Genomic DNA, 57,671 nt, shown 5'->3' with positions numbered 1-57,671 from the left:
GGATGATCAATCCGGTGCCAATGTCACCGAAAGCACAATGGTGACTTACACCGTGACCTTCAGCGAGGACATGGATGAAGCCACGGTGGATGCGTCGGACTTCTCCAATGCCGGAAGCTCATCGCTTACGATCGGTGCAATCACCGAGACGGCCGCCGGTGTGTTCACGGTGGAAGCCACACCGACAAGTGCGGGAAGCTTGCAACTGCAGGTTTCTGCCGGAGCGGTGCTATCTGATCCGGCGGGTAACGGGCTCGATACCACCGCGGCGATTGCCGATGATACCATCATCACGGTTGACGAGGTGAATGTGGCACCGGCCTGGTCCACTAACCCGGTGAACGAAGCCAGTGCAACAGAAGATGCTGCCTACAGTAGCACGCTCGCGGATGACGCCAGTGACGGCAATGCGGGCGATACGCTAAGCTTTGCCAAAGTCAGCGGCCCGGCATGGTTGACGGTCGCAGTCGATGGTACGCTCTCCGGTACACCGTCCAACGCCGACGTCGGAGCGAACAGCTTCACGGTGAGCGTAACCGATGGCATCGTCGCCACCCCGGTCGAAGCGACGCTCAACATCACGGTGATCAACACCAATGACGCGCCGGTCTTCACGGTCGAGCCGATCTCGGGTTCCGACGCGACCGAGGATGCGGCTTACAGCAGCAGTATTTCGGGTAGCGCAACCGACGAGGATGCGGGCGCGACTTTGACCTACGCCAAAGTCAGCGGTCCGTCCTGGCTGAGCGTTACCGCCGATGGCACCCTCTCCGGGACACCGTCCAACGCCGATGTGGGCGCGAACAGCTTCACTGTGAGTGTCACGGACGGCATCATCGCCAGCCCGGTCGAAGCGACGCTCAACATCACGGTGATCAACACCAATGACGCGCCGGTCTTCACGGTTGATCCGATCGCTGGCGGCGACGCCACCGAGGACGCGCTTTACAGCGGGTCCATTGCCGGCACCGCACTCGATGACGATGGCAATCCTTTGACCTATGCCAAGGTGAGTGGCCCGGCCTGGCTTAGCGTGGCGTCCGACGGTACGCTCAGCGGCACGCCGATCAACAGCGATGTCGGATCGAACAGCTTCATCGTCACCGTGACCGACGGAGTGATTGCGACACCCGTGGAGGCGACACTCAACATTACGGTACTCAACACGAACGATGCACCGGTCTTCACCAGCGACCCGATCGCCGGTGCGGATGCCACCGAGGACGCACTTTACGGCGAGACGCTGGCGGGAACTGCGACCGATGCGGATACCGGCGACACGCTGACCTTCAGCAAGCTCAGTGGTCCCGCCTGGTTGGCGGTCAATGCGAATGGTGCGCTGTCCGGCGTTCCGGCCCAAAGTGACGTCGGAGTCAACAGCTTCACCGTGCAGGTGGACGACGGTAATGGCGGCACGGATACGGCCACCTTGAACATTACTGTGGTGGACGTGAACGATGCTCCGGTCTTTGCGGTCGATCCGATTACCGGAGCGAATGCCACCGCAGACGAAGCCTATGCGGGCAGCATCAGCGGAAGTGCCACGGATGAAGATCCGGCCGACAGCTTGACTTACTCCCTGGTGAGCGGTCCGGCCTGGCTCAATGTCGCGACGGACGGTGCGCTCTCAGGGACACCTAGCAGCACGGACGAAGGGTTGAACGCCTTTACGGTACAGGTCGACGACGGTAACGGTGGCAGCGACACAGCGACCTTGAATATTACCGTGGATCCGGCGGTGGTCGCGTCCGCCAGCGTGACCTTCGGTGCCTCGACGATGATCAGTAGTGATACGAACTTCACTCTGTCGGTCTACCCGGGCAAAGCCGGTTACAACGGGGATGCCTCCGGCACTTTCGGCGATGGAACGGTCGAAGCTTACGCCCTGGCCAAGAACACCGTCCTCGGCGGTAGCTACGCCGAACACCAGATTGGTTTCTACGCCACCGGCGGCTCAAGCATCACCATCGACAGTTACAACGGAGCCACCACCTTCGCCAACTTCGACCGCGGCGACGTCTGGACGAACAGCGATCCGGATACCGCACCGGCCGATTTTGGCGGCTCCACGGAAACCATTTCGGGCGGCTACGAAGTTAGCGGTACGATCGATATCTCGGCGTACGAGTCCGGCACGGTCTATGTCCTGCTCGGCGGTTGGGACACTCCGTTTGATCTGTCCCTTACCATGAACGGTTCGGGGCAGTCTCCGATCGTCGAGGCGATGCCGCAGATCGACCCGCCCGCCAGCCGGAACATGTACGTGGTGGCCTTTGCCTTCGAAAATATCGGTCAGGCCTACAGCTCAATCACCTACGCCTACACCGGATCCGTCCAGAACCGGGCCCGCTTCATGGGTGTCATCGTGGACGGCGCCCAGGGTTCCGGTGGCGGCGACACCACGGCACCGACCTTGAGTTCCGCGGACATCGTGGACGACGGGAGTGGGGCGGACGTGACCGCCAACACGCTGGTGAGCTACACCCTGAGCTTCAGCGAGGACATGGACGCAGCCACGGTGGACGCAGCCGACTTTGGCAACGCCGGTACGGCAGCCGTCACGATCGGTGCGGTCACCGAGACCAGCCCGGGCGTCTTCACTGTGGAAGCGACGCCGACCACGACAGGCAGCCTGCAACTGCAGGTGGCCGCGGGCGCAGTCCTGACGGACGCCGCGGGCAATGCCCTCGATACGGCGATCGCGATCGCGGACGACACCACCATCACGGTGGTGGAAGCCAACGCCGCACCGGCCTGGAGCAGCAATCCGGTCAATGAAACCGACGCCATCGAGGACAGCGCCTACAGCAGCACGCTGGCTGACGACGCAAGCGACACCAACGCAGGCGACACCCTGACCTTCGTCAAGGTCAGCGGTCCGGCCTGGCTGAGCGTGGCCGCCGACGGTACGCTGAGCGGCACGCCGTCCAACGCCGATGTGGGGGCGAACAGCTTCACGGTCAGCGTCAGCGACAGCATCGCTGCGCCGGTTCAAGCGACTCTCAACATCACAGTGCTCAACACCAACGACGCGCCGGTCTTCACCGCCGATCCGATCGATGGCGGCGGGGCGACCGAAGGGCTTGCCTACAGCGGCTCGCTTGCCGGGACGGCCACCGACGACGATGCGGGCGCGGCCCTGACTTACGCGAAGGTGAGTGGTCCGTCCTGGTTGAGCGTGGCGCCCGATGGTTCGCTCAGCGGCACGCCGTCCAACGCGGACGTGGGTGCGAACAGCTTCACCGTGAGCGTGACCGACGGGATCATTGCCACCCCGGTCGAGGCGACTCTGAACATCACGGTCTTCAACACAAACAATGCCCCGGTCTTTACCACCGATCCGATCACCGGACCGGACGCGAGTGAGGACTCGCTCTACAATGAGACCCTGGCGGGCTCCGCTACCGACGAAGATGCGGGCGACAGCCTGAGCTTCAGCAAGCTGAGCGGCCCGGCCTGGCTTGCGGTCAACACAAACGGCACCCTCTCGGGTGTGCCGACCCAAAGCGACGTGGGCGCCAACAGCTTCGGTGTGCAGGTGGATGACGGCAACGGCGGCACGGATACCGCGACCCTGAACATCACGGTGCTCAACGTGAACGATGCGCCGGTCTTTACCGCCGATCCCATCACCGGCAGCGACGCCACCGAGAACACCGCCTATAGCGGCACGATCGCGGGCAGCGCGACCGACGAGGATCCGGGCACCACGCTGACCTTCGCCAAGGTCAGCGGTCCGGCCTGGCTCAGCGTGGCCACCGACGGCACGCTCAGTGGCACGCCCGCCAACACCGACGTGGGCGCGAACAGCTTCACAGTCAGCGTAAGCGACGGCATCGCCACACCGGTTGAGGCGACCCTCAACATCACGGTCAATGCGGCGGCTGGAGACGGTTCGAGCATCCCGCCGACCTGGTCGGAGGAGTTCGAGGGCACCGGTCAGGCCGATCCGAACGTCTGGTGGTACGAAAGCGGTTACCAGCGCAACAACGAGCTGCAGTACTACACCGACCAGAACGGTTGGCAGGAGAACGGCATGTTCGTGATCGAAGCGCGCGAGGAAACCACGACCTCGGGGCCGGACACCTACAACTACACCTCCTCCAGTATCAAGACCGAGGGCAACTACTCCTGGCAATACGGCCGCGCGCAAATCCGCGCCAAGATCCCGGTCTTCGCCGGCATGTGGCCCGCCATCTGGACGGTCGGTGACACCGGCGAATGGCCCTACAACGGCGAGTGCGACATCATGGAGTACTACCAGAGCAAGATTCTCGCGAACTGCGCCGTCGGTGCAGGGGAGCGCTGGACTGCGAAGTGGGATGCCTCCAACCGGACCATCGCCAGCCTCAAGGCGGTCGATCCGAACTGGGAAAACGAGTTCCATATCTGGACCATGCAGTGGGACGAGGACTATGTCCGCCTCTACTGTGACAACATCCTGATGAACGAGATCCCGCAGTCCTGGCTGGTCAACAACGGCAGCTACGGCGGTGCGCCCAGCGAGCCCTTCAAGCAGCCGCACAGCCTCTGGCTGAATCTCGCGGTCGGCGGCGACGGCGGCGGCAGCGTGGGCAGCACGACCTTCCCGAAGCGCTACTACGTGGACTACTGGCGGATCTGGGAGGGCGCGACCAGCAACGTGGCCCCGACCGACATCACGATCTCCAGCAGCAGCGTCGAAGAGAATCTGCCGGCGGGCACGGTGGTCGGTGAGCTCACCGCAATCGACGCCGACCCGGCGGAAGTCTTCCGCTACAGCCTGGTGGCTGGAGCCGGTGATACGGACAACGCCCTCTTCTCGATCCCCGAGTTCGTCTCGGACAGCACCACCCTGGGTCAGCTGACCACCGCAGTTCCTCTGAACTTCGACAATGGCGCGACCCGCAGCGTGCGGGTCCGGGTCACCGATATCGAGGGGGCTACCTACGAGAAGGTCCTCACGATCACCGTGGTACCGGAGTCCGATATCCTGGTCTCGACGTCGAGCGTGAGTGTCCCCGAGGGCGGCACGCAGACCTTCGACGTGAAGCTGCGTTACCTGCCGGCGAGCGATGTCACGGTCAACGTCTCCAACGCTTCGGGCGACACCGACTTGGCAGTTCAGTCCGGCAGCTCGCTGACCTTCACGCCGTCCAACGCCACCACCTGGCAGCAAGTCACTTTGGCTGCGGCAGAGGACGCGGATGTGAGCAACGGCACGGCCACCATCCTCTGTGAGGATCCGGGTGGCGTCTTTGCCAGCGCCACGGTCACCGCCACCGAGGTGGAGAACGACAACCAGTCGCCCATCGTGGAAGCAGGGACCAACGATACCGTCTACCTGTCCGGTAGCGGTGGCGGGTCCGTCACGGCAGGCGCGGCCATCTATCTGGATGCCGGTCTGTATGACGGAGCCAACACCACCTGGGAGGACAGCCTCGGTCTGTGGAACGCTGCCCTGGACCCTGAGGTCAGCTTCGTGGCCGATGCAGGCAGTGCGCTTGCCGCTATCACCTCCGCCTACGAATTCCCCGGTGGACTTCTGGGGACGGGAGGCGCCTCCGGTACCTCGCTGCAGGACATGGGCGTGGATCGTGGACCGATCACTCTCGAGCTCTGGTTCAAGCCCGATGCCTCCGCAAGCTACCCGACCAACGGTCAAGTCCTCTGGGAAACCGGCGGTGGAACCGGCTTGGGTATCTTCTACAACAACGGTTTCGTTGAGACGGCTCACGACTCGAGTCAGGGCAAGATCAGCGCGGATGTCAGCGGTCTGACCAACGACTTTATTCAAGTCGTTGTGACCTATGATCCGCTGGTTTCCGGGGGGAATTATCACCTCTATATCAATGGTAGCCTGGCGGCCAGCGGCAGTCGCAGCGATCCCGATATGTGCGGCAGTGATGCCGCAGGTCTCGGCAAGCGCGGCGGCAGCAACACCGGCGGTGCCGGTAATGGTGATGCCAATACCGAGAGCTTCGACGGACAGATTGCGATCTTCCGCTCGTACCACAATCAGATCCTGAGCGAGGCCGAAGTCAGCGCCAACTATGACGCGACCGCCGGGACGAGTGCGCAGGCCACTCTGGCTGGTAGCGTGACGGAACCGGACGGGGAGTCTTACACCGCGACCTGGACCATGACCAGTGGTCCGGCTCCGGTCGCCTTCGCGGACGTGAACAGTCCTGCGACCACGGCCTCCTTTGGGGTGGAAGGCACTTACCTGCTTCGCCTCACCGCCGACGACGGCACCTCCGTTCCGGGCTTCGACGAGGTCACCATCACTGTGGAGACCGCAGCCGGCAACTCGGCCCCGACTTGGGCGACCGATCCGGTCGACGAAGTCGATGCCACCGAGGATGCTGCCTACAGCAGCAGCCTGGCTGACGACGCCAGCGATGTGGATACGGGTGATGCACTGACCTTCGCCAAGGTGAGTGGTCCGGCCTGGCTTAATGTGGCCGGCGACGGTACGCTCAGCGGCACGCCGACGAACGCCGACGTGGGCGCAAACAGCTTCACTGTCAGTGTGAGCGACAGCATCGCCGCACCAGTCGAGGCGACCCTCAATATCACGGTCATCAATACCAACGATGCGCCGGTCTTTACCGCCGACCCGATCACGGGCGCCGGAGCCACGGATGGTATTGCCTACAGCAGCACGTTGACCGGCACCGCCAGCGATGTGGACGCCGGTGACAGCCTGAGCTACGCGAAGGTGAGCGGGCCGGCCTGGCTCAGTGTGGCCACGGGTGGTGCACTCAGTGGCACACCGTCGAGCGGCGATGTCGGCTTGAACAGCTTCACCGTCAGCGTGAGCGACGGCAACGGCGGCAGCGATACTGCCGTCCTCGAGATCACGCTGGCCCAGGCCAACCGTGCCCCGGTCTTTACCGCCGATCCGATCGCCGGGTCCGACGCCACCGAGGATGGGGCCTACAGCGGTACGCTGACCGGGACGGCCAGCGATCCCGATGCGGGCGACACCTTGAGCTACAGCAAGGTTAGCGGCCCCTTGTGGTTGATCGTTAATAATGACGGTTCTCTCGCCGGGACACCGCTCAATGCCGATGTCGGGGCCAACAGCTTCACCGTCAGCGTGAGCGACGGCAACGGAGGCAGCGATACCGCGACCCTGGAGATCACGGTCGTGAACGTCAACGACGCCCCGGTCTGGAGTGCGGATCCGATTATCGGTGCCGATGCCAGCGAAGGCCAGGCCTACAGTGGTTCGATCAGTGCCACCGACGAAGACAGCGGTGCGAGCCTTAGCTACGCGAAGGTCAGCGGCCCCGCCTGGCTCAGCGTGGCGGTCAACGGTTCCCTCTCCGGGACACCGGGTGTCGCCGACGTCGGCCCGAACAGCTTCACCGTCAGCGTCAGCGACGGCATCGCCCCGGCAGTCACCGCGACCCTCGAGATCGAGGTAATCGCGACCTCCGTCGCGGACTACGCCTACGCCGAGACCCTGATCGCCGGTACGGTGAGCGGGACTATTCCGGATACCTTCAGCTCGGACAATGTCTATGAGGTCATCACCGAGACCGAATCCAACGGCAAGCCGACCGACCGCACCAGCTATCTGGAGCACAAGTGGGAGTTTGATGTCCTCGGCGGCGATACCGTTTCCTTCCAGATCGAGGCGCACCACAGCGCGAACGGGGAAGGCGACGACTTCACCTTCGCATACTCCACCACCGGCGTGGACGGCGTCTACACCGACATGCTGACGGTAACCAAGACCGCAGACGACGATACGCCGCAGAGCTTCACACTGCCAGCAGGCACCAGCGGCATCGTCCACGTCCGGGTGCTGGATACCGACACCAGCGCCGGCAACCGCAACCTCGACAGCCTGTTCGTCGACGAAATGTATATCCTCTCCGAGTCCACCGCGCCGTAGGAACGAGTCGTTTCGTGAAATCGGACATTTTTTAGGAAAAAAACGTCACACATTCGGCGATCCGGTTATTCCGAGTTAGAGAGCCTTGTGCGTTTCTACGCTTATGAAATCCCCGTTCAAATTATTATCCCCGGCAGATCAGATTGCCGAGCACCTCCGCTCCGCGATTCGGCAGGGCCGCTATGTGGGCAAGATGCCTGGGATCGTCAGTCTTGCCAGGGAACTTCGGGTCCATCGTAGCGTTGTGGAGAAGGCGCTCTACCTTCTGGAACAGGAGGGGCTGCTTGTCAGCGAGGGGGTGGGTAAGCCCCGGAGCATCGAGACCCCGGCCGATTTCGAAAAATCCGGCGTGCGTATCTCGATCATTCTTTACGAGCGGGATGATTCGATGAATCGCGTTATCTCCGAACTAAGGCATCAACTGTTGGCGGCAGGGCACGAATTGATTTTCGCTCCGAAGACCCTGGTCGAACTCAACCACGACCCGAAACGGGTGGCACAAATGGTGAATTCGAACCCGGCGGATCTCTGGATTGTACAAGCGGCCTCGAAGCCCGTGCTCGAATGGTTTGTCGAGTCCTCGATCCCGGCACTTGCGCTCTTTGGTCGAATGGAGGGGCTCCCCATTGCCGGGGTGGGGCCGGACAAGGTGCCGGCGGTCCGGGAAGCGGTCCGGCATCTGGTCGAACTGGGGCATCGGCGAATCGTCTTTCTCGTCCGGGGGGAACGACGTAAACCACAGATCGGCAAAGTCGAAGAGGCCTTCATCCACGAACTCAAAGATAACGGCATCGAAACCGGCACTTATAATCTACCGGATTGGGAAGAAAGCCCGGAAGGTTTCCACCGCTGTCTGGATGAACTCTTCCGAATTACGCCACCAACTGCCTTCCTGATCGGGGACTGGTTGCTCTTTCTCGCCCTACAGAATTATCTGGGATGGGTGAGAAAGGATAAATCCGACGGGATCGACCTCATCTGCACCGATTCCAATCCCGCCCTCAAATGGTGCCACCCCCCGGTGGCTCACGTCTACTGGGATCACATCGCCACCGCCCGAAAAGTTGTCAGCTGGGTGGACAAGGCCGTCACCGGCAAGGTGCCGACAAAACAAAACATGACCCGGGCCAAATTTGTCCCCGGAGGGACCTGGTCGCAAAAGCTGAATCGGAAAATGGCGGCTGAACTGAAAACCGGCTGAGTTTGAATTTGGAATGCAATTTGCGATGAGAACTCACTTTCGCAGGCACTAACAAACCATGCTTCAGACCAGCATGGTAGCCTTAGCAAAAAGCTGTTGCTTAGCCATATAATTCGTTAAGTGTTTTTCAAAGTTATCATTTACTCGATAAACTAAAACCAACCCAAAACCACATGAATATAGTAAAGTCGTTCACCATCACTGTTGGAGCCTTGTTCGCAGCAGCCGCTGGGCTTCAGGCGCAAAGCGTAATCAGCATTAATTTCGACAATGGAGGTAATCCGATCACCGGTTCAACTGGTGCCGTCAATGCCGGTAGCTGGAATACTGCTGCATTTGGTGCCGCTGGTTCGCCCGTGACGACATCAAATTTGCTCTTTGATGATGGCACCGCGTCTATTACCGACATCTCCCTCAGTAACAGATTGAATGGTACTCCGGGCGGTAATGACCAGGTTCTCCCGGGGGCAACCGGTGAAATGCTCAACCTTTACACCGAACGGAATCGTAACGATGGCGCAAGAATCAATATTACCGACATCACTTTCTCGCAGTATGATGTTTATCTGTACTACGGAAGTGTATTCACCGAGATCGTAGTGAATGGAGTATATCAAGGGAGCTATCTGGATAACGATGACGGCTCTAGCTTTGTTGAGGGCAGTCCAACGGTTGAAGGTAACTATGCTCGTTTCTCTGGCTTAAGCGGGAGTACTTTAGAAATCTTAACAGCCCTGGATGGAGATGGTAATCTATCTGGCGAAGGCTTTGTCTTTGGTGCTCAGATTGTTGCCGTTCCGGAGCCCTCCGCTTTCGCGCTCCTCGCCGGAATGGTCGGCCTGACTTGGGTCATGGTTCGCCGCCGCGCCTAAGCGAAGCGTAAACCAACTTCAGCCCCCATACGGTTCTTCGCCGGTGGGGGCTTTTTTGGCTACGGACCACGCCTTTTTGGCTCCGTCACGGGCTGTGTTTTGCCGTTTTTCCATACAAACCACTGATAGGGATTTGCTTATTGGCGGCGTCAGCCGCTCAAGGGGAGAGTTGAGCGTCTCTTGTCCACGATTCTCTTCCGCGCCTAAAGTCGGCCATTCGATACCGTTTCGGCCTTCGAAGATCGCAAGTTATACCGCTTTGCAAAAGTTTTGCCCCTTTAGTGCAGCGATCTTGAAGAGCAGCGCAAGGCGCCCGATCAGGAGGGCACCGGGGTGCCTGACTGATCGGGGAACGCCGCGACCTCTTCAAAATCGCGCATCCGAAAGACGGGGCTGAGAGACGTTCTGGCTAAAGGATCAAAACTTTTGCAAAGAGGTATTATTTCGCTGCCGCAACCGTGCTCAACACTTCGAAGAACTCAGGTCAGACGAGTGAGCACGGTCCTCTACCTCCAGCCTTCCACGCGGATGCTGTGCGTACCCGGACCGAGGGGTGCGGTCAGGAAGGGCCCATCCGGTTCCAGCGAAACGCGCCTTTCATTGATCCGAACCTCAAGCTCCCGATCCACCGGAAGACGCAGGGTACCACGACTGTTGGGCGGGATGGTGGCCTCCAGAACCAGGGCGTTCCCGTCTAGGTGCCAGGCGCTGCGGGCCAGACCGTAGGGCGTTTCCAGTTCGGCGGCGGCCTGTTCGAGCGGCACGCCGGGTGCGGGCTGGATGAAGATGTGCTTGTAGCCCGGCTGCTCCGGATCGGGCGCCAGACCGGCGATGCGCTCGTAAATCCACTGGCCGATCGCACCGTAAGCGTAGTGGTTGAAGGAGTTCATCTTGTCGTTGCCGAAGCCATCCTCGTGGCTGTAGCTGTTCCAGCGTTCCCACATGGTGGTGGCCCCCTGGTGGATGGAATAGAACCAGGAGGGATAGGTTTCCTGAAAGAGCACCGTCAGCGCAAGGTCGGTTCGACCGAAACGGTCGAGGACGGGCGCCAGCAGTGGCGTGCCGAGAAAGCCGGTGCGCAGATGATTATCCGCCTCGTGCACCAAACGCACAAGATGGTCGAAGGCCTTGGGGCGCATGGCCTCGGGCAGCAGGTTGAAGTCGAGCGCGACGAGATACGCGGTCTGGGTTTCGATCGGGGTGGTCAGTCTGCCTTCACTATCGAAGAATTTTTGGGTCAAGGCCCGGCTGACGTTTTCGTAGAGCGATGCGTAATATTCGGCCTCGCGCGGCTTGCCCAGAATCCGGGCCGCCTTCGCCGTCAAATGCGCCGAGTGGGCAAAGTAAGCGGTGCATAGGAAGTCAGTGGGGGTATCCCCCTCGTTTTGCCCGCTTTGCGGATAGGGCTGCAGCCAGTCGCCGAAAGCACGCACCTCGGGGATATACCCCTCGGCGTGGCTCTGGTAATAGCCCACCCACTGCCGCATCATCTCGAAGTTCTCGCGCAAGAAGCCCGGATCACCGGTGCGGACGTAGGCTTCCCAGGGGATGATGGTGGCGGCATCCGACCAGCCGGGACCGCCCACCTTCCCCTGCCAGGTGTCCGGCACAATGGCGGGGATGGCTCCGTCCGGGGCCTGTTCCAGCCGCATGCTGTCGAGCCAGGCCGCAAAAAAGGCGTGCACATCGGCGTTGAAAAATGCCGCTGGCGCAAAGACCTGGGCATCCCCGGTCCAGCCGAGCCGCTCGTCGCGTTGCGGACAGTCGGTCGGAATATCGAGGAAATTACCGCGCAAGCCCCAGACGATATTGTGCTGCAGTTGATTGAGCAAGGGGTGTGAGGAGGTGAAGCTGCCGTGTATGGGGAAATCCGTGTGCAGGACGGCTCCGGTCACCCAATCTTCACTCGGCGCCACGCCCTCGGGGAGACCGCTGAGCTCGACGTAGCGGAAGCCGTAAAAGGTAAATTCAGGATGCCAGGTGACCGTGCCGTCCTCAGCCGCAGTGTAGTGGCTTTTCGATTGGGCCCCGCGATAGTTTCGGGTGTACATCGTGCCGTCCGGGTTCAGCATTTCAGCAACCCGGAAAGTGACGGTTTCGTCTTTTTGAACCGGGATGCGAAGGACGGGCCAACCAACCATATTCTGCCCGAGGTCGAAAACAAAAGTTCCGGGCTCGGGCTCGGTCACCTCGACGGTCGAAAGTTTTTGCGTTATTCGGACCGGACGGAACGGCTTGGGCGTGAGCGGATCCCGAGGCTGGACCAGACCGGCATGAACCGGTTGCCAGGCACTGTCGTCGTAGCCGGGCAGAGTCCAGCCGGTCGTTTCCATTCGGGCATCGTAAATTTCGCCGCGGTAGATGCTGGAGTAACGAATCGGGCCGTCATTCGTCGCCTTCCACGATTCGTCGCTGAGGATACGTTTCACCGTACCGTCCTCGTGAGTGACCTCCAGCTGGAGCAAGAGCTCCGGGTACCGGCCTCCGAGCCGTCCCTGAAATAACAAAGTGCCAGCATACCAACCCTCTCCCAAAAGCGCGCCGATGGCATTGTCTCCCGGTTGCAAATGATCGGTGACATCATAGGTCCGCGTCTCGATCTTCTTTCGGTATGGCGTGAAGCCGGGGGCCATGTAGTCCTCCCCGACCTTTTCCCCGTTGAGGTGAACTTGATAGAGTCCCCGCGCCGTCACGTAGAGCCGTGCACGTTGAATGGGTTGGTCGATTTCAAATTCCCGGCGCAACTGCTGCGGAATAAACTTGGGCACATGCCAGCGCTTGATTTTCTTGTCCTGGTCGAAGTCGTAGATCTCACCTTCCTGTAAGATGAGCTCTTTCCGCTGACCGTCCTGACGGTAGACAATCCGGAGCGATTTGGGCTGATCCCAGGCCGGGTCCTGAGCCACGAGTTCGTTACTCGCCGGGATAATCCTTTTCCCTAGAGCGAAACGGGCACGCAGTTCAGCGGTCACGTCGACCAGATGGTCCGGGGCGCCCGGGACACCGTAGTGGGCCTTCTCAATCACGATTTCGGGGCCAGAGTTTGCCCTTTTCGCTTCCTGAGAATGATTCAAGCGTATCCATTTCGCCTGCCAATCGCTATTGTCCAGGAGGCCCATTTCAAAATGGGCCGCGTCACTCCAGGACGAAGGGCGGTCCTTCTGGTCCCAGAACCGCACCTGCCAGTAGACCTTCTGGCGCGAGTCGATTGGTCGCCCCGCATAAGGAATCCAATTGGACCGGTCGCTGGTGACCTTGCCGCTGTCCCAGAGATCCGCGGCCTCCGGCAACTTGGCGGGGTCGCTGGCGACAACGAGACGATAGGCCGACTGCGAATGTACGCCCGCAAGTGCGGGCAGCTTCCAGGAAAAAGCCGGACTGGGGTCGTGGTAACCAATCGGAGCCTGGCGGTTCTCCCCGACACGGAGATCCCTCGGAACAGGGATCGGCTTGCCGAAGAGCGAGGCAAGGGAAACAAAAAGACAAACCAGAATACTAAAGACGCGCATGCACGGAATAGAGCAGGGACGAGTTTGAAAATCCAGACTTTAGAACCAAGCCTTCTGATCTTTAATCAACTCCCGCCGAAAGGTAGGGACGCATGCCCCCATGCGTCCGCTATACTTGCGGGGCGTGGTGACGATCCGAAGGATTACGCAAGGTTCGTGCGGCTACATCGATTCGCGGACGGCTGAGGGCAGCCGTCCCTACCGTGCATGTTGAACCGAAGGGTAGGGACGCATGCCCTCATGCGTCCGCGATACTTGCGGGGGCGTGGTGACGAGCCGAATGATTGCGCAAGGTTCGCGCGGTCACATCGATTCGCGGACGGCTGAGGGCAGCCGTCCCTACCTTTTGCGTTACTTCGTTACGTCTTGTATGTCTTCCGGTTCCCAGACATAAGGCCACGTTTCCGGGTGCTTGCATAATCCGGCTCTTACTGGATTTAAACGGATATAGGCAGCCTTCTCGTCCAGGGCGGCATCGTTTCTTAAGCGGTGGTCAAAAAATCCCTTTTGCCAGACAATCCCATGACGCCGGGCCATCAGACGTTTCCAGTTCCTGATGGTTCTTGTCATCGAGGCTTCACAGTCGGGGAAGGCTGCGATCAGATGCAAGTGATCCGGCATGAGTAAGATCAGCCGCACATACCAGTCCCCGCGTTGTTGGCCGAACTGGATGGAATCGAAGATGCCTTCCACCACATCCGGGTGGGTTAATTGCTCACGGCTCCGATCCTTGCAACAAAGCGTTAAAAAGAACCTCTCATTTTCGGGCCGAACCCACGAAGGCGTATGATGATACAGCCATTTTCGTTCCGCGCGTGCCATTCGTTCTGATTAGACAAAACATAGTCACATGCCCGCAAGCCAGAAAGGTAGGGACGCATGCCCCCATGCGTCCGCGATACTGATGAGGGTGTCGTTTCTACCATGTGGTAAAAGGTAGGGACGCATGCCCCCATGCGTCCACGATACTTGCGTGGCGTGGTGACGAGCCGAATGATTACGCAAGGTTCGTGAGACTACATCGATTCGCGGAAGGCTGGGGGCAGCCGTCCCTACCATTTAGGCTACCCGACCATGCTTTGATCCGGCATGGTGACATTCGTCGCAACGCCTTGCCGAATGGAACAGTCTGTCCGATAGGTTATCGGTTCGGTCGCTCGAGGTTTGTTTATGAGGTCCCCAGTCGATCCGCTCCTAAATTTTCCCCCATAAAAATCACCGCATGTTATTCACAAAAATCGCAACCACTGCCGCCGTGAAAAGGAATCTTTTCCTGGCCGTACTCACGCTTACGTTTGCTGCCTCCGTTTCCGCCAAGCACTACAAGGTCTTCCTCATGGGCGGCCAGTCCAACATGTTTGGCTTCTCCACCGACCTGGGGAGTCTCCCGACGGAGCTCCAGAGTCCGCAGGAGGATGTGCGCTTCTACTACGGGACCAATTTCACCTTCCTTGAGTCGGGAAGTGGCGGGCCGTGGGGCTCCGAGATCACTCTCGGCCGCACGCTTGCCGATGCGCGCCCCGACGAGAACTTTTTCTACATCAAGCACGCCGACGGGGGCACCAGCTTATGGCAGCAATGGAATCTGACCGACGGCCGCAGCTACAATCTGTTCAAGGAGGTGGTGGACTTCGGTTTGGATTCGCTGACCAAGGCCGGGCATACTTATGAAGTCGCCGGGATGTTCTGGGCACAGGGCGAACGTGATGCGCTCAACGGGCGCACGACCGAAGAGTACACGAGCGATTTCGAGGCCTTTATCGCTGACATCCGCAGCCGCTATGGCGCCGACATTCCTTTCATTTTCGCCCGGCTCTCGGTGAAGCAAACCGCCCGGCCGATCGACGAAGTCCGCCTTGCCCAGAACATCGTGGCGGAGCGCGACCCTAATACCTACCTGATCGATACCGATGACTATCCGATCGGTGGGGACAACCTCCACTACACCGATGAGGCCTATATTGAGATGGGGGAGGACTTCGCCCAGACTTACCTCAACTCGCTCTCCGGGGATTCCACCGCGCCAACGATCAGCGCACTCGCACCGGCTGGCGCGGTCGATCCGACGGCCAATCTCAGTATCACCTTCAACGAGGAGGTGGCCTTCGGCAGCGGCAACATCACCTTGCGCCAAAGTGGCGGGACAGTGGTGGAAAGCTTCGACGTGACGAACCCGTCCAGCGGGCTGAGCCTGTCCGGTGACACGGTCACCATCGACCCGAGCAGCCTGCTGGCATCTTCCACCAGCTATTACGTGGAAATCGACGCCTCGGCCATCGATGACCTCGCGGGCAACAGCTTTGCTGGCATCAGTGGCGACGGCACCTGGAGCTTCACCACTTCGGCGGCGGATAGCACCCTGCCGGGCATTGAGTCGCTTCGCCCAACGCACACGGAGACCGGCGTCAAGTTGGACAGCATTCTGGTCCTCGACTTCACGGAAAACGTCAGTTTTGGCACTGGCTTAATCACCCTGAAGAAAAGCGATGGCACAGTGGTCGAAAGCTTCGACGTGGTCAGCGCGCCGGCGAATCTCAAGCTCTCCGGCAGCCGTCTGACCATTGTGCCCAGCGCGGATCTCCTTCCCGCCACCGGCTACTACATCGAGATCGCAGACAGCGCGATCGACGACCAGGCGGGCAACAGCTTTGACGGGATCAGCGGAAGCGGCATTTGGAGCTTCACCACGGCAGATGCTGTCATTGACGGGGCCCTGATTGCCGCCTCCGCCTCGAATCTTCCCATGGGCGATCTCGCCTTCGACTTCAACACCGGCACCCAGAAATGGCACCCCTACCGCACCATCGATGGCTCGGGTCTGAGCGGGGGCGTGCACAGTACGGCCGCCGCAAGCGGCTGGCTGACCAAACAGGAAAGCGTTCCCGGTCCGGCCCCCAAGGTCGAGGAGTCCTACATTCAGTGGGACCTCGGTGATACCTATGCCCTCGATTCGATCCACATCTGGAACATGAACAAGGAGGGCAATACCAGCGCGAGTGTCCGCTCGGTCGACGTCTACTACTCCAGCGTCGAGTTTCCCGGTGACCCGGAAGGGGCGGGCGCCGCCAACTGGACGAGGCTCGGCGGCGCGTCGCTCGAGTTCCCTCAGGCCCCAAGCACGAACAATACCGGCTTCGACCTTGAGACCGCCACCTCGACCAGCCTGCCGAGCCATGGCGTCCGCTACCTCCGCTTCGAGTTGAACACCAACTGGGCGGGCGTGGACGACTTTACCGGCATTTCTGAAATTCAGTTCACCGCCGCTTCCCGCGGGACGGATACCACCGCTCCGAGCATTCTGGTTCTCGACCCCGGCCACACCGGGGGCGGGGTGGACCCGGCCTCCGATTTGAGCATTACCTTCTCCGAAGCGATTGCCCTTGGTTCGGGTGAAATTCGCCTCCTTCAAACCGGTGGGAGTGTTGTGGAAACGTTCGACGTGGGCGCTCCCGCGGCCGGACTCTCCATTTCCGGTGCCACGCTCACCCTCGATCCGTCGAGCTCACTCGCCCCATCGACCGGCTATTACGTGGAAATCGATGGGACGGCGGTCGACGATCGTCTCGGCAATAGTTTCTCCGGGATCTCGGGCGATGGCACCTGGAGTTTTACCACCGCAGCTGCCGATAGCGCCGCACCATCCATCGCTTCGCAAAGTCCCGTGCCCGGTGCCTCCGGAGTTAACTCCGAGAGCAATCTCATCCTTGTCCTCGATGAAGCAGTCACCTTCGGCAGTGGCTCGATCACTCTGCGCGGGTCCGGTGGCAAGCTGATCCAGAGCTTTGACGTCACCGCACCGGGAGACGGGCTCAGCCTGTCCGGCAAAACCGTCACGCTCAATCCGTCAGTCGAGCTGGCAGATTTTACCAGCTACTACATTGAGATCGAAGGCACGGCTATCGACGATCTCGAAGGCAACAGCTTCGCCGGAATCAGCGGCGACAGCGCCTGGAGCTTTACCACCGGCGGGCCGGATGGGATTGCTCCGGAGATCGCCTCACTTACGCCTACTGACGGGGAGCTTGCATTTTTCCCCTCCGACGACCTGGTCATCACCTTTGACGAACTGATCGAATTCGGAACGGGTTTCATTCGAATCCGCAGTGTCAGCGACGACTCGATCATCGAAAGTTTCGATGTGGCCAACCCGCCGTCCGGCCTGGATTTGGTGGGCGCCACCGTCACCATCAATCCGAGCGACGATCTGCCCACGGGCACAGCCATCTACGTCGAGATTGAGAGCACCGCCATCCTTGACTATTCCGGAAACGCCTATTCGGGCACCGATGGCTCAACCACCTGGCGATTCACCACGGCCGGCGCCACCATCATCCATCAGTTCAGCACGCTCCTTAGCAACGGGACCGCTTACAATGTCTCGGTTTACGACGGAAAGGCGGGCTATGCCGGCACCGGTGCCTACAGTTCCGTGGCCGGCACATTCGGTGACGGCACGGTGGAGGCCTACAAATTCCTCAATAACGTCACTTCCGGCAGCCCGGGAGAAATCACCGCCTATGCCAGCGACGGCACAAATTTGACCTACCAATGGGATCGGGTGGCGGTCGATTACAATGCCGATCTTGGCGACGTCTGGACCACCAACGACCCGGGCACCGATTTCTCCGGGGGCGATCCGGCCAATTACGGCGGCACCACGGCGACGATGTCGGGCGGCTACCTGGTCAACGGCAGTATCGATATCTCTGCCTACAGTTCGGGAACCATCTATGTCCTCCTTGGCGGCTTCGATACACCCTTTGATCTGGCGCTCAACTTCAATGGCGAAAATCCCGTCAACATGCCGCAGATTGATCCGCCGGGCACCCGCAATATGTATGTGGTGGCCTTCACCTTCGATGACCCCAGCTACAATTACACATCGATTGACTACAGCTATACCGGCAGTTCGCCCAGTCGTTCGCGATTCATGGGGATCGTCGTTGATGGCACCGAAAGGGTGGCCGAGCCGATCGTCAGCACCTTCAGCCCCGCTCACACGGCGACCGACGTCAGTGTCTCCGGGAACCTCAGTGTCACCTTCAGCGAGGACGTTGTCTTCGGCACAGGGAATATCTCGCTGTTTGAGAGTGGTGGAACCCTCGTTGAGAGTTTCGACGTGGCGGGTCCTGCCTCCGGCTTGAGTTTGTCCGGGTCGACGGTGACCATCGACCCGAGCTCCGATCTGACAGGTTCAACGACGTATTACATCGAAATCGATGCCACCGCGATTGACGACCTCGAGGGCGAAAACTTCGCCGGCTTCAGCGGCGATGAAACCTGGCGCTTTACCACCGAAGCCCCGCTCACGAGTCCGCCGGACGCACCCACTGGCCTTAGCGCCGCGCCCGGCGATGCCCGCGTGGACCTGAGTTGGAACGCGGCGGAGACGGCCGACAGCTACACCGTGAAGCGGAGCACCACCCCGGGGGGCGGCTACAGCACGATCGGCACGCCGACCACGACGAGCTTTGCCGACACCTCCGTCGTCAACGGCACAACTTATTACTATGTCGTCTCGGCGACCAATAGCGTCGGCGAAAGCGCCGATTCGACCGAGGTCGGTGCCACTCCGGAGGCGGTCATCGCCGATGTTAGCTTCAGCTACTCGGAATTGATCAGTAGCAACAGCAATTTCGACCTATACGTCTTTCCGGGCAAAGCCGGTTACAGTGGCGATGCCGGCGGCGCCTTCGGCGATGGCACGGTGGAAGCCTACGCCTTCTTTAACAATGCGACGACCGGGTTTCCCGGTTCGGTCAATAAATATGTCTCCGGTGGCAGCGCCGTCACCATGGATACTTGGAGCGCGGTGACAGATTTCGCGGATTTTGATCGCGGCGATGTCTGGACGACGAATGACCCGGATTCACAGGCTGCCAACTATGGTGGCACGACCGAGACGATATCGGGGGCCTACGAGGCCAGTGGCACGATTGACATTTCCAGCTATAGCTCGGGCACCGTTTATGTGCTGCTGGGCGGCTACGATACTCCGTTTGATCTTTCCCTGACCATGAACGGATCGGGGCAGGACCCGGTCGTCGACAGCATGCCGCAAATCGACCCGCCCGCGACCCGCAACCTTTACGTGGTGGCCTTCGATTTCGAAAATACAGGACTCGCTTACGACTCGATCACCTATGCCTATACCGGCTCGGCCGCCAACCGTTCCCGCTTCATGGGCGTGGTGGTCGATGGAGCACAGGGAAGCGTTGACCCCAGCTTCTCGGACTGGATATCGGGCTACAGTGGGCTCGACGGACAGACCGGCCTCGCCGACGATCCCGACGGAGACGGCATCGCTAACGGCATCGAAAACTTCTTTGGCACGCACCCGGGTGAATTCTCTGGAGGCATGGTGTCCGGTAACGTAACGGCGGATTCGTTCACCTTCACGCACCCGCAGAGCGGCGAACTGGCGAGCGACCTGACGGCAACCTACCGTTGGTCCACTGATTTGGAAACTTTTTCGAACGACGGGGATTCGTTCGGTGGAACCACGGTGGTCTTCACTGCGGAAACAGACAGCCCGACCGCCGGAACGACGTCGGTGACCGCAACCGTGAGCGGTACATTGGTCGATAAACTCTTTGTGGATGTTGAAGTCATCCAAAATCCCTGAACCCATTTCTATGATTATGCACGCATCTTCCCATAAATTATTCGCGACTCTGTTCTTCCTGGGCGCCTCCGCCGTTAGTGCTCAGGCCGCGTCGATCAGCCATGATTCGTCGGTCCTGATCAGCAGCAACAGCGATTTCAAAGTATCCGTTTACGACGGCAAGGCGGGCTACGCCGGCACGGGCTCGACTTTCGGTGCGCTCAGCGGAAACTTCGGCGATTGCACGGTCGAAGCCTACGCTTTTCTGCATAACGCCACGACCGGTAAAAACGGTGAAATCGCGGCCTATGCTTCCTTCGGTCCCGCCATCACTTACGACTGTGCCGCCGTGACCGCCTTTGCGGAATTTGACCGTGGCGACGTCTGGACCACCAACAATCCCGGCACCGACTTCTCCGGTGGTGATGCCGCCAATTACGGAGTAAGTTTCGAGACCATCTCCGGAGGCTACGATGTAACCGGGACCATCGACATTTCACGCTTCACCTCCGGCACGGTTTACGTGCTCTGCGGTGGATTCGAGGATCCCTTTCAGGTCGATCTCAGCATGAGTGGCAGCGGGCAGTCCGATCTCGATGCCGGCTCCGCTTCGATCGATCCCGATCCGACCCGCAACATGTATGTGCTCGCTTTTTCTTTCGATAACGCCGACGGATCTTATGAAACGATCAGCTACGCCTACACCGGATCGAGCAGCGGTCGTGCCCGTTTCATGGGGGTGGTGGTCGATGCGGAGCGGGTCCCTGGCCCCGTGCTCGTGTCACCGGTTGCCGAAATCACGGTGCCCGGCCCCAGTGTGGAACTGACTTGGACCAATGATGTTGCCAACGTCGGCACTGACGTCTGGTCCGATGTCTGGGTCGGCACGGACCCCGAGTCCCTTACCATGGTGCAGGATGCCTCGGACTCCGAAGCGAACCTGACCCGCTTTTCTCATTCGCTTGCGGCAGCGGGCACTTACTACTGGCGGGTCGACAACTACCTTGAGGGTGCTCCGAGCGGGGCACCGGCCACGGGTGGGTTGGGCACTTTCGTAGTCGAAGACAGTGACGGTGACGCGCTTCCGGACGCCTATGAAGAACGGTATTCGGACGGCCCCCAGTCGATGGATGGCTCGGCCGATAGCGACAGCGATGGACTGAGCAATTCTGAAGAATTTCAAGCCGGCACCGATCCGACGGACGCCGACAGTGATGGCGACGGTCTGGAGGACGGAGCGGAACGCGCCGCCGGCACCGAGCCGACTCGAGCCGACAGCGACGGAGATGGACTGCTTGATGGAGCGAGTATCACGATTGACAGGAGCGATTCCCGCTTCGCCTCTTGGGCCGCCGAGGGGATTGTCTTCACGGAATATTCCGGTCAGCGTAGCTTCCGCGGCGAAGCTACGATTGGCACCGATCCGAAGAATGCGGACTCCGATCAGGACGGCCTCGAAGACGGGGTGGAAACCAATGATGGCGTCTTTGTGGATGCCAACGCCACCGGCACCGATCCGCTCGATACCGATAGTGATAACGACGGTGCCTGGGACTGGTATGAGGTAGCTGCCTCGCTCACCAACCCCAACCTGGAAAGCGAAAAGCCAAATATTCCCTATCCACTACCCGCGCCGGATGATGCGGACGATGGTCCGGTCAAAGTCTACATTATGGCCGGCCAGTCGAATATGGTCGGCTATGGCACGATTGCCGGTGACGGACCCGGAACTCTTGAGACCATGACCGGAACCGAAAACAAATTTCCCCATCTCGTTGCCGAGGGCGGCGGTTGGATGTCCCGCGACGATGTCCACTACCGCGGCGTGGTCGCGGCGACGGGCAAGGGGCCGCTGGCTCCCGATGTCTGGGGCGGCAATTTCGGGCCCGAACTGGGATTCGGCCAGGTGATGGGTTACCATCATGAGGAGCCGGTCCTCCTGCTCAAGTCATCTCAGGGGAACCGCGCCATCGGCTTCGATTTCCTGCCGCCGGGCAGCGAGCGTTACAAGTGGACGGACGGCAACATCTACGCGGGCTACGGCGACCCGTGGCGGCTGCATCCCGCCGGCGAATCACCGGAGGTCGCGGTTTGGTATGCCGGTAAACAGTATGACGACTGCTTCCTGGCCGAGGAAGACATGGGGCCGGCTGAATGGGTGAATGCCACCGACTATCCGAAACCAAGCTGGGCGACCCGTGGAGGCATGATTTACCTGTGCACCTCGGCGCATACGTCCAGTCCGGCCACCGAACCCGGGGTCGGAACCTCATGGCAGAAATACTGGAAAGAATATTCGATCTTCAATGCCGCCGACGTCCTTGATAACTTTGCCGCCGAATACCCGGATTGGGCCTCGCGTGGCTTTGAGATCGCCGGCTTCGTCTGGTGGCAGGGCCACAGGGACCAGTATAATGGGCCCTATCCTCCGCGCTATGAGCAAAATCTGGAGACGCTGATCAAGGCGCTGCGAAACGACTTTGAAACGCGCTACCCGGGCAGCGGGGCAGCCAACGCCCCATTTGTCGTGTCCACCATCGCTTTTGGTGGCGAAAGCTACGATCCGGAGTCGGCCTACGGCCAAATCTGGGCCGGACAGATGGCGATCGACGATCCATCCCGCCACCCCGAATTCGAGGGCAACGTCAAATCTTTCGATGCCCTGCCGTACTGGCGCGACGGTAAAGAGTCACCCAAGCCCAGCGGTGCGGATTTCCACTACAACCTGAACGCCGAGACCTACCTGCTGGTCGGCGACGCCGCCGGGCGTGCCATGATCGAGCTGCTGTTAGGAAATAGGAAATAGAATGGAATGAACCACGGATGGATGCGGAGGAACACGGATAAAAATCCGAGGTCCGGACGTAGCTAGGGTCTCCTCGAAACAGATCAAGGTTTTTTCTGAATCTGTAGGTCCGGAATAGCCGGGGAAATGCACAGTAAACAAACACCTAGGTTCTTTCTTATTTTACTATCACTATTTTGCGCCCGGGCCGTTGAATCCGCCGAGTCAGCTACCTTGCTGACACTGGAGTTCGGTGGTGACGGTCAGCATGAGGTGGAACTCGACGGCTACGGTACCTGCTTGAATGCCGATTGGGTGGCTCCTGATTTGAAGGGCGGGTTGGCTGCTGCGAATGCCCCCTATGTATCCCCCGCGATGCCTGAATACTATAACCTTCATGGTGGGCCGGTCGCCTACGTGCGCGGTACGGTACCGGAGCTCTCCGCCCGATTTCGTGCCCCTGAAGGCGCACAGTCTGATGTTCAAATTATCGGCGATGTGAGGGCGGAATTTCATGTCGGAGAGGGCAAAACCGAGCTTTACCAGACCCGATTTTCGGGAAGGGCAAAGAGGTTGAATGGTGAGTGGGTCGCCGATGTATTAAGCTGTCAGCACCCGCTTCCTGCCGAGATCGGTTACGCCGAAGCATTTACTATTCGCTGGCATTTGAAAACAGCCGATGGCAGTCCTTACGACGCCGGTGTTTCGACCGTGCCTCTCTACCTGCTTCGCGAGTCACCTGGGGAAGGGGTGCCCCTGCTGCACACGACGGTGAACCTGGCCTGCCGCGCAGCGGCCGGTTTGGAGGAGGATGCCGAAATTATTGATGCCGTCTGGCAACCCTTCGCGGCGCGGCATGTTCCGCGCGCTCGCGACGGACAAGCTCTCGCCTACTATGGCGCCTACCACAGCACGGCCGGGGATCTTCGGGGCCTGCTGGTGGCCGGTACCGGCCAATGCACGACCTGGGCCTTTTTGCAATACGCCGCGTTGGGCGCGATGGGGATCGATAGCGAGGTCATGATGGTCATGTCTAAGGGGAAAGGCGGGATAATGGTCCGCCGCTGGGCCCACCTCGATGGGGCCCGGTTCATCAGCAGCGGGCCGAATGGTATCTGCGAGACGACGGTCGCAGGTGATGACGAGCAAGCGATCGAGGTCGGTTCCGGTCGACCCAATACGCGAGCCGTTGAGGTGGTGCCTGCGAAATTTCAAAAAGATCAGCTGAAGGGGGATGACATTATTCGCGGACGTTCCTGGGGAAATTATCTCCTGACCGGGCCGGATGGCATCGTGCAAACCGAGTTGGATATGAATGACTTCCTTCCGGTGGTCCCGCTCGGTTTTGGTGTCGCCCAACAACGTGGCTATCAGATCACGGAGACTGAAGCCGAGGTCGTGGTGTCGGGGGACGACAGCCTGACGAGAGACGCCAATGGCAAAGGCTGGGTCCTGACCGGCCCCAACGGCATCCTCGAGACGACGCCACAGGACGGAATGAAGTCGGCGGCGATGGGGCGCGTGACGGTGTCACTGGGCAAGGGTTCGGCCGGTCTAAACCTGCATACCTATTTGCCACGGCGCAGATTTGCCCAGTTGCCCCGGAACACGGGCGGCGACGATTTGGTTCACGATGATTCATGGATCAGCACAGGCCCCAACGGGATCGTCGAGACGGCCGCAATCGATGGCGAAGAGCAGGTGATGCCCCTCGGAACAGGTGCGCCGGAGGTGCCGGTGATCGGACCGGGTCCCGATGGTGTGCTCAATACGGAACCCGCCGGCGACGACACGATTTTGGATATAAGTGACACGCTCAAACTCGCCGGGGAAGACGCCCGTTATCTGAGTCAGGTGAACATTTGGCCGCTTGCCGGCGTGCCCGGACAGAGGACGAGCAATCCCAAGCCGGGCTTTCCCAATCATGTCATTCTCAAGGTGGGCGAAACGATTTTCGACCCTTCGTACGGGACGGGTCCCTTTCCCGATCATGCCACTTGGGAGGAGGCTTCGCTTGCTGGCAGAAACGCGGCGATTAAGGATGCCGACGGCAAGAGAGTCGGCAGCCAGGCGGTGCGTGAGGGGCGTTTAAGCTATATGCAGAAGCTGTTATCGCCTCACTAATGTTGTGAATTTAAAGTAATCGACATGACGCAAAACGGAAAAGTAGTCGGGATGAATCGCCCCGGCTACAAAATATACCTCTCATAATATTTTATAAGAAACACATGAGCACTTCTGGAAACTTCGTTTGGGAAAGCAGGGCGTCTCGCCCTGCAGTGTTGTGCGGTGCGAGACGCCAATGGCACTATTTTAAAAGAGCTTTCGTTTGTAGAAGCGACACTCCTGTCGCTTTTTTGTCCGACCCGGCGGCGGTGGCCGCTGCAGACTTATTCTTTAGGTAGTGCCATTGGTACGAGACGCACCGCACTCCCGTTTTCCCGAACGGCCTGCAATCTCATTTGATGAAAACGTTAAACTCAGTAGGCTGGCCCGACTCAAAAAAGATAAACGAGTTCAAATTATGAAAACCCCATACACGTTCATCACTATCCCTCTCATGTTGCTTGCCGCCGCAGTCACCTTGCAAGGGGCCGTTCAGGACGAGATCAACATCAGTCTGGAGACCGTGCCGCAAGAGGTCGAGGCAGGGGAGGCGTTTACGATGATCTGGGACGTATCGTCAGATGATGCGCAAATTCTCGAAGTCTTTTTGGACTGTGGCGGCGCGATTGGTCCGGAACATGAGTGGGAGCACGACGGGAGCGGCGACTTCCGGAAGAGTGTCGAACACCGGGAGGCATCCCCCGGGATCAAAGAGTACGAACTCTGGGCGAAGCTCAAAAAGGGAGAGGAGTACCGTTTTCTAGGAGAGTCCTTCAAGGTTAACGTGACGCCCGAAGGTGGAGATAAGGAACTGGATGATTTTCTCTCCTGGATGAAGGCGGTCGGCTACTCGGAAGACGTTATTCAGGTCTATGCCCACGACGGGTCGAATCCAGTGGTCAGAAAATACTGGGACAAATATTTCGCCATGCGTGAGCAGGATTCGGACTACCGGGATCTCAAAACCATGCCGATTGTGTTCATTGACCTGCTGGCGACCGAGGAAGCGGCGGTGAACGAAACTTTGGAGGGCCAGGCGGGGAAGCTGGAGGATTATCTGAGCGAAATGTTCGGCAAAGCCTTCGATGTCCAGTACGAGCAGCAGCGTGTCGCGTATGAAGCGGAGTTCGGGGAGCCCCTGTTGCAAAAGAACAGCCGCGGGCAACGCTGGGTTAAATTTAATCCCAGGCCCCTCAACCGCTTTGCCCGCGAGACGGCCAAACGGATCATCGAGGAACGCGATTTACCACCCAATTCCGTGATCATCCGCTGGGCTCCGAAAAAATGGAAATACGAGGGGGAGACGCTCAAAGTGCAGGACCATACCGGCAGCGGCCCCGCCTTCTCAGGAATGGATTTCGGGGGCTACGGCATCGCGACCTACGCCCACGAGTGGGGCCACGGTCTTGGTTTGGGACACATGTTCACCATCGGCCCGGGTTCATTTGCCAGCCGGGCGTGGGGACTGGAATGTGTCATGAACCACAGCTATGTCGGGTATTCGAATCGTGAGGTGGGACGACTGCTTTCGCCGCTTCCGAGATACGCGCTGGAGCCCAAAGGCGGCTACACTGACCAAAAGACTTTTGCTGCCATTTACAGTGAGGCGATGGCGGGAACCGATCACCTGAAACGCCGTTTGAATGAGGTCGGACAGCCAGCCACCGCGGTTTCCTCAATGACCTGGTCTACGCCCTGGAGGGCTACGGACGTGGACTCGGTAATCTGTGCGGGTTACAAAAACCGTAAAATGGAGGTTAAAGAGGTCGAGCTGGCACCGGGTGTCGAAGCGGGTGTGTATACCCTTTTCATGGACGAAAAGGCGAGGCGCGGACCGGCAGTGGCCCGTAGATCTTTTAAAGGATGGCCGGAAGGTCGCTTCGGGCCGTATTGCTTGGCTGACGAAGGTACACCAGGAGAAGTCGTACTCACTTACTTTCAAGGATTACTTTTCACTTGAGATCGGGAAGCCCGAGGGGCACGGGGCCTCCACACTCGCTGGTATCGGCCAGTTGCTCAGCGACAAATCCTTGGTGGTAAGTGATTTGGGCATCGGATTGACGAAAGCGATCTGTGCCCAATATGATGACAACGTCTCGGCAATACGCCCGGTAGTTCATACCGCCTGAAAATTGAAGCCGCCGGTGATACCGCCGCCGGTGACTAATTTACCGGTCTTTTGAATTAGGCTAAAATGGTGTACTCAAAAGGACAGGTTGTAGATTTTTTTTCACTTGTAAAGTAGGTGTGAACTTCAAGCCTTCGGAAATGCACATTACCCTAACTCGTACCAAATTGCCTCTTTCCGTGGTAGCCATCGCGCTCTCTGCTGCGACCATCACAGTTGTTGCCCAAACCACTTACAACTTCAGCGACAACAGCGGTGGTTCTGAAGATTGGATAGACAGTACGAACTGGAGTGGCGGTGCTGTGCCTAGTACCGTGGCTGGCGACACAATCGAATTCAATCTGGGGCTGAGCACGGACCTTTTCTTTGATCTCAACTCGGATCGGACTTTCGGAAATATCACTGCACAGCTCGGCGGGTTTGATAGTAAAATAATGACGATTGTTGAAGGGTACACTATCACGCTTGACGGTGGAGGGTTTGGTACGCCGACACTGGATGTTGATGGGGGTGCTGGAGCCACACTTTATATGGATGCTTTGATCGCCGGCTCCGAAGGTTTCATAAAGACCGGCGGCAGATTGCTTGCACTTAACAATTTGAACAATAGTTTTACCGGGGACGTTCAGTTGAATCAAGGTGTACTGTTCGTTGCCGGTGATGGTGCATTAGGCGATGCCAGCAACGGCATTGACGTAACCGGAAATTCGTCACTTCAACTTGGCGATGGTGCAGTCCTGAATCGGGACATATTCCTGGACTCCGATACCACTCTTGATTTTAACCAAGGCAGTAATGATGTTGGAGTCATTGCCGGCGATATTTCGGGTGACGGCGGAATACAAATGAGCGGTGTGGGCTTTAGCGCATTCTACGACCTTACTCTCGAGAGTACGAACAACACGTTTACTGGAGATGTTGTTATTGGCGCAAGCAATGACGGCAACAAAAGTCTGACAGTAAACAGCCTTGCCGATGCCGTGGGCAGTACACTTGAAATCGCCTCGTCCAATAAGGGGAATGGTTTGAGATTTGCTCTGGGGACCGGTGCAACATCAGCTCTGGTTTTTGATAATCGCCAGTTGGTCCTTTCCGGAAACAAGAATAAAGACGTTACAATTGAGAATACGAACACGAACACCGATGTTACGATTAATATCAACCAGGACTTGCTCGTTACTCAGACAACGAGTCGTAATTTAGTCTTGGACGGGGTGAATGAGGGCAGAAATACAATCGCAGGGATTTCCGACGGAGTCGATGGTGCTGCTGATTCGATCAAACTCGTCAAGAACGGGGCCGGCACCTGGATCCTGAACGGGACAAACACTTACACTGGAACAACGACTGTAAATGATGGTATCCTGGTATTTGCGGATAAGAATGCACAAGCTAGCGGTGCGATCACAGCAGGTAATGCTGGCACGATCGGCCTGGGCGTTGGTGTCGATGGTGTTTCCGACTACTCCGATTCGGATGTGTCCACCTTATTCAATACTGGAAGCTTGGCTTTGTCCGGCGGCATGAATCTTGGATCTGGTTCAGGTGTTGCAGTCGATACGACTGCCGGGGATTTTACTCTTAGTTCCGCTTTAACCGCATCCCGCACACTGATCAAGTTGGGTCTCAACGTCTTGTCTCTTTCTGGGACAAATACGTATGACGGCGGCACCATCATCAACGGTGGTGTTGTGGAAGCTGCCTCAGCTGACGCCTTGGGAACACTCGGAGACATCACTTTCAAGGGTGGGGTTTTGCGCTTCACTTCAGCCAGCGCTGCTAACGACTACTCAAATCGCATTCAAAACAGCACTGGTGCAGTCTCTTTGGACACCAATGGCGAAGACGTAACTTTTGCCAGCATTATCGACAATACCAATACCGGCGGTCTCAATAAAGCGGGACTCGGCACACTGACATTGAGTGCTGCAAATACCTTTACAGGAGCTATTACAGTCGATGCGGGTATTCTCTCACTTGGAGACTCACTGGCCCTCCAGAATAGTGTACTTGATACATCAAACTTCATAACCGGTGACGCATCAAATGGTCTGAAAACAACTGTAACCACACTAACTTTGGGCGGCCTTGAAGGAACAAAGGATCTCGACAGCATCTTCACGACAACCTCGGGTGGCTATAGCGGTGTCACCGCACTCACTCTTAATTCTCAAGCCGGTGTATCCAGTTCATATTCCGGGGCGATTGCTGACGGTGCTACCGGCATGACGATTACTAAGGCCGGCTCGGGCTTCCAAACTCTTTCTGGTGCAAATACATACACCGGAGATACATCGATCAATGAAGGTATTCTCACCTTCGCCAACAAAGCGGCTAAGTCTTCCAGCTCCACTGTGAACGTTGCAGCGGCTGGCACGGTTGGTTTGGGTGCCGGCGGTGACGGCGTTACTGATTATTCGGAAACCGATGTCGCTACACTCTTCAATACCGGTAACTTGGGAGGTGCAACTGGAATCAATCTGGACGCAGCATCCGGTGTCGCTATTGATACATCAACAGGTGATTTTACTCAAAGCACAGCACTTACGGCATCGAGAGCTCTTTCAAAATTAGGGGCGAACACTCTGACGCTTTCAGGTACAAACACCTTCGATGGGGGCCTCTACATTGCCGAAGGTAAGGTGCAACTGGGCAGCACCGACGCGCTCAATAGCAACGTGGTGAATTTTTATGATGGTAGCACCGGAACATTCGCCTTGAATGGATATAGTGTTACCACCAACGGACTTGCAGGTAGCGCGAGTTCTTCTATCGTAGAAAACGGTAATGCAGGTGCAGCGACTTTGACTATCGCGGGTACCGGTCTTAACTACTCCGGAAATATTCAGGATGGTGCCGGAGGCGGTAGTTTGGCATTGTCTGTAAGCGGTGATCAGACCTTGTCAGGCGTTCTGAGCCATACCGGAGGGATTTCTGTTAGCGGAGGTAACTTGGCTATTCTCAACGAAGGCAATACTTTCTCCGGAGATATCAACCTGTCTGGCGGAGAACTAAGTTTGGCCTCGAATAGCGATGCTTCCAATATGCTTGGATCGAACAACACTATCAATTTCACAGGAGATGCCCAACTCAGTCTTGCTTACAATAGTACAGCTGCGGGTGATACTTACGAGCAAGGGATCAGTATTTCCGATGGAGTGACTGCAACCGTTCGTGGATCCAATCAGTTTTATCAAGCGAACTTTACCGGAGCACTTACCGGAAGCGGTACGCTCTTTTATGACTCGACTGGCGGTAATGGTGGCCAGTTCCTTACTTTCTCCAGTACCGATAACACATTTACTGGTACGATTATCACCAACTACGGTGGTAATGGAAATCAAGGTAATGCACCCGTTTCAGTGAATAGCTTAGGTGATGGAGTCAACCTGGTTTCCAACGGTACGAAGGATATGGACTTTACCTTGGGTAGCAGTGCCGTTGCTCCGATCACACTCGGCAGCCTGACTCTCAGCAACACTGGTGGTGCGAGGATTCAAAATAATAGTTCTGACGCAGCTAGCACAATCTCTGTGAGCTCGAACCTTGTTGTGAGTGCAGCAGGGGCAAAGACATTGATGCTCGGAGGTGACAACACGGGCGATAACTCGTTCAGCGGGAATATTGTCGACGGTACGGACGCGGTTATCAGTGTCGCAAAAACAGGTGATGGAACCTGGAACCTTTCCGGTACGAACACTTACACCGGGGCAACCGACGTAAATGGAGGTACGCTGTTCGTTAATGGTGACAACAGTGCTGCTACCGGAGCGGTGACCGTCAGCGCTGGGATAATCGGTGGTAACGGAACCCTTGGTGGAGATCTGATTCTTTCCGATGATGCGCAGTTCTGGTTCAATCCTACCAGCACTTTAATGACATCAGCCGGTACAACTGTCGACTTGGGCGATTTGGCAATAGCGGATTTGCTCAACCTTGATCCGAATCTCGCTCCGGGTACCTACACGATCATCGGTGGTGATGCGACGTTCGATTTCAGTTCTGTTCAAAACTTCGGTTCTGCCAACCAAGTTGAATTAGGTGAGAACTTCGCCTACTTCCAAGAAGGCAGTTTGCAATTGGTCGTTGTTCCAGAGCTATCTTCTTTTGCCCTCCTGTCGGGTTCCCTTGGGTTGATGTTGGTTATGGTACGTCGTCGCCGATAACTCACCTGAAGCGGCTATCCTGGGCTTCATTTTCAGGGGCTACTTACAAATGTAAGTGGCCCCTTTTCGTATCTATAAATCAGTGTCAAAAAGCTTCGGCTCATGTTTGAAAGAGGCTTTCGTTGTGGCCATCGCTTCCCCGGCAAGTCGTCCGCTCGTCCAGGCCGCCTGGAAGTTGAACCGCCGCTAATTCCATCATGTCCAGGCAGTCCCCGGCGAAGTGCAAGCCGGGCACAAGCATGCTCTCCATGTTTCGGAAAACGACTTGCTTCAACAGGACGCCGCTGCAGGTGACGAACTCTTCTTTATTGGTAATCAATTATACACTTGTATAAAATCCCAAGAGAATCCATTTATGAGATGATGAGGCAAGCCATTCTATATTCTCGATACTCATCCGCGCAGCAACGGCGGGGAGACACGATTCGCAGGCAGTTGGCTAATGGTAAAGAGTATGCCGAGAAGTTGGGCTTGGAGCTTGTTGAAATTACAGATGAAGGGGTCAGCGCCTACAAAAAGAAAAATAACACGAATAGTGGCAATTTGGGGACATTGTTGGCTGCTGCAGAGGAAGGCAAAATCCCAAACGGAACCATCCTCATAGTAGAAAGTTTGGATCGTGTGTCACGCCAATCTCCTCTGGATGCGCTTGATATTTTTAAGCGCTTTTTGAAGGCGGGCATGGAGATTCACACGTTGATGGATGGGCAGGTTTACACCTGGGAGACAGTCCAATCCAATCTCATGCTGCTGATGGGTAGCATCATGTATATGTCCCGTGCTTATGATGAATCCCGGCACAAGAGCAAACGCATCGGCGAAAGCATAAAGAAACGAAAGGAAAAGGTCATTTCCGGAGAAGGTATTTGGCTTGGCTCGAAACCTCATTGGATTCGCACTGTAGACGGGGAGGTGTGTGTTGACGAAGATTCGGCCGAAACTGTGCGTTATATCTTTAAACTTTATTTAGAGGGCTACGGGGCTTCTCGTGTTTGCAAGAAGATCAATGCTGAGGGTATTAAAAGCGCACGTGGAAGGAAATGGGAATACAAAGTGGTTCAAGACTTATTAAAAAACCCCGCTGTCTATGGTGTTCTGCGTATTTCGGGTGATGAAATTGAGAACTACTATCCTGCCGTTGTCTCCAAGGAGGATTTCAACCGTGCGCAGCATGAGAGGGCATTACGGACTCCGAAAAAGGGAAGAGCCTCAGTGAATCATAAGAATGTGTTTTCGGGCCTCCTGAAGTGCGGAAAATGCGGCAATAGCATGTACTTTACTCAGGTTGGGAGTGTATCACGAAATGATAAGCGTTACCATGCTTACAAATGCGGTACGAAAAGAAGTAGCCAGTGCGAAAACCCGAGCATCAAATTTGATATATTCAGGTCTATTTTTTTCAACTGGTTCAAAGACCTTGACTATACTGCGCTGAATAAGAGCGGTGAGGACACTAAGCTCATTGGTTTGCGTCAAAAGCTGGAATCCCAGCGTGGAGCATTGCTCGAAGTTAAGGAAAAAGAGGCTAACTGGATGAAGGCGATTGAAGCTGGGCTTGATATCAAAGCTGCGACCGAGAAAATTAACGCATTGCAGAGTGAAAAGAATGACTTGGAATTCGTCATAAAAGAGTTTGAACAGGAAATCTTCGCTTTGGAAAATGTGGCTCCCGTTGAACCCATAGAATTGGACGGCTACGAGGATTTCGATGCGGAACAGAACGACCGCCTGAATTATGTCCTAAAACGCCAAATTGATAAAATCACCCTGACGAGTGAGAAAATTACGGGTAAGATTTATAATCGCCTGATTCGAGTGCATTGGAAAAACGGACAGGTCTCCACGGTATTCATACAAAGGGGCGTTGGGGACTTGGAACGGGAAGTCTTATCGTTTGAGGAGGTCAGCGGACCAGTTAAGATATCCGGGCTAGAATCACTTGGTCAGCTCCCGGACCTGATGACCAATGTCGACTTTTATACTGAGGATGCCCATTCTGGAAATCTTGTTCCTATTCAGTCCAGAAAAGTGGAGCTTACCGAGAAAATGCTATGGGCAGCTTGTGAGAAGGCGGGGGTCCCACAGTCGGAGGCAAAGCGATTTGTGAAATCGGTACTCAAACTTTTCTACGCCGAGAATTCCGCACGGGTGAACTATTCTTCTCAAGGCTAGTATACGAATAAATCAGGATAGTCAGATGGACGAAGAGTGGGAAACCATCGCTGATCTTTTGGCTCCTGGTGTTGAGCGCACGCTTATGTCAGGCATTGAAATCTTTGGATGGTAACTTGTCTCTGAAAGAGTCTGTGGTTCAGAACGCTCGCCCTTTGCCCCCTGAGCGGGGACGAAGGGCGAGAGAACGACGGGTGATCGACTACCTCTGCTTTAAGGGTGCAGCAGCCCGCAATGAGATGGTCGAAGCCTCCGGGATCCCGAATTCCACCATCGGGCGGACCCTTCTAGGCATGCTTAGGGATGGCCAGCTAGTGGCGGATGGAGCTACAAATGGTCGAGTGTATTATTTAGAGGTCAAATAATACGAATAGACGGCCAGGTAAACGGAGGGCAGAGAATGCCATAAACTCTCCTGCGATTTTGTAGTTTCCGGTCTTTTGGGGATCGGCTTTGAGCTCACGCTGGAACTCCATCCAGAGCACTTCAATCAGTTCAAGCTGGTTTCCGTTATTGGCAAGGTCTTCAACAGTATCGAACATTCGCTCAGAGATGAGTATCAGACCCAGATAGCTCATTGGGCTCCCGCCCCAGATTTTTTGAGGGGACAGAAGGCGCCCTGTGTATTCCAAGGGCCGGGGATGAAGTGGTTGAGCACGGTAGATGAGGCCATCTTCGCTTAATGTCACGATCTCTCTTGTCTGAAGCGTGAGGTGAAGTCGTTTTGCCTCATCGGTACGGCCCGGTAATGTGTGTTCGATGGTAAGTTTCACATCGTGAATTTCAACTTTGTCGTTGGCGACGATGAAACGCCCCAAAGCGGGGGAGGCGAATGCATAGAGGATGTTGTCCTCGACGGGGGCACGTAAGTAAAAAATCACTTTTCCGAGCTGCCAGAGTTCAATGTTGGAGATGCGGTGGCTGAGGAGTTGGCCCTCGCCGCAGCGGTTGATGTCGATGTTAATTTCTTTCATATATTTATTTCTTTAATTGGGGTTAGAATTGGAGGCTGTAGGGCATCGGAACTTCGTCCGGCGAGTAGAACACGACACGACCGCAGAGGTGTTCGACCGCCGAGTATTTACCCACTGCTGATGTGATCGGTAGCTCGGTGTGTAGTTTGTGATATCCCGTTTTCGAGGCCTCCTGAAAGGCGTCCCAGAGGATCATAAGGGTGTGGTCGGGCGACAACGTTCCGAAATTATCAGCGATTCGTGAGACCGCATTTTCGGTCGCGGACATTCTGGCGAATGGATCGGTTTTAGATACGTTCCAAATCTCAGTCGCTGGTTTGTTTGGCGGGCCATGAGGCTCGGATGGGACAGGGCGTGTTGCATAAACCGAATCATCAGATCCCAGTATCGCAATCGTCCCGCTGGAGAGGTGTATGCGGATTTCGAATGGAATCGAGGTGGTATTGCTCACCGCTTCTGGTATGATTGTCACTATCTCCAGGTCGTCTACTCCGGTCCGCAGAGAGACTAAGAATCGAGACAATAAGCTCCCCTGGAATGCAAACGTGATTTGCTCAAATTCGCGGGGTTCGAATGCGTAAATATCGTCCTCGAAGCTATAAAGTGTGCCGTGTTTTCCGGAGAAGGTAATTACGCCCTCGTCGTGGTTTATTAGGGTGGTTGGAATTTTTTTCATGATGGATTTTGGTTTTTTGTTGTAGTTCTTGGCAGTGCGCCTTTCGTGCGGCCCGTGGAAGTGGGCCGCGGCGCATAGATGGAAAAGGCGGAGTTCTATATGAACTCCGCCTCGCCAAATTTTTTCTCTGATAGTAATTTATGCAGTGCGCTTTAGCCTTTTGTGCTGTGGGTTAGGTACTGACTCAATTAAAGCAGCGATTTCATCGTGGTGCTGTGCGATGAGTGTCTCTTGTATAAGCAAACTTGCGTTATATTTGGACAGCTTCGGCAATTGTTGCCTTGGTAGCATCAGGGGGTTGCTCAGCGCATGCATTTGTTGATGTGATGCTGAGGTTCGAAGCCCGACCCCGTAGCATGACGCGTGGGCAGGAAGTATGGCACCTGATTCAGATTCATCGTAATCGTTATCTAACCACCAAACCCCTTTCCTCATTTTAAGCTTCAGGACAGCACTGACTTTGGACATCAGAACAAAAAGACTGATGCATTTACCTCGGTCAGTTGCCTCGATGACGTGTGGATGCGGCAACAAGGTATATGAGGTATACCACCGCATACAAAATGCACCAGGGTGTGGATAAACAGTTGAAAAGGTGTTCGTCTGATCAGACAAAGCCTTGTGATTTTGGATAGTTCGCAACCGGGCTAAAAGCTCAGGTGCGATGGTAGGTGTCGAGTATCTCGACGAGTTATAATTGGTCATGATTATGTGATTTTTAGGATGCACGCGTCGCGTGACTCTCCCCAGAATGGGAAAAGCAAAAACCACTCGTTACCAAGGGGCGGAGAGGTGGCGGGAACCGACACCTGAGGAGCCCCTAATAAGAACCATATTGAAAAATGTAAGTCCTTCAGCAGGAATGTCTTGCATTTTATCTAAATGGGCTCATGTATGCCTTTATGAACGTCACGGCAGCAGCAAAATTGCTCTCTGAGCAAGCGGACTTGGACCTCCAATGGCCTGAGACGCTGCCGCAGGCTATATATGCTATTAACGTTCCTGATGTTCCCTCTGGGGATCCTCTTGAACTGGGAGAAGATTTCCATGCCTGCCTGGAAGCACATTTAGGCGGGCGCTGGGTTTCAAAAGACCATTACTACTCATGTTCAGCGGTCGCAGAAATTCTTCGCGACCTAGGACTTGAGACGAAAAACTTTTCAACGGAGGTACCAGTGAAACGCGGCCATTTGGTCGGAAAGGCTGATATCGTTGCCCAGGATACCGAGAAAAAGCCCTGGGTAGTTGAAATTAAAACCACCCAAGGTAGATATGCTTTGGCTCCCTCGACGGCTGAATTTTGCCAGCTGGCGCTGTATGCTGGATTGATGGATAAACCCGATGCTAACCTAGCGTGCATTCGGATTAATTTTAAGATTGGCAAAGTCAGTGTGTTTATTGCTCAAGAGAAAACGGCTGTTTTGAAAATCATGAACTCCGTTACTCCAAATTTCATTGAGGCCGCGTAGCCTTTGGCTGAGGTGCCAGCTCTGGTTTCAGTGCATCGCTTTTGGGTCATTCTCTCTACGATTGGCCCGGAATGGTTTTCTTCGTAGATGGTAATGCCCCCTCAGGCGCTCTGGTAATTGGACCTGAAAAAGCCCGGAGTAAATCTCCGGGCTTTTGTTGGTTTTTACCTGGCTGATAGTGGATTATTCTGTGTTTTCATCGAAGTCTAATTCAGGTGTTGATGGATCAACTTTACTTTTCGCATCTACTTCACTGTTGTCATCTGCCGGACGCGTTTCCGGGACGACGGATTTGTTCTCCGGGGATGGTTTTTCTTTGGCCGTTTCAGTTTGATCTTCATCATTAGACACATCGTCAGCGCCTTTAACTTTTGTTTTGGGCGATACTGGTGTCTTGGCATTTCGGCTTTTTGTTCGTTTTCTATTAGCCGTGTAACCGGATAAGCAGTTCTTCAGCTTTTCTAGCAACTTATCTGACGCTATTAGAACATCAAAATAGGCAGCCAAGCAGTAATAGTCGTGCATATTTCCCTTTCCTCGTTTGATCGAGTAATCGTGAAAGGTGCACAATTCGTCGGCGATCATCATGCCAATGGTTTGTTCGTCTTCCTCCAAAGCTCTTTTGACTATGGCTTTGTGTGCTTTGTGTTGAGCTTCGTTGCAGCCTTTGAGTTCTCCCTTACGGATACGATCGGTAAGTGTGTAAGCTGAGAATTTACTCAGGAGACGTACGACTTTGATTCGGACGCCACCGCTTATTGCAGCGTGGAACGGACTCTCGCTATCGAGCTTCCAGATGCTCAATATGCGGTCCGCTACTTTGGCGGCGATTTCATTTTGTTTGGCTTCGTCGAAGCGAGGTTCTTTTTCTTTGCTCATGATATTATATATTTAGTTTATTTATTGAGCCGATTAGGCTTCGCCCCAGTGGTGGGACAATATACGGGTAGTAAATTTGTGACGAGTGCGTCTGCTAAAACGGTGTAAAACTCGAATGAGTTTGAAGTTCGTAATGACGTGAAAAACCTAAGACTTTTTGTCGGTCATGTTTTTCCTAATTACTTATAGGATCGTCACTGGTCCTATATTTGTCGTGCTTACAGCTGACATGAAAAGCCCGTCCAGCGCTTGCGGACCAAGTGAGAAACGCTAGTGGTTTTGGCTCTGCCAAAATCTCACTTGCTTAAAATAGTCACTAATCTCAGATTAGTGACTATTTTAAGTGGGGCAGCCGGATGTGCCGGCTGCGTTCGAGTGAGTGTCTTGAACATCGGATCGCTTTGTCGATCCAGATGGTTCATGCACGGCACGCTCACAGCAAATGATTGCTGTGTCGCATGGAGCTCCTTCTGTGGAGCTCCAGTTTCTGGCAGTCGACGGTCCTTTGTGACGGAGGGTGTATATGCCGAACTTATTTCGGCATGATTATCATCTCCCGGCTCTGATAGCTGGGAGATGATAATAAATCTGAGTCAGTCTAGTATCCTTTTAGGACCTAGCTGGATCAGGTTTATTTAAGCAGATAGTGGCCTGTGCCCTCGTTTCACAGGTTCCCCATTTTTGGGTCGTCGCGATTTTTGAGCTTCGACGTTGCCTCCAGGAGCCTAGCAGTGGCTTTTCGCCGTTCTTCTTCGAGGCGATCGCGTTCCGCCTTGCTTCGGCCCCTCGGTGGGAGAGGGCCACGGTCGACCTCTGGATTTCGTCGGGGTTGCTTTTCTGTCTCTTGTTCTTCCTTGGTGGGCTTCTTTTCCTGCTTTGTAGGAGATATACCGTAACTGGGCTCGGGTGTAATTGTTGTGATGCCAGACAGTTCATCCAGCGCCGCGCCCAGGCCATCCTCCTCGCTCATTTTGCGGAGTGCGTCCTCGAACTCTTTGAGTTCCTCCTTTTTCATTCTTTTATGTGTGAGGATCCTGGAAACCTTATTAGTGAGTTCAGCTTTCCAGAATACCAATCTTTCTTGGAACTTCACTCGATGCGCTGGTCCCAATTTCTGGATTTCGAGGTCTATATCTCTTTTTAATGCTAGGGATAGTTCGACATCCTTCTTGGAGTTCCAGTGTTTTCCCGAGCGGCCAAGTTTTATCTCTTTACCTCTTACGGCTGCCTGTGATTTCAGCGCGGTCACACCGGGGCCATCCCGACCGACGGCTTTGCATGATTTTAGTTTTTCACCATTCTCATCGTACTTCAGCAGGAATGCTTCGCTGTGGATGCGGATTTTGTCGAGGTGCCTTCCAAAAACGGCTCTTGCTCCTTGGAAGCGCTCTCTGACACTCGCTTTAAACCTATTGTCTTGTCTTTCAACTACTGCTTCCCCTGCAGCAGGTACAGTATCAAGCAGAGCATTTAGAGGTGCTTGAAGATCATCACAAGGGCTGTGGACTATAGAAAAGCCGACTTCTTGTCGTGGACGCCTGCGGGCATCGAGAGCAGCAGCCTCCTCTGCCTTTAGCCATTCTTCGATGCTGTGGATGCCTTCAAAGCTGATCTCGTTGAGATGATGTCTGGATATTGGTGAGTTGCGGATGCCATAAGGGTCGCGCCCTTTGGCATGCCTCTTGTGGTCAGGGTGGTCGGCATCCTTATGGTTTGCCTTACCTTCTGCAGAATCTCTGGTTTTGTGATTATGGGCTTTTACTGAATACATGGCCCTTTTTTAGTCAAAAAGGAGGCCTAGGGTAACAGGTTTTTGAATGCTTGATTGCCTGCGCTATTCTGGGGCTCCGTGGAAACTCTCAACCTAGGTATTGGTCAGTAGGGAGTGGTTCTCTTGCTAAGGTCTTAGGCCATATTGTTGGCCGAAGGAGAGAACTTCGTGCTACGCTGAAATGCCTAGCGCGTTATAGTATCTTTGAAGGCGTTCCGCAAGCGGTTGCGGTTAACTTTTATCAAGCTTGGTTACGGATCTACAGCTCGTGCGAAAATAGTGAAGAGTGGGGTAGAAATGAAAAGTGAAAGTTTGTAAACCGGTATTTTTGATTTCTCTTAACTATGGTCGCAGTGGCTGAGTACGGAGAAGGCGTTTTTAACACAGCTTGGTGGGGTGATGGAATTATGGTGCTAATTACAGCCGTCTTTTATCCCGCGCCGGTTACGCTTTTGGGTCGATTTTTAGGAGATCTCTCAATTGCGGCATAAGTCACTATTTATTAACGATATAGGGGATATTTCTGTGTTTTGCTCGATCCTCTGCTTTCCAATTAGAGGTGCGTTGGATCTTTTGGGCCCGAAAAACCTTTTAAAGTGTGATATTTGTTCTAGGTTTTTTCATTTTTATTCCTTAAGTAACTATACATTAGTGACATGTGAACATCGGTGTTTTTCTGGAGGTTGATGGGAGTGGAGGTAGCGCCCTTGTGTCTGTTGCTGATTAGGGGGACTCTGGGCGGATCTTTCACTCAGTGGCATTCGGCACTTCGTTTTGGATGTGTAGAGTAGCTGGAGTCTTTTTGTGAAGTTGGTAGTGATTTGTCCTGGGTGGTTATCTCTGGGCTGATCGGCTACTTACTTTTGATCGTGAAATTGTACCCTAATGATGCTTATGTTTATGCAGTATTGATGCTTGAAGGATGGGACTTGACAAAATGCGTAATACATGGTCTAATATGTTCAAGATTTAATACTGCATATATAAATGACTCGCACGAACGTAAAGTTAGCCGAACTGCTGAATATCAAACTCGGCCAATCATTTCGAAAGACTGTCTTGGAGGATTCTGAGAGCGGTCATTATATTGTGCAGACCAAGGACATTCTTCCCGGGGGGCGCGTCTCCGGTGATTTGATGCCGATGTCTACCTTGAATGAATCTCCTAAGCCGAATGTGGTGCAGGGGGATATTCTGGTTCTGTGCCGTGGGGTTCGTTTTAATGCTGGTGTAGTTGGAGTGCTTCAGGGGCCGACGACTGCTCAAAATATGTTTCATATATTACGGTTGAAGTCCGAGGCGGGCGTCCTACCTGAATTCGTGGCGGCTTTTATAAATACCCCAGCTACCCAGGAGCATCTAAAATCCATGTCTAAGGGGGCCACTGTCCAGCATCTGCGCGTGGACGATCTTGGAAGTCTGCGGATTCCAATTCCTCCAATGGAGGAGCAGTCGGCTTTCGTTGAGTTGACCAGTGCGGTGCATCAAGAGCAGCAGTTGTCTTCTAATCTAATTTCTCTTCGGCGGAAGCAACTTTCCGCATTGCTAGGAACACTTTAATTTTAACCCAGAATTCTTACATCATGGCTGAGCAAAACGGAAACCTCCAAAAAGAGATCAACAATATCGTCTGGCGCGCTTGTGACACTTTCCGTGGCACCATCGACCCTTCTCAATACAAGGACTACATTCTGGTGATGTTGTTCGTGAAATACCTCAGTGACCTCCACCGGGATCGTTACGATGCTCTCAAGGAGCAGTTCGGCGATGATGAGGCCATGATTCAGCGCCGCCTACAGCGCGAGCGCTTTGTGGTGCCCGAAGGTTGTAGCTACTACGATCTCTACGAAAAACGGAACAAGGACGATGTCGGGGAGCAGATTAATAAGGCCCTTGAAGCCCTAGAGGATGCGAACAAGAAAAAGCTCGCCGGGGTTTTTCGGAATATCGACTTTAATAATCAGCATAGCCTGGGTGAGACCAAGGATCGCAATCGTCGTTTGAAAAACCTGCTGGAGGACTTCCATGATGAGCGCCTCGACCTGCGCCCTTCCCGTATTGGTTCGGCTGACATTATCGGCAACTGCTACCTCTTCTTGATCTCCCACTTTGCCAGCGACGCGGGAAAGAAAGGCGGGGAGTTCTACACTCCCGACGAAATTGCAGAGCTACTAGCGAGATTGGTAAAGCCGGAGTCTGGTGACCGAATCTGCGACCCCACCTGTGGTTCTGGCGGATTACTTGTCAAAGCTGCGGAACAGGTCGAAGATGGTGATTTTGCCGTCTTTGGGCAGGAGATTAACGGTGGTACCCGTGCGCTGGCTAAGATGAATATGTTCCTGCACGGGATTGATAATGCCACGGTCGAATGGGGCGACACCCTGAATAATCCGAAGCTCATTGAAAATGATGCCCTGCAAAAGTTTAATGTCGTGGTGGCAAATCCCCCTTTCTCTTTAGACAAGTGGGGCGCGGATGATGCTCAGAATGACCAGTATGCCCGTTATCATCGTGGTATACCTCCCAAGTCAAAGGCCGACTGGGCTTTTATCACTCACATGGTCGAGACGGCGGTGAACGATGGTGGTCGTGTTGGTGTGGTAGTGCCACATGGTGTTCTTTTTCGAGGCAGTTCCGAAGGTAAGATTCGTGAAGCCATGATTAAGGAAAACTTGTTGGACGCGGTTGTGGGTCTCCCAGAAAAGCTGTTCTTCGGTACCGGGATTCCAGCGGCAATTCTTATCTTTAAAACTGGGCGTGAGCGTAAGGACGTTCTCTTTATTGATGCCTCTCGTGAGTTTGAGTCGGGGACGAAGCAAAACCGCCTCTCTGAGGCCAATATGGGTAAAATCCTCCAGACCTATGAGAAGTATGAAACGACGGAGAAATACAGCTACGTCGCACCCTTCGAGGAAATAAAGGAGAACGATTTTAACCTGAATATCCCACGCTATGTAGACACCTTCGAGCCTGAGCCTGAAGTCGATCTAGCGGCGGTCACGCAGGAAATTGAGGAAACCGAAGCGGCTTTGGTGGAGGTCCAGTCTCGAATCAAGGGCTACTTAGCCGAGCTTGGCATAGACGGAACAGGAGGCGGCGACAATGAGTAAGACAGATCGAAAGCTGCTAAACGTCCCGGAGGGCGTCATTGATGCGATCAAAAATGATCTGAATAATAATGGCGTTAAGTATTACAAGGTCACCGATGTGCCGGAGGTCTTCATCGACAATCACTTAATTCATCCAGATGTGTTGGCTAAGTCTGAATGTGTCGTTGCTGCGCTTTCTGGCTGTCCGGACGACAATCGTGAATACATGTTTCTGACAACCCTTCGAGTAGATGGATCGGACACAGATTTAGACCCAATCCAAATGGTCTACAACACGGATTTACAGACTCCTGAACCTAGTGGGGTTTTGCGTTTTCATGGTAAATTTCCGGGTAGAACTTTGCCGATCCCAATCACCGGCAGCCTGCAAGATTTTCAGAATGCGGTAATCACCACAGGTGTATCCTTCGAAGAGGCAGAGCCTAGGTTCAGCAATGCTATGCACTACATGGCTCAGGAGTATCGTCAGCATGTCGACGGAAAGGAATATGGGGATGAGTAATTTAATTACAGGTGGCCCAGTGGGCCGAACTGAGTTGGTGATTCCGAATGCAGACGGCTTAGAGCAAGCTTTATTGGCTGTAGCAGAGTATCTCGACCTACCTCCAGGTATGGCCGACAGTGTTCAGAAACGCTATAAGAGTATCAGCGATTGGATCGAACGGGAGAGTTCAGAGCTATATGGATTTGCTCCTAAGATATATACGCAGGGTTCGTTTGCCATTGGAACCGTGGTTCGTCCTTTGTCAGAAGCGGATGAATTCGATATCGACATGGTGTGTGAACTTCAGCGTAAGCGCGATGAGCTTACACAGAAGCAGCTTTATGATGATGTGGGGGGCGAAGTAGAAGGCTATGTTGATGCCCAAAACTTCAAAAAAGATGCGACTCCTTGGGAGAAATGCTGGACCATTGAGTATTCAGATGACGGCTATACGTTCAAAGTGGATATCGTTCCCTGCTTACCTGACAGTCCGTCACGAGTCCGTCTTGTAAAAGAGGCTAAACTGTCCGCCAACCTCGCCGAAACGGCGATTATTTTGACCGACAAAGATCATGCCGGATACGAACAGATTGTTCATGACTGGGAACGAGGTAACCCTAAGGGTTATGCTGAGTGGTTTAAAGGGCGGATGCGAGTGCGACTCAATGAAGCGAAAGAGGCACGTGCTAAAATGGTGAAACTCGCTGCGGAAGACATCCCGACATACTCCGTTCGGACTCCACTTCAGCGGGCGATCCAGATTATCAAGCGCCATCGGGATACATATTTCGAAAAGCGTGGACACCGAACTTCATCAATTATTCTAACCACACTAGCGGCATGGGCCTATCAGAATGAAGGTAATATTGTTGATGCGATGGAAGCTATTGTGGGCGGAATAGATCGTTCTGTAGTTTGGAATGGATACAAATATCGTATTACTAACCCTATTGACCCGGATGAGAACTTTGCCAAGCAGTGGAATGAAGACCGTCGATATGCAGATGCTTTCTCGGATTGGTTGCAGGCTCTAAGAGCTGACTGGGAAAAATTCAAGTCCGAGCATAATAAGGATCTGCCTGTTCTATTTGAGAGTCGTTTCGGTAAATCAGCAAGTGCACGTGCCTTCCCGGAGTTCGCCCTAAGAGAAGGGGGCGAATTGGTGATATCAAGCCCGCAACTACCTAGCCGCTTCAATGTGCCACATCGTCAGCGTGCTGAGCAGAAGTGGGATCTCATTAAACTACGCGATAGCATTGTGGTATCAGCTCAGTATTCGCAGAATGGTCGTTGGATTCATTTTGATAGTGACAGCAATCCGCTCCCGAAGGGGTGCAGTTTGCAGTTTCACGCTGAGACAAATATTCAAAAGCCGTTCCAAGTTTTCTGGCAGGTAGTCAACACTGGGTTCGAAGCTCAACACTTTGGTCAGCTTCGTGGCGAAATTTGCGCAGCAAAATCTTACGGTGCCGGAGGTTTATTTAATCGTGAATCGACAAGTTATACGGGCACCCACTGGGTTCAGTGCTTTATCGAGAAAAACGGCATCTGTGTGGCGCAGAGCGAGCCGTATGTGGTTAATATTGAAGGGTGATGTTATGGGTTTAAATGGCTTCCAGAAGTATGAGTTTCAGTCTCTTTGCTCGTTAAGCAAAAAGAAATATAATCCCAACAATAGTTTGGAGAGATACCAATGCTATGAACTCGAACACCTTTCTCAGGAGACTGGTAGAATTATCGGTTCAGTTGACTCAAAAGAACAAAGCAGTATTAAAAATGTATTTTCCGATCAGGACGTTTTGTTTGGGAAATTACGGCCATACTTAAAAAAGTATGCGCTTCCATCAACCGATGGGGTGTGTTCCACTGAGATATGGGTTCTCGTCCCGAAGACAGAAGTATGCTCTAGGAGGTATCTTTTTGCTCTTATTCAGTCTGAGAAGTTCGTTCGGTGTGCCTCGATTGCGAGCGGATCAAAAATGCCGAGGGCAGATTGGAATTATATTTCAACTCAAGTTTTTGAAGTCCCTCAAATTCTAGAACAGGAAATGATTGCTGATATCCTAGGGGCTTGCGATGAAGCTATTGAAGCTCAAGAGCGATTGATAACTCAAAAACAGGAACGTCAGAAGGGGCTCATGCAAAAGCTACTGGTGGGTGAAGTTCGGTTTCCCAAATTCGATAGGACACCTTGGGAAGAGTTAAAATTGGGTTCAGTTTTGAAGCACGTGTTTCGTCCGATTTCTTGGAGTCCAGAAATGTCCCTTAAACTGGTGAGCATCCGACGCCGAGCGGGCGGGCTATTCCTGCGACCAGAAATGAAAGGGTCGGACTATAAAACATCCGACTTACATGAGATTCGAAAAGGAGACTTCCTGATTTCAAAAAGGCAGGTTACCCATGGTGCACTCGCAGTTGTTAAGACCCCTTTTGATGGCTGCCATGTCTCAAAGGAATACACGATATTTGAAAATACAGCCCCAAAAGTCCTGCATACGCCTTATCTTGATTGGTTATCTAAAACAAGGGAGATGTGGCATAAGGCCTATGTTGCGAGTAATGGTGTTGCTATAGAGAAGTTGATTTTCGTCCCAAAGGATTTCCTGAAGTTCGAAATTAAACTGCCACCGACGATAGAAGAGCAGCGTCGGATTGCTTCATTCTTAAACGAACAAGAACAAGAAATCGTTTTGAGCCGAAAGCGCTTGGAAGTGCTAAAGCTGCAAAAGAAAAGTCTAATGCAAAAGCTATTAACAGGGGAAGTAAGGGTAAAGGTATGAGCGAGATTATTGAAGAATTGAAAAAGGAATCTCTTCGCATTGAAGAAGACGTCACCTATTCGGGAAAGCGCCATTTCAATGCGGCCTCACGATGGGAGGGGTATCACAATAAGCTTGGTATCCCTTCGACTGCTCTGAGTGCTATCGCTGGGTTAAGTGCATTTGCTGATTTTCCGACTTTGGCGGGCATAATTGCGATTTCCACTGCAGCAGTGACCGCGGTTTTTACATTCCTGAAAACAGATGAGCGGGCATCGAAACACCGGGCGGTCGGCAACGGCTATTTCTCTCTCAAAAACGATGCGCGGATATTTCGAAATATTGAATGTACGGCTACTTCAGACTTGGATCAATTAAAGACGCGAATCGTTGAGCTATCCGACCGGAGAAATGAGTTGAATGAGCAAGCGCCTGAAACTTCGGATAAGGATTTCCAAACTGCTCGGGATGGTATCGAAGGTGGTGAGCAGGAGTATCAAGCAGATAAGTCTTAGTATGAGCCTTAATGGATACCTAACTCGTCTATCTCGCGCAGCTTTTGTGCGCGACCTTGAGCGGGAGCAGATTGATCGTTCTGCTGCGGAAATACAGAAGCGCATAAAACGGTATTTTGGAAATGAAGTTAGAGAGCAGAAGTTCTTCGGCTCTTATGAGCGAGGAACAATACTACCTCGTTATATGGATGATAGCTCGGATGTGGATTTGATGATTATCTTTAAGGATGATGGTTCGAAGCCTCAGACGCATATCAACCGTCTCAGGAAATTTGCGGATAAGTGGTATCCAAACTCGGCTCGTTCACAGTCTTCTCCCACATTTGCACTCGAACTAAAGCATGTTCGCTTCGAGCTTGTGCCGGCAATTGAAGGTTGGTGGAGCGGGATTAAGATACCCGCTCCTAGAAGTGATCTGAATGATTGGTTGGAGACGGACCCTGATTCGTTTAGCGAAGAACTTACGGCACAAAACCGCAGCCATAATAACCAGATTAAACCTCTTTGCCGTATTATGAAATATTGGAATGTTAGCATGGGGCGTCCTTACGAGTCGTATCAGTTGGAGCAAATGATTGCCGAACATGGATTCCAGAATCTGGTTGTATCGTTTCTCTATGGTCGGTTGGACCTCTGGGGGTGTTTCCATTCATTTGCGTCGAAACTAACTGAAATGAGCTTTTACGACATGCCGATAGTGGAGCAACGGGCATTAGAGCGCCTTCAAGCTGTTCTCGCCAAAATTGATAGGTATCAGCGAAACGGTGACGAATTAAATGCGGAGAATGCACTTCAACGGGTTTTACCCCTAAAGGCGGGCTTCTCTGCATCCAATTAACTATGTTAAGAAATACAAAATCTATGAATCCTAAAGCACCAAAAATTTACTTCTCTGACATTTTCAATGTCTCACAGGAAACATTATCCGAATACGGTGCTTTCAATGTGTCTCCAATTGTAGACCTTCCACTATTCGTTGACCCGTTTTTGCTATTCACGAGTTCAAAGCCTGAATATCAGTCGCTTCATGAACAAATAATCCAATATCTTCGTTACCTTCGGGATTTATCAATCAAAGGCAACAGTGACAAAGGGATTCTTAAAGACCTGTACTGCTTTAAGGAGGTTCATCAAAATTGTCTTGGGTTCTGTTTGAGCGGAAATCGTGGGGCGGGGCTAGGCATGAAATTTGCCAGTTCTCTTAATTTAAACTTGAACAATCTTTTTCGTGAATTCGGAAATGAGCAGGTTACCCAAGGTTCGCACTTGGAAAAGCTAACTCTTATACGTGCGGGAGTCGGCAAAGATAATATTAGTGATTTTACTACTAATCTCATCAAGGGTTACTTGCTGCGTTATACCGAGAAATTCGCTTTGGAGCATATAGATCCCGCACTTTGCAAGAAAGTTAGAGTGGCTCGCGTGGACTTTAATTATGAAGTTGGTGTTTGGATCGACGGGGAATTCACACTGCCGTGGCTACAAGGCGACTACGTCTTACTGACGCCAGAAGATATTCTGACTAAAGATGACACATGGATTAACAAAGAGGACTTGAGGAAAGACTTCCCCCGTATACGCGAAGCGATTTCCAATGACTCGCTACGCGGACAAGTTGACCGATATTTTCAGGGCATTCTGCCCAGGGATCATACTCAAAAGGATTTGAATGAGGCCGTTGAGAAGGTGCTCCTCAAATTTCCAGCACTGATTGACCACTTTATTCGCAACAAGGAAGATCGTGGTGACGAAGCGGTTCATCGTAGTTTTGGGCATGTTCGCCATACGGAGGAAGTATTTGTCAAAAACTTGAGTCTTTTGGCATCAATACTTCAGCAGCATACTGAATTCTATATCTCCAGCGAGACCACTCTTGAGGAGTCCAAAAGAAAAATAGATTACCTGAAACAAGTGATCGAAAATCAGGATGGATACCGTCTTTTCTATGACGATAAGGGTAAAAAGATCCAGCGAGAGAAAGACCTTCAAATTGCTTTTAAGCTTGTATGGGAGGGATCTCCCAGTTCTGCCGATGCAGAGGTCAATAATGGACGTGGGCCGGTAGATTTTAAAATCTCACGTGGATCATTGGACGCAACCTTGGTTGAGTTCAAATTGGCGAGCAATACGCAGATTGAGAAGAATCTGCAGAACCAAGTAGAAATTTATGAGGCCGCCAACCGGACAACGCAGTCCTACAAGGTAATCCTCTTTTTCACGCAGAGTGATGAGGCCAAAGTGAAGAGGTTGATCAAGAAACTTAAAATTCCAAGCGATGCAGGCGTCATACTGATTGATGCACGTCGTGATAATAAACCTTCCGCGTCTAAAGCATCAGACAGTCTACTATGAGTGAATCTTCACATTCCCCCTCCACCCTTGAGTCTGTGGAGTCCCAATTGCCGGCACTACATCAGTTGATCAATTTGGGCTTTCAATACCTGACTCCTGCTGAAGTAGAACAGCAGCGGGGAGGTCGTCTGACGAATTGCTTTCTCGACGGGATCGTCCGTGAACAGCTGGAAGAGCTGAATCAGGTCGAGACCCTGAATGGTACCTATGCTTTTTCGGAGTCGGCGATACAAGAGTGCCTGCAAGCCTTGAAGGACTTTAGGCCGGAGGGACTGATTGCTACCAATGAAAAAGCTTATGACTTACTCTGCCTCGGGCGTTCGGTAGAGCAGGTCATTGATGGGCGTAAATCGAGTTATACCGTTCGTTACATCGACTGGGAAACGCCAAGTCGGAACGTTTTTCACGTCGCTGCAGAATTGAGTGTGGAAAAGGCCAAGACGAAGGAGACTCGTCGGCCTGACATCGTCTGTTTCGTGAACGGCATACCCTTTGCAGTTATCGAGGCGAAGGCTCCAGATCCAAAGGTGGGTGTGAGTCAGGCGATTTCTCAACATTTACGGAACCAGCATCTAGACGAGATCCCGGATTTTTTCAGAACGCAGCAGTTTCTTTTGGCCGTGAATGCTAAGGAGGGTCGCTACGCCACGGTCGGGACTCCGACGACTCACTGGTTGGAGTGGAAGGAAGATTTGTCCGAGAAAGGAAACGAACACCTGTTGCATTCAGTTAATGCGCCGCTGCAGGCAGCAGATCTTGAACGGTTGCTTGCGGAGCCTTTTAAGCCGCATGAGGCCGCTGCGTATCGGGAGAAGCTTTCGGGAGGTGATCGCTTGCCAACGGGGCAGGACAAATTGATTTACTCAATCTTGCGCCCAGAACGTCTGCTGGAAATGGTCTATCGGTTCATCGTCTTCGATGCAGGGGCTAAGAAAGTAGCGCGTTACCAGCAATATTTTGCTGTTAGAGACATCATGGAACGTGTCCTGGAATTAGACTCTGGGGGCGCTCGTAAGGGGGGCGTCGTCTGGCATACACAGGGAAGCGGAAAGTCTCTAACTATGGTCATGCTGGCCAAAGCTATTGCGCTTTGTGGGGAGATCCCAAACCCGAGAGTTGTTTTAGTGACGGATCGCGTGGATTTGGATGACCAAATCAAGGGAACCTTCAAATCCTGTGGATTGGATCCTAAGCAGGCGGCGTCGGGAAATGATCTGGTCAAGCTGTTGAAGCAGGAGCGTGATGCCATCATTTCGGCCGTCATTAACAAATTTGATGCGGCCTGTAATAAACGTGACCTCCGTATCGACGACCCAAATATATTTGTTTTAGTGGATGAGGCCCACCGCACGAATTATGGATCGCTTCATGCCCATATGCGACGTGTGTTCCCTAAAGCCTGCTTTATCGGTTTTACTGGGACTCCACTAATGAGTCAGGATAAGTCTACCCAGCAGAAGTTTGGCGGAATTATCGGTAGACCCTACACGATTAACGAGGCGGTGAACGACGGAGCCGTGCTTCGATTGAGATACGAGGCTCGTAAGCCGGAAATCGACATTAACCGGGAAGCCCTGGATAAGCAGTTTGAACAGCAAACCGAGGGTTTGATTGAGGAAGAACAGGCAGAGCTGAAGAAGAAAACGGCAAAGTTCGATAATATCGCAAAGACGAATCAGGTTATTTACCAAATTGCTCGCGATATCAGTCAGCACTACGAAGAAAATTGGAAAGGGACCTTTGCTAAGGGGCAGATCGTAACGCCCCGCAAGGATGTTGCCCTGAAATATAAGCAAGCCCTGGATGAGATCGGGAAGGTGACCTCGGAGGTTATTATTTCACCGCCAGATGATCGGGAGGGTTTCGATAATGCCTATGGTGGTAATAAGGACGAGGTTGCACGCTTCTGGAAGGAGATGATGATCCGCTACGGTAATGAGCGGAACTATAACCGGACGTTGATCCAGCGGTTTAAAACCGACGATGAGCCAGAGATAATTATTGTGGTGAGCAAGTTGCTCACTGGTTTCGATGCTCCAAGGAATACGATTTTATATGTGTGTGCCCCTTTAAAGAACCACACGCTTCTTCAAGCGATAGCCCGGGTGAACCGGCTCTACAAGGACCCCGTCAATGGGGAGGAAAAGGACTACGGGTATATTATTGATTATCGGGGAATCCTTGGTGAGTTGAGCCTAGCACTTGACCAATACACCGACGATAATGTCCAAGAGGAAGTGGATGAAGTCCTCGTGGATATTGAGGAGGAAGTGAGGAAGCTGCCTTTCGCGCATTCCGCCTTGTGGGACATTTTTAAGGAGGTCTCGAACAAGAAGGACCGTGAAGCACTGGAGAATCACCTCGAAGACGAGGAGCGGCGGGATGTCTTTTTTGATCGTCTCAATGTCTTTGCCAAGGTGTTGGCGAGTGCCAAGCAGTCGCTGGCCTACTATGAAACAGTGCCACAGGGGAAGCAGAAGGACTATGTCGATGACCTTCGCTTCTTCGCTGAGTTGCGCTCAAGTGTGCGGAGACGCTTTACTGCTGAGGTCGATGTAAGGCCCTATGAGCAGCGTATCCAGAAAATCCTAAATCTGAATACAGTCTCCAGTGAAGTTTCTCAGCTCACTGAACTGGTTGATATCTTTGATCGGGAAGCTTTCCAGCGAGAGTTGGAAAAGGCGGGTTCCGAGAAAAGTAAGGCGGACACCATCATCAGTCGCACAAAGAAAACAATTTCTGAGAAGTGGGATGAGGATCCGGTCTTCTATGAGCGTTTTTCAAGAATGTTGGATAAGATCCTCGAAGATTATCGTCAGAAGCGTCTTTCGGACGCGGACAGGCTGAAAAAAGCTCAGGAGGTTATGGAGGCGGTTCGGGACCGTACTGGTGATGATATACCCGCTGTCCTTAGGAATAAGGAAATAGCTAAAGCCTATTTCGGGTGGGCGCATAAACGCCTCGAAAACTATGCAGAAGATGCAAGTAACTTCAAAGATGTAGCCGCTCAACTGGCCGTTGACATTGAGGGCAACATTGACCGTCTACGAATCGTAAACTGGAAGGAAAACGATGATGTTAAAAATGAGATGTCCAATGCGATCGAGGATGCGGTTTTGGGTACTGGATTGAAGGTTCCTTTTGATGAACTCGATGAACTAATTAAAGATATCATCGACATCGCCACGAAGCGTCTGCCCAACCAAGCCGCTTCATGAATAGCCTGAGATATGGTAATCGGGTGGTGTCCTTTGAAGTAGATCGCCGGGAGCGTACTACCTTGGAGATTTCAGTATACCCGGACAGTAGTGTAGAGGTTATTGCGCCCTTGTCCGCTACGGATGAAGCCATTGAGAAACGTGTTAGGAGGCGTTTAAAGTGGATTACGAAGCAACAGCGAGGGTTTGAGAATTATTACCCAAAGCCGTCACCAAGAGAGTATGTTTCGGGAGAATCCTGGCTCTACCAGGGCAGGCAATATCGCCTGAAAGTAATTGAAACCAATAGCCCGCCCAAAGTAGCACTGCGAAGGCCATTACTTGTCGTAGAATTACCTGATAGAAAAAATGCAGCTGCAGTAAAAAAAGCTCTGGAAGCGTGGTATAGGGAAAGAGCTCAAGATCGCCTTTGGGCCAGATACGAAGTGTGTGCTAAAGCTATGAAAGCTTACCGAATCACCGCACCAGAAATGAAAATCCAAAAGATGGCTAAGCGATGGGGTAGCTATTCCCCGATAGGGAAAATCTTATTGAACCCCGAATTGGTTAAAGCCCCGACGGAGTGCATCGACTATGTAATCCTCCATGAACTCTGCCACGTGAAACACCGTGGTCATGATAAAGACTTTTACCGACTTCTCCAGCGAGTCGCGCCGGACTGGCTACGTCTAAAAAGTAAACTAGAGCATTTGAACATTTAATTTAAATTTAGAAAAGATATAAAATCATTATGACTAAATTCCCAATTCGACCAATTCAACACATCCAAGAACATAAGTCATTTGCGATACTGTTGTATAAGTTAAAAGATATAGGGATTTTCCGTGATCAAACAATTAACGACTATGGAATAGACTTTGAGTTTGAGCTTACAAAGAAAGAGGAACTCACAGGGAAAATTATAAAGATCCAAGTCAAATCAAGTGAGGATATTAAAAGTAATAAGGATGGGTCCATTTCGGTCGGTGGATTGAAGCAGTCTACCTTAGTATATTGGGCGGAGATTTCCTTTAGTCTGCCAGTGGTCCTCGCAGTTGTTGATACTGCTTCGGAAAACATATTTTTATCGAATCCGATCTTCTGGGAATGTCTCGAGCAATTGGATGGTACTAAATCCTCTAAAACGATTCAGATTTCTGAACCTCAGGTTGAGGGGTCTGGAAATCAAAAGGCAGTAATGATATCACTTGTTAAAAGCTGTATATATCCATCATTGAGAGACGAATTGTCTTCATTTACTCATGCTATGAGATGCTTCAAGGATTACTGTAAGCTTTATGAGAATATACATCACTATGATTTTCATATGCCAATAGACGACGTTGATGTTTTGGATGACCTTATAGAATCATGTCGTTCCTTGAACGTGTTGAGTTATAAAGTGAAAACTGAGAAAATATTGGAGGCAGATGAATTAAAGAATATCTACAATAAGCAATGGTGGTGTAAAAAATATAAGTATGAGTATCATGGAGGTTTTGAGGGGCCACCCAACATAACAATGCAAAAGCCGCTTCAGTACTTATTACCTCGTTTGCTTACGGCCATTAATATGCACAGGAAACGGGTATTAACAACTGGAGCTTATTGGCGAGTTCGGATGCCTAGTATTCTTAAGGCCTCTTTGAAGTGGCAGTATTCCAAAGTTAAGAATTTCGTAGAGCTTGAAAAAATTGGAATTGGAGATTTTCATGTCGAGGAACTTGATTACGAGCAGTATCTCTACTTGGAGGCTCTGCAAAAAGGAGAAGATGTTAAAAAGTTTGCTCAATATGCCGAATGGGAAGGTGGGCGGATCAGTAACTGGCAATGAAACTCCTAAACAAAAAACATTGCTGATAAATGAATTCCAACGGTGAATGATAGCCCCGGAAGATTACATCAACCTAGACCGTACGTTTGTTACTCTCCCGAAGGAGGGTAAGGATCAGGCGATCCAAAGCTATGAGTCGGAGTTCCTGTCGACACGATGGTATTCTATCGGCTGGCAAAAGCTTTATGAAAAGAATGGCCCCGTCGTTATTCTGGGTGAGCCTGGTAGTGGGCGTTCTTACGAATTCAAGGCTCAGAAGGATCAGCTAGTCGAGTCGGGTCAAACTGCCTTCTATTTAGAGTTGCACCGTCTGGCTGGAGAGAGGATCGAACCAATACTCGAGGGCAGTGAAGATTCCGAAATCTATGCAAATTGGTCAAAGTCAGAAGAGCAGGCCTACTTCTTTCTGGACGCTGTGGATGAAGCGAAGCTGGACAAGACGCTTGATTTTAAAACGGCTCTTCTGAATTTTCGTCGGTCGCTAGGTTCACGCTTGAGTGGTGCCAAGGTTTTCATCTCTTCGCGGATTAGTGCATGGCATCCAGAGTTAGATAAGAGGCTTGTCGAAGAAAATTTGACGCCCGAGCCAAGGTCGGTGAGTGCGGAAGTGGGCAAGATAACCCGGTTCGGTAAATCCAGTGACCAAGGTCCAAATACACTGAAAGCAGCTCAGGAGCCTATTGCAGCTGAGGTATACATGATCTGTCCACTTAGCAGAGACGCGGTCGTTGTTCTATGCACGTCCAGGCAGCTGCAAAACCCAGATAGCTTTCTACGCGAATTAGACCAAAGTCACGCTTGGGAATTTGCCCGACGGCCTTTGTCTTTATTGTTTTTGATGCGAAGCTGGGAGGAGTCCGGTGAGATTGGAGATCTTACAGTCCTTCTGGAGTCTACGGTTCGTGAACTCTTAAAAGAGCGTCCAGTGAAGGATGATCATGCCAGAAAATATCCGATTTCGACTGAAGAGGCGCGTATCGGAGCCGAATACATGGCAGCGGCGAGTGTGTTTAGTCGGACCCTTGATTTTGCTGTGGATGATATGCCGCGTAGAGGTAGAAGAACTTTATCTCCTCAGGATTGTTTGCCCCAGGACTGGCAGCCCAGCATGCGCAAGGCGCTTATTGACCGTCCGCTCTTTGATTCGGCGATATACGGAACATTCCGTTTTCACCACCGGCGGCTTGCCGAGTACCTAGCCGCGTGCTGGCTGAGGCGTCGAATGGAGAATCAGTGCCCAGCATCTGTTCTGTTTGAACTTTTATTTAGCAGAAATGGTAGTCAGGAAATTCTAAAACCATCAATGAAATCGGTGGCAACATGGCTAAGCTGCTTGAGTAGCGATGGATGGGCACTTGAGTTGAGACAGCGGTTATTGCGGTCTAATCCAGAGGTTTTTTTGCGTTACGGGGACCCGGCAAAGTGGCCATCTTCATTCAAGTGTGCCGTCTTGGAAGCATTTGCTGCGCGTTTTAGAGATCGGGATTTTATGAACCTCGACACGGATCGCTATGCATTGAGTCGGCTAGTGGATGAATGTAACAGTGCGTCTCTTGCCAGGATGGTCAGCGATTCCAGCATAGGTGCCGGTCCCCGCCTTGAGCTTTTAAAGTGTGCGACGGAGAGCCGTTGTTCCGCGTGTGTTCCATCTGCTTTCGAGATTCTCGCTCAACGGCAGGATAGAAGGCTCCTTGAAAGCAAGGCAATTGAACTTATTGGTGAAGTTGGTAGCCCTGAAGACCTCCTGCGACTAAAAAACCACGCACTTCGAAACGCGGAGTTTGCGCAGACTCATTTAGGATGGCTTGTTCGGTTTTTGTTTCCTCAGGTTTTATCTGTAGCAGAGTTAAAGGCTTGGCTGGAGGGCACGCCAGACGCAGGACGGCTTTCGACGGAGCGATATTTCGTAAAGTCTGTCTTTGAGAAAGTTCCAGAAGGTTGGTGTCCGATCGAAGTCTTGGGCATGTTATGTGAGTTAAATGAAGCTTCGCTTAGTTGCCGTTCAACCGGACGGGATCCAAATTATCCAGGGGCATGGACCAAGGAGCTTATTTTTCCCGTGCTCAAGCACGCATTGGGTGGGAGAGATTTAATAGAAGGGGAGGCGAGGGTTGTTGGCACGTCCTGTGCAATTATCTCGCTCCCATCTACTTGCCGGGAAGATTTAAGCTTAGACGGTGAAGGTATTGATTTAAATGATTGGACGAAGGCTCATCCGCAGGTCCGGCGTATTGCGTTTTGGCTGGCGGTGGAGGCGGATCGTCGAGAGGACAGGAACCCTAGGCCTGAATTTTCCGGATCATGGGCATTGTCTCACACTTTGAAATTCGAGTTGTGCCAATTTGATCGAGGTTGGCTTTTTGACGACCTTTTAACTAGAGAGGCAAGTTTTGATAAGGAGATTGCCGCTTGTCTGCTAGTCGAACTCTGGCGGATGAACAGGTGCCGTTGGGGTGACGGGCGTAGACTTCTTCAAAGTATCAAGGCAAGTGGCTTGGATTCCCCGAGATTTCGAAAGCAAATGTTACGCATTGGTCTTCACTGGCCACCTGATTGGTTTTGGCGTCTCAAAAGGAAGGGGTTTTTCACTAAGTGGTATTGGCTCCAAAAGAGTGGGTATATAAAGCGGTATTTTCGTAAATGCAGAAACTTATGGATGCTACATTCACGGATAAAAAAACTTAGAACAGCAGATCAATGTGGTTGGCTGGTCAGCTTATGTCGTGAAACCTCAGATAATATGAGGTGGGCGGTTAAGGATTGGGAGAAGTTGAGGGTAAAGTATGGTCGTCGAATAACTAAAGCCACTCAGGACGGTTGTGTAGCCGTCTGGGAGAGATTTACCCCTGAGCCCTACTACCTGGAGGCAACGCCGAATGGAATTATAGCTGGTCTGTCGGGTCTCCAGTTTCTATATCAAGAAAAGGAATTAGACCTAGGAGGCCTTAGTTCTGATAATGCCAGACGGGCGGCATTATATGCCGTTAACGAGATGAATGGTCATGCGGACTGGATGACAGAGCTCTCCCAAAGTCATTCCGAGGAGGTTAGATCAGTACTTATTGAATGTATTGAACAGGAGTGGAGCCGCCCGGAAGGAACAAATACGTGGTGCCGACATCTTGAATTACTAACAGATCAGGAGACTGAATATGGCCACCTAGTCTGTCGCGATGTTCTGGACTTGTTCATGAATCGAGCTCCGGGGAATTCTCAAGCATTAACAGCAGCCTTTAAGTTGCTAATGGTCCAAGGGGAATATCCAGTTATATCATTTGCGGATAGAGCCTCGGCGGCCCTTAACGGTATGGATCCAGACGATGTGCTGTTTCGTCCTTGGTTAGCTATTTTGGTTCAATTGGATGCGCAGGCCGCCATGGATCTAATTGAAACAATATTAAGCAATGATGGTGTATCCCCACCAGATCCCCGATCGAACCTGATGGTTCGGTTATGTGTAATGTTACAGGGGCGACGGGATTCCTTTCCATTAGTAAAGGAGCCCAATTATCTGCACCTAGATAATATTGGCCGATTTATTCGACTGGTTTATGAATATGTGAATCCCAGAGACGATATACGTCGTCCTACCGGAGAAGCCTACAGCCCGGAAGGGCGGGACGACGCACAGAGCTTTAGAGGGTATTTGTTAACGATGTTAGCTGAAAGCACCGACCCAAGGGCAGAGGAAGTGTTGGTTTCTTTAGCTGATGACCCAGATTTTCAGGAAGATCGAGACTGGTTAAAGGATTTGGCTGAAAAATCATCAGGAAAAGCTGCAGATGTTGAAGCGCTTCAGCCAGCTGACCTTCAGGCCTTTGTTGAGAAAAACGAGTTCCCTCCGAAATCGTCTCGAAGTCTGTTTGATCTTACAATGCGGAGACTGAATGCCATAAAGCACGATGTAGAAGAAGCGGATCATTCCCTGCGTCAGTCCGTTCGTGACGGAGATATTGAAGTAGACTTCCGACGTTTTGTCGCACGGGAAATGAATCTGCGTAAAAATGGCCTCTATAGCTGTACTGAAGAATCAGTCATACGTGCAGAGGAGCGGTTGGATATTCGAATTGAGAATCCAGCATGCAATGGGCATGTCGTCATCGAAGCAAAAATTGCTAATCTGGGTAGAAGCCTAAACAGTTTGGTCGAGGACCTCGAAACGCAGCTTTGCGGACGCTATCTAAACGATGAGAATGCTAGATTTGGGGTTTTCTTGGTAGCTT

At 53.2% G+C, this 57,671-nt stretch carries 30 protein-coding genes (2 of these 30 running past the window's edge); 22 read left to right on the top strand and 8 right to left on the bottom strand.

The window, feature by feature from the left end:
• From DDZ13_RS05605 to DDZ13_RS05595, 3 genes are all read left to right on the top strand, one after another.
• A protein-coding gene (locus DDZ13_RS05605; protein WP_110130453.1) for a putative Ig domain-containing protein crosses the window boundary here: on the top strand, positions 1 to 7,885 show its 3' portion. Its footprint begins 7,553 nt before the window's first position; the window shows 7,885 of its 15,438 coding nt (coding positions 7,554–15,438); the start codon falls outside the window, past its left edge; the stop codon is at positions 7,883 to 7,885.
• 103 nt (positions 7,886 to 7,988) lie between these two features.
• Complete coding sequence (locus DDZ13_RS05600; protein WP_110130452.1) at positions 7,989 to 9,086, top strand: substrate-binding domain-containing protein; 1,098 nt, start codon at positions 7,989 to 7,991, stop codon at positions 9,084 to 9,086.
• A 173-nt stretch (positions 9,087 to 9,259) separates the two neighbouring features.
• A complete protein-coding gene (locus DDZ13_RS05595) occupies positions 9,260 to 9,958 on the top strand; it encodes a PEP-CTERM sorting domain-containing protein (protein WP_110130451.1) in 699 nt (232 codons plus the stop codon).
• A gap of 506 nt (positions 9,959 to 10,464) precedes the next feature.
• Here DDZ13_RS05595 and DDZ13_RS05590 read toward each other — a convergent pair.
• Both DDZ13_RS05590 and DDZ13_RS05585 read right to left on the bottom strand, forming a co-directional pair.
• Positions 10,465 to 13,467 carry a family 78 glycoside hydrolase catalytic domain gene (locus tag DDZ13_RS05590; protein ID WP_110130450.1) on the bottom strand — a complete coding sequence of 1,001 codons (3,003 nt, stop codon included), beginning with the start codon at positions 13,465 to 13,467 and terminating at the stop codon, positions 10,465 to 10,467.
• 351 nt (positions 13,468 to 13,818) lie between these two features.
• Positions 13,819 to 14,289 (bottom strand): REP-associated tyrosine transposase, encoded by a 471-nt coding sequence (locus tag DDZ13_RS05585; RefSeq protein ID WP_110130449.1) that lies wholly within the window; start codon positions 14,287 to 14,289, stop codon positions 13,819 to 13,821.
• A 400-nt stretch (positions 14,290 to 14,689) separates the two neighbouring features.
• Here DDZ13_RS05585 and DDZ13_RS05580 point away from each other — a divergent pair, with 400 nt between their 5' ends.
• The 5 genes from DDZ13_RS05580 to DDZ13_RS05560 all read left to right on the top strand — a co-directional run bounded on the left by DDZ13_RS05580 (position 14,690) and on the right by DDZ13_RS05560 (position 31,256).
• Positions 14,690 to 20,092: an Ig-like domain-containing protein gene (locus DDZ13_RS05580; RefSeq protein WP_110130448.1), complete on the top strand. Its 5,403-nt coding sequence runs from the start codon at positions 14,690 to 14,692 to the stop codon at positions 20,090 to 20,092.
• Between the two features lie 16 nt (positions 20,093 to 20,108).
• Complete coding sequence (locus tag DDZ13_RS05575) at positions 20,109 to 22,877, top strand: sialate O-acetylesterase family protein (RefSeq protein ID WP_146209256.1); 2,769 nt, start codon at positions 20,109 to 20,111, stop codon at positions 22,875 to 22,877.
• A gap of 126 nt (positions 22,878 to 23,003) precedes the next feature.
• Positions 23,004 to 24,980 (top strand): hypothetical protein, encoded by a 1,977-nt coding sequence (locus DDZ13_RS05570; RefSeq protein WP_146209255.1) that lies wholly within the window; start codon positions 23,004 to 23,006, stop codon positions 24,978 to 24,980.
• A 400-nt stretch (positions 24,981 to 25,380) separates the two neighbouring features.
• Positions 25,381 to 26,922 (top strand): hypothetical protein, encoded by a 1,542-nt coding sequence (locus DDZ13_RS05565; RefSeq protein WP_146209254.1) that lies wholly within the window; start codon positions 25,381 to 25,383, stop codon positions 26,920 to 26,922.
• Positions 26,923 to 27,209: 287 nt separating this feature from the next.
• Positions 27,210 to 31,256, top strand: coding sequence for a beta strand repeat-containing protein (locus DDZ13_RS05560; protein ID WP_110130444.1), 4,047 nt, complete (start codon positions 27,210 to 27,212; stop codon positions 31,254 to 31,256).
• A 100-nt stretch (positions 31,257 to 31,356) separates the two neighbouring features.
• Here DDZ13_RS05560 and DDZ13_RS05555 read toward each other — a convergent pair whose 3' ends face one another.
• Positions 31,357 to 31,575, bottom strand: coding sequence for an NAD(P)/FAD-dependent oxidoreductase (locus DDZ13_RS05555; RefSeq protein WP_199221056.1), 219 nt, complete (start codon positions 31,573 to 31,575; stop codon positions 31,357 to 31,359).
• An 8-nt stretch (positions 31,576 to 31,583) separates the two neighbouring features.
• Between DDZ13_RS05555 and DDZ13_RS05550 the strand changes: the two genes are divergently transcribed.
• The gene (locus DDZ13_RS05550) at positions 31,584 to 33,428 is read left to right on the top strand and encodes a recombinase family protein (RefSeq protein ID WP_146209252.1); all 1,845 of its coding nucleotides are present in this window, start codon (positions 31,584 to 31,586) and stop codon (positions 33,426 to 33,428) included.
• A gap of 350 nt (positions 33,429 to 33,778) precedes the next feature.
• Here DDZ13_RS05550 and DDZ13_RS05545 read toward each other — a convergent pair whose 3' ends face one another.
• The 3 genes from DDZ13_RS05545 to DDZ13_RS05535 form a co-directional block, all read right to left on the bottom strand.
• Positions 33,779 to 34,402 (bottom strand): hypothetical protein, encoded by a 624-nt coding sequence (locus DDZ13_RS05545; protein WP_110130442.1) that lies wholly within the window; start codon positions 34,400 to 34,402, stop codon positions 33,779 to 33,781.
• Between the two features lie 22 nt (positions 34,403 to 34,424).
• On the bottom strand, positions 34,425 to 35,078 hold the full coding sequence (locus tag DDZ13_RS05540; protein ID WP_110130441.1) for a hypothetical protein: 654 nt from the start codon (positions 35,076 to 35,078) through the stop codon (positions 34,425 to 34,427).
• 138 nt (positions 35,079 to 35,216) lie between these two features.
• The gene (locus DDZ13_RS05535) at positions 35,217 to 35,783 is read right to left on the bottom strand and encodes a hypothetical protein (RefSeq protein ID WP_146209251.1); all 567 of its coding nucleotides are present in this window, start codon (positions 35,781 to 35,783) and stop codon (positions 35,217 to 35,219) included.
• A gap of 197 nt (positions 35,784 to 35,980) precedes the next feature.
• Here DDZ13_RS05535 and DDZ13_RS05530 point away from each other — a divergent pair, with 197 nt between their 5' ends.
• Positions 35,981 to 36,547, top strand: a complete 567-nt coding sequence (locus DDZ13_RS05530) for a type I restriction enzyme HsdR N-terminal domain-containing protein (RefSeq protein WP_146209250.1) — start codon at positions 35,981 to 35,983, stop codon at positions 36,545 to 36,547.
• Positions 36,548 to 36,730: 183 nt separating this feature from the next.
• Here DDZ13_RS05530 and DDZ13_RS05525 read toward each other — a convergent pair whose 3' ends face one another.
• Together DDZ13_RS05525 and DDZ13_RS05520 are read right to left on the bottom strand one after the other, a co-directional pair.
• Complete coding sequence (locus DDZ13_RS05525) at positions 36,731 to 37,426, bottom strand: hypothetical protein (protein ID WP_110130438.1); 696 nt, start codon at positions 37,424 to 37,426, stop codon at positions 36,731 to 36,733.
• Positions 37,427 to 38,090: 664 nt separating this feature from the next.
• Positions 38,091 to 39,197 (bottom strand): hypothetical protein, encoded by a 1,107-nt coding sequence (locus DDZ13_RS05520; protein WP_110130437.1) that lies wholly within the window; start codon positions 39,195 to 39,197, stop codon positions 38,091 to 38,093.
• A 987-nt stretch (positions 39,198 to 40,184) separates the two neighbouring features.
• On the opposite strand from DDZ13_RS05520, the gene DDZ13_RS05515 reads away from it, so the two are divergent.
• The 12 genes in view from DDZ13_RS05515 to DDZ13_RS05460 are tightly spaced (at most 46 nt apart) and all read left to right on the top strand, a layout consistent with a single transcriptional unit that may run on beyond the window.
• On the top strand, positions 40,185 to 40,757 hold the full coding sequence (locus DDZ13_RS05515) for a restriction endonuclease subunit S (RefSeq protein WP_110130436.1): 573 nt from the start codon (positions 40,185 to 40,187) through the stop codon (positions 40,755 to 40,757).
• Between the two features lie 23 nt (positions 40,758 to 40,780).
• Positions 40,781 to 42,307, top strand: a complete 1,527-nt coding sequence (locus tag DDZ13_RS05510; protein WP_110130435.1) for a type I restriction-modification system subunit M — start codon at positions 40,781 to 40,783, stop codon at positions 42,305 to 42,307.
• Entirely contained in the window at positions 42,300 to 42,809 is a 510-nt protein-coding gene (locus tag DDZ13_RS05505) for a hypothetical protein (RefSeq protein WP_110130434.1), read from the top strand. Before DDZ13_RS05510 ends, DDZ13_RS05505 begins: the two co-directional genes overlap by 8 nt.
• Positions 42,802 to 44,385: a nucleotidyltransferase gene (locus DDZ13_RS05500; RefSeq protein WP_146209249.1), complete on the top strand. Its 1,584-nt coding sequence runs from the start codon at positions 42,802 to 42,804 to the stop codon at positions 44,383 to 44,385. The genes DDZ13_RS05505 and DDZ13_RS05500 overlap by 8 nt, the downstream gene beginning before the upstream one ends.
• Entirely contained in the window at positions 44,375 to 45,571 is a 1,197-nt protein-coding gene (locus DDZ13_RS05495; protein WP_233246089.1) for a restriction endonuclease subunit S, read from the top strand. The genes DDZ13_RS05500 and DDZ13_RS05495 overlap by 11 nt, the downstream gene beginning before the upstream one ends.
• On the top strand, positions 45,568 to 46,065 hold the full coding sequence (locus DDZ13_RS05490; RefSeq protein WP_110130431.1) for an SLATT domain-containing protein: 498 nt from the start codon (positions 45,568 to 45,570) through the stop codon (positions 46,063 to 46,065). The genes DDZ13_RS05495 and DDZ13_RS05490 overlap by 4 nt, the downstream gene beginning before the upstream one ends.
• 1 nt (position 46,066) lies before the next feature.
• A complete protein-coding gene (locus DDZ13_RS05485; protein WP_110130430.1) occupies positions 46,067 to 46,903 on the top strand; it encodes an SMODS domain-containing nucleotidyltransferase in 837 nt (278 codons plus the stop codon).
• 2 nt (positions 46,904 to 46,905) lie between these two features.
• Entirely contained in the window at positions 46,906 to 48,417 is a 1,512-nt protein-coding gene (locus DDZ13_RS05480) for a hypothetical protein (RefSeq protein WP_233246088.1), read from the top strand.
• Positions 48,414 to 51,635, top strand: a complete 3,222-nt coding sequence (locus DDZ13_RS05475) for a type I restriction endonuclease subunit R (RefSeq protein ID WP_110130429.1) — start codon at positions 48,414 to 48,416, stop codon at positions 51,633 to 51,635. The genes DDZ13_RS05480 and DDZ13_RS05475 overlap by 4 nt, the downstream gene beginning before the upstream one ends.
• Positions 51,632 to 52,336, top strand: coding sequence for a M48 family metallopeptidase (locus DDZ13_RS05470; protein ID WP_110130428.1), 705 nt, complete (start codon positions 51,632 to 51,634; stop codon positions 52,334 to 52,336). The genes DDZ13_RS05475 and DDZ13_RS05470 overlap by 4 nt, the downstream gene beginning before the upstream one ends.
• Positions 52,337 to 52,365: 29 nt before the next feature.
• The gene (locus tag DDZ13_RS05465) at positions 52,366 to 53,448 is read left to right on the top strand and encodes a DUF4365 domain-containing protein (RefSeq protein WP_110130427.1); all 1,083 of its coding nucleotides are present in this window, start codon (positions 52,366 to 52,368) and stop codon (positions 53,446 to 53,448) included.
• 46 nt (positions 53,449 to 53,494) lie between these two features.
• Positions 53,495 to 57,671 carry the 5' portion of an NACHT domain-containing protein gene (locus DDZ13_RS05460; protein ID WP_110130426.1) on the top strand. The gene runs 158 nt beyond the window's last position, so the window shows 4,177 of its 4,335 coding nt (coding positions 1–4,177); its start codon is at positions 53,495 to 53,497; its stop codon lies beyond the right edge, outside the window.

This window comes from Coraliomargarita sinensis, from assembly GCF_003185655.1.
Classification (GTDB): Bacteria; Verrucomicrobiota; Verrucomicrobiia; order Opitutales; family Coraliomargaritaceae; genus Coraliomargarita_B; species Coraliomargarita_B sinensis.
The sequence above is the reverse complement of the archived record's forward strand: the minus strand, read 5'-3'. Positions and strand labels throughout refer to the sequence as shown.

Coding starts and splice junctions, on each gene's coding strand:
- DDZ13_RS05600 (WP_110130452.1), top strand. CDS start 7,989: ATGAAATCCCCGTTCAAATTATTATCCCCGGCAGATCAGATTGCCGAG.
- DDZ13_RS05595 (WP_110130451.1), top strand. CDS start 9,260: ATGAATATAGTAAAGTCGTTCACCATCACTGTTGGAGCCTTGTTCGCA.
- DDZ13_RS05590 (WP_110130450.1), bottom strand. CDS start 13,467: ATGCGCGTCTTTAGTATTCTGGTTTGTCTTTTTGTTTCCCTTGCCTCG.
- DDZ13_RS05585 (WP_110130449.1), bottom strand. CDS start 14,289: ATGGCACGCGCGGAACGAAAATGGCTGTATCATCATACGCCTTCGTGG.
- DDZ13_RS05580 (WP_110130448.1), top strand. CDS start 14,690: ATGTTATTCACAAAAATCGCAACCACTGCCGCCGTGAAAAGGAATCTT.
- DDZ13_RS05575 (WP_146209256.1), top strand. CDS start 20,109: ATGCACGCATCTTCCCATAAATTATTCGCGACTCTGTTCTTCCTGGGC.
- DDZ13_RS05570 (WP_146209255.1), top strand. CDS start 23,004: ATGCACAGTAAACAAACACCTAGGTTCTTTCTTATTTTACTATCACTA.
- DDZ13_RS05565 (WP_146209254.1), top strand. CDS start 25,381: ATGAAAACCCCATACACGTTCATCACTATCCCTCTCATGTTGCTTGCC.
- DDZ13_RS05545 (WP_110130442.1), bottom strand. CDS start 34,402: ATGAAAGAAATTAACATCGACATCAACCGCTGCGGCGAGGGCCAACTC.
- DDZ13_RS05540 (WP_110130441.1), bottom strand. CDS start 35,078: ATGAAAAAAATTCCAACCACCCTAATAAACCACGACGAGGGCGTAATT.
- DDZ13_RS05535 (WP_146209251.1), bottom strand. CDS start 35,783: ATGACCAATTATAACTCGTCGAGATACTCGACACCTACCATCGCACCT.
- DDZ13_RS05530 (WP_146209250.1), top strand. CDS start 35,981: ATGAACGTCACGGCAGCAGCAAAATTGCTCTCTGAGCAAGCGGACTTG.
- DDZ13_RS05525 (WP_110130438.1), bottom strand. CDS start 37,426: ATGAGCAAAGAAAAAGAACCTCGCTTCGACGAAGCCAAACAAAATGAA.
- DDZ13_RS05520 (WP_110130437.1), bottom strand. CDS start 39,197: ATGTATTCAGTAAAAGCCCATAATCACAAAACCAGAGATTCTGCAGAA.
- DDZ13_RS05515 (WP_110130436.1), top strand. CDS start 40,185: ATGACTCGCACGAACGTAAAGTTAGCCGAACTGCTGAATATCAAACTC.
- DDZ13_RS05510 (WP_110130435.1), top strand. CDS start 40,781: ATGGCTGAGCAAAACGGAAACCTCCAAAAAGAGATCAACAATATCGTC.
- DDZ13_RS05505 (WP_110130434.1), top strand. CDS start 42,300: ATGAGTAAGACAGATCGAAAGCTGCTAAACGTCCCGGAGGGCGTCATT.
- DDZ13_RS05500 (WP_146209249.1), top strand. CDS start 42,802: ATGAGTAATTTAATTACAGGTGGCCCAGTGGGCCGAACTGAGTTGGTG.
- DDZ13_RS05490 (WP_110130431.1), top strand. CDS start 45,568: ATGAGCGAGATTATTGAAGAATTGAAAAAGGAATCTCTTCGCATTGAA.
- DDZ13_RS05485 (WP_110130430.1), top strand. CDS start 46,067: ATGAGCCTTAATGGATACCTAACTCGTCTATCTCGCGCAGCTTTTGTG.
- DDZ13_RS05480 (WP_233246088.1), top strand. CDS start 46,906: ATGTTAAGAAATACAAAATCTATGAATCCTAAAGCACCAAAAATTTAC.
- DDZ13_RS05475 (WP_110130429.1), top strand. CDS start 48,414: ATGAGTGAATCTTCACATTCCCCCTCCACCCTTGAGTCTGTGGAGTCC.
- DDZ13_RS05470 (WP_110130428.1), top strand. CDS start 51,632: ATGAATAGCCTGAGATATGGTAATCGGGTGGTGTCCTTTGAAGTAGAT.
- DDZ13_RS05465 (WP_110130427.1), top strand. CDS start 52,366: ATGACTAAATTCCCAATTCGACCAATTCAACACATCCAAGAACATAAG.